This is a genomic window from Streptomyces sp. NPDC057486 (genome assembly GCF_042802415.1).
Taxonomy (GTDB): Bacteria; Actinomycetota; Actinomycetes; order Streptomycetales; family Streptomycetaceae; genus Streptomyces; species Streptomyces yanii.
This window is the reverse complement of the sequence record NZ_JBHVEE010000050.1, coordinates 1-56,475: the sequence shown is the minus strand read 5'-3', so window position 1 is coordinate 56,475 and position 56,475 is coordinate 1. Positions and strand designations below refer to the sequence as shown.

Genomic DNA, 56,475 nt, shown 5'->3' with positions numbered 1-56,475 from the left:
GTCGGCGAGGTTGTGCTCCTCGCCCGGATCGTGGACCAAGTCGTACAGCTCGTGCGGGCCGTGCGGGTAGCGGTGGACGTATTTCCAGTCCCGGGTGCGGATCATGCGTACCGGCCCGTACTCGTCGTAGACGACGATCCGCTCCCGTTCGGCGCCGTCGCCGTCGTCCGTACCGGTCAGGATGTCCGCGAAGGACCGGCCCGGCAGCCGGGGGTCGGGGTGGTGGTCGAGCCCGAGGTGGTCGACGAGCGTCGGCAGGACGTCGTACTGCGACAGCAGGGCGTCGCAGTGGCGCCCGGAAGGGATGCGGCCGGGCTGGGAGATCAGACAGGGCACGAGGACCGAACTGTCGTACATGTTCTGCGGGAACGTGCCGTTGCCCTTGCCCCAGATGCCGTGGTGTCCGGCATTGAAGCCGTTGTCGCTGGTGAAGATCACGAGGGTGGATCCGGTGAGGCCGAGCGTGTCGAGCCGGTCCAGGACCCGGCCGATGGCCGCGTCCATGGCGGTCGTGGCGGCGAAGTAGCCGATCAGGGCCTGCCGGGTGTCGCTCTCGCCGCCGACCGGTGAGCCGTCCTCGGCCAGCGGCTGCCATGGGTGCGCAGGTCCTTGCGGACAGCTGTCGAAGGCGCAGTTCTCGTACAACTCGGTGTACTGGTGCGGATGTTGTCCGTGCCACGGCTTGTGGGGCGCGGTGAAGTGCAGGGAGAGATGGAAGGGCTCGGGCCGCTCGGACTCGGATGTGAGGAACTGATCGGCGTCGGCGGCGAGCGCGTCGGTGAGATAGCCCGGCTCCTCGGCCCGTGTTCCGTCGCGGTACATCGGCGCCCCGTAGTACGGGCCGCCGCCGCTCTCATGGGCGTACCAGTGGACGAAGCCCTTGCGGGGACGGTCGTTGGCGCCCAGATGCCACTTGCCGCTGAGACCGAGCCGGTATCCGGCGTCCGCGAGCAGATCGGTGAAGAGCGTCCGTCCGGAGAGGAAGTCGATGCCCGTCCGCCCGGCGTGATGGTACGAGAGCCAGTCGTGGACCCCGTGCTGGGAGGGCAGTTCCCCGGTGAACAGGGAGGCGCGGGCCGGCGAGCAGACCGGTGAGGTGCAGAAGAAGCGGCTGAAGCGGATCCCCCGGGCCGCCAGGGCGTCCAGGTGCGGGGTGTGGATCTCGTCGTTGCCCGCGCACCCCATCGCCCACGGCCCTTGGTCGTCGGAGAGGATGAGCAGGACGTTGGGACGGTCCGGGTCGCGGCTGGCCAAGGGTTCCTCCTCGAACGGTGGCCGGTGAGGCCGGGACGGGCAGGACGCATGCGGAGGGCGTCCGCCGCGGCGTGGGCACGGGCTCCGCCGTGGCGGGGCCGGGGACGTCGCCCGCCGTCGGCCCGTATGAGCTGTCTGCGCTGCGCGAGAGCGAGCGTCTCGTGCATGTCCCGAGCCTGTGGGTGGGCCGCCCATCGAGTCAACTGCTCATGACGTAATGAATCACCTATGAATGATCCGGGTGCCTGGTGATCGGTAGTGGCACGGGTGCCGCCTTCGATTCCGATGCCCTGAGAAAGCCCGTCCAGTCGCTCATTCATTGGTAATTCATATGCTCAAACAGCAATTGACTGCTCTATGAATGGCTGGAAATCATAGGCCCAATCCCTCCGGCCCCGCCTCAGACCGCAGTCTCCGAGGAGAGCTATGCCCAACGACAGACAGCCCGCCGGCTCTGCCCGCATCTCGCGCCGAGCCGTTCTCACCGCCGCCCTGGCCGCCTCCGTCGGTCTCACGGCAGCCGCCTGTGCGCCCGGTGCGTCATCCACCGGGGGTGGCGGTGACTCGTTCACGTACTGGTCCATGTGGAAGCAGAACGAGCCGCAGGCCAAGGTGCTGCAGGCGGCGATCACCCGGTTCACCGAGGACACCGGCATCAAGGTCAGCATCCAGTGGAAGGGACGGCAGGTCATCCAGCAGTTGGCGCCCACTCTGAACACCGCCAACGTCCCGGCCGACCTCGTCGACTCCGCGGACCGCTTCGCCTACGCGCAGCTCCAGGCCACCGGTCAGGCGCTCGACCTCACCCCCCTGCTGAGCGAGGCGATACCGGGGGAGAGCGGCAACACCGTCGGCAGCGTCGTCCCGGCCCGCTACCGGGACCTGAACACCACCGACGGCACCCTCTGGCAGATTCCGTACGAGGTGCTCACCACCCAGATCTGGTACGACGGGAAGGCCCTGCCCGACGTGGCCGCCAACCCGCCCGCCACCTGGGAGGAGTTCACCGAACTGCTGGCCGGGCGGAAGAAGGCCCTCGGTGACGGTCCGCTGGCACTCGACGGGGACATCTCCGACTACGCCGCCTACTGGACCTACTACGCCGTCCTGCGCGGACTGGGCCCCGGAGCCTTCGGCAAGGCGGCCATCGACAGGACCGGAGCCGCGTTCGAGGCGGACGGCTTCGTCGACGCGCTCCGGCACATCGAGAAACTGATCGGCGCCGGCGACTTCACGTCGGGGTACGACGGATCCAAGTGGCCCGCCGTGCAGCAGAAGTGGGCCAAGGGGAAGTCCGACTTCCTGCTGCTGGGCACCTTCGCGCCCAGCGAGACAGCCGAGTTCGCCTCCCCCGGCTTCCGCTACCGGTCCTTCCCCTTCCCGGCGTTCACCAGCGGCGGCGAGACGGCCCAGGACATCTCGCTCATCGGCTTCTCCATCCCCAAGAAGGCCAGGAACAGCGCCGCCGCGCAGAAGTTCATCGCCTACTTCCTCGCCAAGCGCCAACTGTCGGGCATCTCCGGCCAGGCCAAGAACATCACCCCGCGCTCCGACATCGCCGCCCCTGCCGAGCTGGCCGACGCCCAGAAGGCCCTCGCCTCCGGCACCATCGTGAAGACCCTGGACGGCGTCAAGGAAACCGCCGCAGAGTGGTACACCAAGGTCTTCCAGCCGCTGAACACCAGCTTCATCACCGGTCACCTCACCGCCGAGGCCTTCGCCGGCAAGCTCAAGTCCGCGTCCGCCGCCCACTGGAAGACCGCCTCGTGACGGCCGACGCCGCCACCGGAGACCTGCGTACCCGCCGACGTGCGTCCGTCTCGCGGACGGACGCACGTCCCAGCCCGCTCGCCGCCCGGCGCCGCCGGCTGTTCTGGCCGCTCCTCGTGCCGGCGGTCGTGGTCTACCTCGTCTTCTTCGCCGGCCCCTCCCTGTACACGGTGTGGCTCAGCTTCAACGAATGGGGCGGAGCCGGTCCCATGAGCTTCGTCGGGATCGACAACTACCGGCGCCTGCTGGAGGATCCGGCCTTCCAGCAGTCCTTCACCAACACCCTGTGGATCATCCTCGGCGTCGGCGGACTGACCTTCCTGGTCTCGTTCGCGCTGACCATGGTGCTGCGCGACATGAAGGGCCGCAAGGCCGCCCGGTCCATTCTCTTCTTCCCCAACATCGTTCCCAGCATCGCCCTGTCGATCCTGTGGGGATTCCTCTTCCAGCACGACGGACTCGCCGACGCCCTCGTCGGGGCGCTGGGGATGGAGCACCCGCCGAACTGGCTGGGGCAGAGCACCATCTTCCGGGTCATCATGATCGGCCTGGTGTGGACCTCGACCGGCTTCTACACCACCATCCTGATGGCCGCCGTCGACCAGATACCGCCCGAGCTCTACGAGGACTGCGACCTCGCCGGAGCCAACGCCTTCCAGAAGTTCCGCCATGTGACCCTGCCGCTGATGTGGGACGTGGTCGGCGTCTGCGCGGTCCTCTGGACCATCAGCGCCGTCAAGGTCTTCGAGTTCATCTACGCCTTCGCCGGTGCGGCGGGCCAGATGCCCGACACCGGTGTGTGGAACACCGCCCTCTACACCTACGGCGAGGCCTTCGCCTCCGGCGGCATACCGCGCTACGGATCCGCCGCGGCGAGTGCCGTGGTCATGGTCACCCTGGTCGGCGCCCTCGTCGTGCTCATCCGGCGCGTCATGCGGCGCGACACCGTGCAGTTCTGACCGTCCGGGGGCGCCCCCTGCGCAGCCCGTCGTTTCCCGAGAACCCAGGAGGCCCCGCCGCCATGGCCGTCATCACCTCCGGTCGCCCGTCCGGCCGCCTCGCTCGCCTGCGCGGCCGACTCACCACCACACGTGTCCTCGGAGTGCCCCTGGTCTGGGCCTTCGCAGGCTTCAACATCCTCACCGGACTGTGGCTGCTCCTGTCGTCGCTGAAGAGCGCGAGCGAGATCTTCAGCTCCCCGTGGGAGCTGCCGCAGGCCCTGCACTGGGACAACTACGCACGGGCCTGGACCGGGGGCCTCTTCGGACAGGCCGCCCTCAACACCCTGGTCGTCGTGGCCGGCACCGCGGTGGGCACCCTCGTCCTCGCCGCGCCCGCCGCGTACGTCCTCAGCCGCGTCACCACCCGCCTCAACGGCGGCTTCGTCCTCTTCTTCGCCCTGGGCCTCGGCATCCCCGCCCAGGTGGTGATGCTGCCGCTGTTCGTGGTCATGAACAAGCTGCTCCTGGTCGACAGTCTCTTCGGACTCGTCGTGGTCTACGTGGCGACCTCACTGCCCTTCGCCGTGTTCTTCCTCACCGGGTTCTTCTCGACACTCCCGGTGGAACTGGAAGAAGCGGCCGCGCTGGACGGGGCTTCCGCGTTCCGCACCTTCTGGCAGGTGATGCTGCCGCTGGCCCGAGGCGGACTGGTCACCGTCCTGATCCTCAACATCATCCAGCACTGGGGCGAGACCGTCTTCGCGCTGGTCTTCATCCAGAACACCGATCACCAGACCCTCTCCCTCGCCCTTCTCGGCTTCCTCCAACAGATGCAGTACAACGGCGCCGACTGGGGCGGCCTGTTCGCCGGCGTGGCCGTGGTCGTCCTGCCGGTGCTCGCCTGCTACGTATGGCTCGGCCGCCGGATCATCGAAGGCATGACCGTCGGCTCCGTCAAATGACAGGCAGAGGAGACGTCATGGCCGACCGGCCGCATCCGTCGAGGGCACAGATCGCCGAAGGCACGAAAGACCTGAAGTTCCGCCAACTCGCCCACGAACTACGCCAACAGGTCCGGGACGGCGTCTGGCCCGTCGGTGGTCGACTGCCCACGGAGAAGCAACTCGCCCTCAACAGCGGCACATCCGTCAGCACCGTACGGCGCGCGGTCGACGAACTCATCGCAGAAGGACTCGTCGTCCGACGCCAGGGATCGGGCACCTTCGTCCTGCCGCCCGACGCCCCCGGCACCGGCCGCGCCCTGATCGGCGTCCTCGTCCCCGACACCACCTTCTACTACCCCCAGATCCTCCAAGGCATCGAGGAAGGACTGTCCACCGCCGGTGCGCGGCTGCTCCTCACCTGCTCCGGTTACGACCAGGAGCGCGAGGCCCGCGACGTGCAGGACATGCTCGACGCCGGCACCGACGGGCTGCTGCTCGTGCCCACGCTCACCGGGCCCGAACCGGCGGACCGGTACCTCGCGCGCCTTGCCGCACTTCCCGTGCCGGCCGTCCTGGTCGAGCGCCGGAGCACCTCCCTGAGCGACACCAACGAGTACGTCTGCACCCACCACGAGGCCGGCGCCTACGACGCCGTCCGGCATCTCGCCGGACTGGGGCACCGGTCCATCGGCCTCGTGCTGCGCGCGCCGAGCCCCACTGCACCTCCGGTGATCGAGGGCTACCGGCAAGCGGTGCACGAACTGGGCTGTTCCGCAGCCGAGTTCCGTGCCACCCGGCAGGAATGGAGTCCGGCCGCTGCCGACCGCTGCCTCGCCGTGCTGCGGGAGGCGGGCGTCACCGCAGCCGTGTGCTTCGGCGACCGGCAGGCCGCGCTCCTGGAAGGCGCCGCCCGCCGGTCCGGGCTCACCGTCCCCGACGATCTCGCCCTGGTCGCGTACGACGACGAGATCGCCGACCTCGCCGACATTCCGCTCACCGCGGTCGCACCACCCAAACACCTGCTGGGCAGGACGGCCGCCGAGACGCTGCTGCGGCGGCTGGGAGAACCCGGACTGGCCCGCCATCGCATCATGCTGCGTCCCAGCATCACCGTCCGCCAGTCCTGCGGGGCGGGGACGACCGACATTGGCACCACACCGAAGCAACAGGAGATCACCTCGTGACGGACATACGGCTCGGCCTGATCGGAGCAGGCGCGGTCGCCGCCCTGCACGCGCAGGCCGCCCAAGGCATCGCCGGCGTGCGGGTCACCGCTGTCTGCGACCTCGTAGCGGCCACGGCACGGAGAGTCGCCGGGCCTCTGGGAGCAGCCGAGTTCACCGACCACCGTGCGCTGATCGCCTCCGGGACGGTCGACGCCGTCGTGGTCAACACGCCGCACGCCCTGCACACCGCGATCGTCACCGACTGTGCGGCGGCCGGACTGCACGTCCTGGTCGAGAAGCCCATGGCCACCACCTCCACGGACTGCGAGGTCATGGACCGCGCCTGTCAGGACGCCGGCGTCGCGCTCTTCGTGGGACACATCCAGCACTTCCTGCCGCCGATGGTGGCCGCCAAGGCCGCGCTCGACGCGGGCGCCATCGGTTCCCTGCTGGCCGTCAGCGACTGGCGCAGCACCGACTACCGGCCCGGGAGCCGCCCTGCCTGGTTCTTCGATCCGGCCGTGTCCGGCGGTGGCGTCTTCATCAACATCGGCACCCACTGTGTGGACCGATTGCTGTGGCTGGCCGGACGGCGGGTCCTCGCGGTCAGCGCCACCGCCGCACACCGGGCGAACACGCCTGCAGGCATCGAGACCGACGTCCTGGCCCGCCTGGAGCTTGAGGACGGTCTCGTCGGGCACATCGGCATCACCAGCACCGGGCTGCCCGCCCGTGACGAACTCATAGTGATCGGCGAACGCGGCGCCATCCGGGTCGCCCGCGGCTCCGGCGCGACCCTGCACCCGGACTGCGGCCCCGGCGCGGGCGGCTCCACCGTCCTGGCCGCGGAGTCCGACGACGACATTCCCCGGGCCTTCGGCGACCAGCTGGCCGCGTTCGCGGCCGCGGTGCGTGGACAGCAGCCTCCAGCCGTCACCGCCGAGTACGGGCGGCAGGTCATCGAGGTCGTCGAAGCCACCTACCGGTCCAGCGCCGCCGGAGAGCGCGTCGCTCTGACTGCCGGGCTGGGAGCGTCCCGCGCCTGAGCGCCGGGCCGACGCGTTCCCTCAGGCCGCGCTCAGCGCCCCCGACTGCCCGGAGACGTCCGGGCAGGTGGTCGCGGCCGGGGGACGCACCGACGCTTGCCACCGCTGCGGTGTGCCGCCGACGCGGGCCACGCCCGCGTCGGCGGCACGGGGGCGCGTCAGGGACGCAGCAGTGCCTTGACGGTGCGGCGCCCGTCCGTGGCGTGGCAGCCCTCGGCGACCTCGTCGCGGGGCAGCATCAGGCCGGATACCTTGCCCGGGTCGATACGTCCGGGACCCGGTCGACGAGGCCGGGCAGGAAGCGGTGCACGGGCGCAGGGCCGCCGCGCAGTCCGGCGTGCGGTAGAACAGTTGCTCGATGTCGATCGCCACGCCGTGCGGGACGCAGACGAAGCCGGTGTCCCCGGCGGGGCGCCCGTCGTGCGGACCACAGTGATCATGGGCTGGCCACCGCGCGACGGCGCACGCCGGGAGGGCCGAGCGAAGCAAAGGTGCAGGTCCGGCCGGGACCGAACTGCCGCATGCCCGTTCATCGTGGTGCGAGTGGCTATTCCGAGGGGGGCAGTAGGGTCCCCAAGGGGCCGAGGTCGAGGTTGAGCTCCTCCATGGTCAGGTCGTAACGGGCGCACAGCTCGTTCATACGGTCGTGGAGGATCAGAAGAGTGGCCCCGAGGCGTTCCTCCTCTTCCTCGGTGAGATCTCCCTCGTCGACGCGGTGCAGAGCCTGGCGCTCCATGAGCTGTCGCAGGAGTTCGACGAGGGTGAGGACGAGTTTGACCAGGTCACGCTCCACGGTGTCCGGTTCCGCGACGATCCGGCGTGTCGTCCTGTGCGCCGGGGGTTTCTCGTCCTGGGACGTGGCGGGCAGCAGACGGAAGGCCCGCGTGGCCGCGTCGGCGACCTCGTCGAAGCGACGTCCGGGCCCGCGGTCCTCATTCGGCATGGTCGTCTCGCGGCTGTGGTGCGTCCTCCGCCCAGGGCGACGGGTTCTGCGCGGTGATGGAGACGATGAGCGCTCGCAGGGAGACACGCACAAGGTCGATGCCTGCGATCGACAGCGTGATGTCACCGGTGAGGACCACGCCACCGCTGAGGAGACGGTCCAGCAGGTCGATGAGGGCTATCTGCCGGCCGGGCAGCGGTTCCCTCGCGGCTTCCACGGGCAGCCGGGCAGCGCCGGTCACGGTGACGCCGTCCCCTCCGCGGGTTCGGCATGGGGCGGCGAGGCGAAGGAGTAGGGCGCCCAGGGGCCGGTGACCTCGACGCGCACCGAGTCCAGGCCTTCGGCCGCTCGCATGACGTCGGAGAAGAACGCGTCAGCGTGCTCCGCCGGTACGAGGTACGCGTCGTTGACGACGTTCTCCCCGGACCCGACCGCGAGTTCGCCCTGCTGGAGCCTGTGCCGGGCCCGGTCCACCGCATGGATGCCGGCCGCGGCTTCGACGTTCTCGGCCGCCTGTTCGGCTGCCCGGTAGGCGTCTTCCTGCGTATGCCGTTGTGCTCGGCGACTGCGCAGATAGGCGCGCCCGGGGCTGAGACCGGGCGCCGGAGCTGCATCTGTCCGGGCGGCGGTGACCGATATGGGTTCGACGTAGATTTTGACGCCCCACTCGACGTGCGCCGCCAAGCGGGACAGCTGGTCGCTGAACGTGTCCTGGCAGGCGTCGAGCGTCATGGCGACCCGCTCGTCGTCGAGATACACGGTCGCGAGCCGCAGCGGAAGCACAGTGGTGCGGGCGGACAATGCCTCAACCACGCTGTGGTGGGCCCTGGCCACCGCCTCAAGCCAGTCCAGGTCCTCAAGATGCCGCTTGAGGGCGTCCTCCTGAAAGTCCTCGGGCGGTACAGGGCTCACCACCGCCGCAACGTCACCGCCATGCCGACCGTGGACCAGGTGCACCGGGGCTCGCGCCACGCCTTGAAGGCCGGCGAGGACATCCGGCAGTCCATCGGCGTCGCGCACCACGGCATACGTGTAACTGATCGGCTCGGTCATCACTCGTCCCGCTTCTTGGGGCGAACCTTGGCCGACTGCCGGCGCTGCGGCGTCGCATGCGGCGGCTTCTCGGTCACGGAACGGCGCTCTTCGGCCGACGGAAGCTCCGCGTCCTCGCGCAGAGCTTCGATCTCCGCGCGCAGGCGCTTGTTCTCCTCTGCCAGTTCGCGACTGCCGTTCGCGCGGGAGGACAGTGAGGGATCGTGCTCCCACCAGTCGATTCCCATCTCCTTGGCCTTGTCCACGGACGCGACGAGCAGACGGAGCTTGATGGTGAGCAGTTCGATGTCGAGAAGGTTGATCTGTATGTCGCCCGCGATGACGATGCCTTTGTCGAGTACCCGCTCCAGAATGTCGGCGAGGTTGGCGGAGGACCCCTGGGCGTACTGCGGGGACGACCTGTATGGGAGGGAGCCAAACCTGCTGGCAACGGGTTCTGTCACGGCCTATCGACCTCGGTCTCCTGGATTCCGGCGCCCGGAAGCAGAACTACGGCGCGGGCATTCATCAGGTCCACCCCGGGCTGAAGGCCGGGCGAGACCGCGTTGCCGCCCGCGTGGAACAGGTCCTTGAGCGGCTGCTCGTCGACATGGGCGCGGACGAGCCCGGCCCGCGTCGGTGAGCCGCTGCAGGCTTCCTGCCGGCGAGACACAGGGCGACGGGCCAGCCGATCTTGTCCGGCGGCCCGGTGCCCCGTGGCCTCCCGGCAGTGCGCCTGTCCTCGCATTCGTCGTTGCCGAAATCTCGGTCATGTCCTGCGGATCTCCTGATGCGCTTTGATCTCGTCGAGCCGGTCGAGCAGCTCGTCCTCGCGCCGGTCGAACGTCTCCTCGTCGATCGCTCCTGACAGGAGCGCCTTCTCCAGCTCCGCGAGCTCCCGCTCGACAGGCCCCGGGTCGTAGTACTCCCGCTCCGCAGCCTCCACGACACGCTCCACGACCCAGCCCACGCCGCGCACGGGTGCCAGCGGGAGAGTGAGGATCTGGGAGAACAGGCCCATGAGTGCTCCCTACACGAAGCTGTACGGCGGCAGCGGGCCACGCAGCCGCCAGTCGAATTCCTCGCCCAGTTCGGCAGCGAGATTCTTCTCCGTGGCCGTGAACCGATCCTCCCGGCGTCGATCCACCAGGAAGGAGACGTTCAGGAAGTCGTTGCCGGCCGTCTGTGAGGCCCGCTCATCGCGGGCGAGGGGGCGCAACGCCTCGATGACAGCGGCCGCCAGTGCCTCCTGGCGGGCCTGGACCTCGTTCGCCACGAGCTCACCCAACGCGAGCGGCAGGTCGGGGTTGTTGTGGCCGGCCCGGATGTCGTCGTTGAGTCTGCGGGCCTCCGGCGACTCCTGGAGGATTTGGCGCAGCAGCGCGTCTTCGTCCTGTGCCGCCTTCAGGTGGTACTCGGCGCACCCGTCCAGCGCGGCCAGCCGTTCCGTGTACCGCTCGGCGTTCTCCTCGAGCACGGCCCGCACCGCGTCGTCATCAGGGGCCAGCAGACCGAATCGCAGAGGCAGTACGGTGCCGTCGGCCATCAGCCGCTCCTGGACCGCCTGGTGCGCACCGACGTCCCGGCGTTTGGCGCGCAGCCCCTCCGGAGCGTCACTGACGACTGCGCTGAGGATTCCGCCCTGCACCGTACGCAGTTGCGTGGGAGGGTCACCCACGCCGTTCAGATCGTCCAGGCGCAGCGGATGCGTGGCCGCCGTTATGGCGTACACATACACGGCCATGGCTCAGTCCTCCCGGTGCCGGGAAGCACGGCGGGCCGTCCGGGGGCGGGGCCGCTCCCGCCTCTCTTCGACTTCCTCGTCCTCGTCCTTGAGGCCCTCTTGCAAGGCGTCGGTGACGGCCTCCATCGCGCCGGTCAAGGCCCCCTTGCTCTTGCCCCTGGCTCCACCTTCGGTCACTTCGCCCACGAGGTCGGTCAGCTTGCTGGGTGCCTTGCGTCCGGACTCCAGGTCGAGGCGGTTGCAGGCCTCGGCGAAGCGCAGGTAGGTGTCCACACTCGCCACGACGATGCGGGCATCGACCTTGAGGATCTCGATGCCGACCAGCGATACGCGGGCGAATACGTCGATGACCAAGCCGCGGTCCAGAATGAGTTCCAGAACGTCGTACAGAGTGCCGGAGCTCGGTCCTTGAGAGATGCTGCCTCTGCCTTGCGGCACCACGGTCATGGTGCCCTCCCTTCGCCATCGGCCGCATCAGCGGCTCGGCGGCCCTCGCTCTCGCCCTGCGACCCGACAGCCGGGACGGCGGTCGTAAAAGGGTCATGCGCGACGGTCGATCTGCCCGCGCGCATAGCGGCGGGTCTGCTCGTACGCCATCAGTTCGCCGTCCTGGTCCAGCGTCACCCGGTAACTCGCCATCACACTGGTGGTGTCGGGGATGCGTTCCAGCTCCATGACCTCCACCTGCGCCTCCCAGCCGCCCTCGGTGGGCTGCACCGCAGAGACGGACTCGGGCGACCTCCCCAGCAGCTCCTCGAGCTGCTCGGCCGCGTACCGCATCGCCTGCGGCGCGGACACGCGGCCAGACCTCGACGAATCACGTTGCACCCGCGGCTTCGTGCTGCGAGCGCTGTCGCTGCGCGAGTCCGTGGCCTTGCTCCGGGACGGCTGCCGGCGTTGACCGCCGGCGCTCTCTTCTCCAACGGCCATGCTGCTGCTTCTTCGGTAGGAAAGACGGCCTCTGAGCACCGGGCTGTTCCGAGTCTCGCTCAGCCGCTCGGGTTAGCAATGCGCACTGACACGACATAGCCGCGCTATTCGCGGTCTGCCTCTGCCGAATTTGCTCGTGACCGCCTTCGCTGCGCACCAGGGCCCCTCCGGTGCGGACATGCCTTTTTGTAAGAAAAGGTTGATGCTCGAACCGTTGGGATTCCATCCAGGCACTCAGCAAAAATGCATGGTTACCGCAGGAAAGTATGTGCCTTTCGCAGGAACGCGGTCAGTGGCCATCGGCGTGCTTTCGGCGGTGTCGATCCGACGGCACGGGATCCGGCCCCCGTCCCCGCTCCCGCACCCGGCGCCCTTCTACCGGTCGGTAGAAGGGCGCGATGGACTCCCTGGGCACCCACCCCCACCGCCCGGAGCTGCTGCGGGAGTCGGGCGTACCGAACGGCCGACATGTGCCCCCGCTCCGTGACCGGATCGGATCTCGGCGCCCCCGGCTGGCCGCACTGGTCGGCGCACTGTCCGGGCTCTACCCGGACTTCCGACGATGGCGGTCGGCTCACGACGTGGCCGCCCGCACCGTGGGTACCAAGACGCTGAACCACCCGTTCGTAGGCACATCTGGTCGGGCGGCCGGAACACGAGGATGCATCGGGCCCGAACTCGGAGTACCACTGCTCCAGCACGCCGGCTTGTCCCCGTCTGTTTGAGCGCAGGTCGAAGCGGTCACCGCGCTCTGACCATTGCTGATGCTCTGCATCTGCCGTCAGAATGGCTGCATGGTCCTCGATGCATCGTCACACGCCGGCGCACAGGACGTGGCGTCAACTTCGGTGGTCACGACTGTGCCCAAGCGGGCCGGAGGGGACCGAGATCGCCTGCTCGAGAGGTTCAATCGAGCGGTGCGCCGTCCCGAGTCCTTCGGGGGACTGGCGGGACTCGCGCTGCTGCTCGATCAGCTCGCGAGAGCCGAACAGCAGCCCGTGGACACGGTGTGGATCCCGGATACGAACGCACGGCTGAGCCCTTCAACAATGCTGCGAGAGTTCTTCGCCGACCCGGACATTCATGTGGCCGCCTCCCAGTACGGCGAGGACGCCCATCGCCGGGGCTGGCTGCGCCTGGATCGAACCCTGACTCCTGCGGAGCACGCTGTGCTCGTCGACGCGGCCGTCACTTGGTCGAGGACCGATCGCACCGTTCACGATGTCGTCGCCGAATTCGGCCCGGCGTCGGTCACTTTCGGCGACCCGGACCCGCGTCGTCCCAAGACCCTCAGCTACGCCGGCAGCGACCGGAACGCGCCCGTCGTGGCCTTCCATCTCGGCCCCGTACGAGTCGGGACGAGCCCAAGTGCCGAACGTCCACCGGTAGTTGGCGCACCTTTGCTCGGAGTCCGGGTCTGCGACGATTTTCTCGGTCGCTGGGAGCTCACACCGTACGGCGAAGCATTCCTGGACGCCGAACCGGATTAGGAGCGCGCACCGGTCCCCGACGGCCGCCTTCCTTCACTGACCGCCCGGGGATGCGGATCCCGAGAGGCGGGGCGAGGGCGTGTTGTGGACGTGGTCCAGGTTGGTTTGCGTGAATGCGAGAGGGCGGACTCACCGGTATGCGGGGCCTGTTGAGTTGCGGGACGCGGGCCGCACCGGTGCGGTGACGGTGTTACGGAACTTCCTGCACCGGTCGTGCCAGCTCGACATTGAACTGGGCCCCGGCCAGCAGAGCGAGATTGGTGAACCAGACCCAGATCAAGAAGACGACGAGTCCGGCGAGCGACCCGTACAGCCGACTGTACGAACCGATGTGGGTGGCGTACAAGGTGAACCCGGCCGATGCCACGAGCCACAGGGACGCGGCGAGCACTCCGCCGGGCAACCCTCGCCGCACCCCCCTGGCCGCCGCCGGGCCGGTACGGAACAGCACCATGATCAGGCAGGCGATGAGGAACAACAGGATGGGCCATTTCAGCACCGTCCACACCGTGTCACTGGCGTGTGCGAGGCCGATCCGGTGTCCCAGCCAGTGGGCCAACGGCCCGGTCAGCACCAGCGCGAACGCGCTGGTCATCAGCAGCAGGAGCAGTCCGACGGCGCTGGTCACGATGATGTGTGCCTTGCGCAGCGCGGGCCGTGTGTCGCGGACACCGTACAGGGCGTGCAGAGCACGGCGGAAGACGGCCAGATAGCTGGAGGCGGACCACACGGCGCTGACGGTTCCCGTCGCGACCAGCAGCCATACGGCGCCGCGCTCCTGGGTCGCGGCCTCCAGGGGTTCGCGCAGAGCGGCGCCGGACTCCGCGGGGGCGAAGGCCGTGATGTCGGCGATCAGCACGTCGGTTGCGCGCGGGTTGGCCAGGCCGATGAGGGAGACGGTGACCAGGAGCGCAGGGAGCAGGGCGAGGATGGCGTAGTACGTCAGGGCGGCGGCCCAGTCGGAGAGGTCGTCGTTCCACAGGGAGACGGGGGTGCGGCGCAGGGCGGCCCGGTAGTGGGCCGCCCGCCCGGAGGGTGCGTCCTGGCGGGGGACGCGTCCTGCGGCGGTGGGTGTGGTCTTGCTGGGCACGCTGGTCTCCGGGGGACGTGGTCAGGCACGGCGCGGCCTGGCGGTGCCGGGGGAGGCGGCGGATCCCCCGGGGTACGGACGGTCCCTTGCTACCACCTTTTCTCGTGCCTCCGATCATGGGCCGTACTCCTGCCGTGTCCAGGACCACCTGCACCACCGGACGAATCCGTCCTGGCTGCCGCTCTCCGGCATCTCCGGTCCGGGAGGAGTCGGGCCCTGGCCGGGAGTCGGCGGTCGGCGAAGGGTGCACAAAGGCCCGGCAGCGGCCCGGCAGCCGGTAGACCAGTACACGGGGCACGAAGCCCGCGTTCTCCTGGCTCAACTCGGCCTCGCCGAGGACGAGTCACGAGCGAGCCCCTGCCGAGCAGCGGCGCGGGCCGCAAGGGACGCGATGCCATCCGTTGACCCGAAGCTGCGGCGCGCGGACCGACCCGACGGGGCGTGAGGCCTTCGGGACGCCGGGATGTGGCACGGTGAACACGCAGCCCGATGGATCACCGAGAATGGATCACCGAGGAGGAGATTCCGTGTCGAATCCACCGCTTCCCGAGAACGCGATCGCCATGCTGAAGAAGCCCAACCAGGCCGTCATCGCGACGCTTCGGTCCGACGGTCAGCCAGTGTCCACAGCCACCTGGTACCTCTGGTGCGACGGCCGGATCCTGGTCAACATGGACGAGGGCCGCAAGCGGCTCGAATACATCCGCAACGACCCCCGGGTCACGCTCACCGTGCTCGACGAGGGGAACTGGTACACCCACCTCAGCATCATCGGACACGTCGCCGACCTGCGTGAGGACAAGGACCTCACCGACATCGACCGCCTGGCCCAGCAGTACCTCGGCACGCCGTACCCTCAGCGGGACCGCGGCCGGGTCAGCGCCTGGATCGAGATCGACCGCTGGCACGGCTGGGGCACGCTCAAGGAGAACAGCCAGCCCGGCTGACCCGCGCGCCGCGGCGGCCGGCACGCACGCTGTCCGCGTTGTCGGGATCACCCACGCACGACCTCAAGGGCGCCCCTGTGCCCCACGACGGCACGCACCGGACGCCGAGCGGGAGCCGAAGTCGCCGACGGGCCAGGCACACTCGCCGGCCTCGGACCACGCAGATCATCCGTCGGGTTCATGACCTCGACCAACGCCTCGTCACCCAGGCGTGATTGTGCCGCCCGTGCCGACATCGGAGGGGAACCGGCCTGCCTCTGCCCGGACCAGCACACCAGCCCGGATCCGCACGTCCCCGACCCGAGGCGCGCGGGGTGCCGGTCCGGGCCAAGGGAGTCTGCCGACAGCCGGCGGGCCGTACGTCGTGACCAGCAGGTCAACCGGGGGGCAACCCGGCGTACGGCACTCCGTTGCCGGTGGCGACCGGCGGTGGGAGAGCAACCGGATGCCGATCGGTATCCGACTGCCGCCCCACCGCCGCCCCGCCTGCCGAGGCACCGGACCGGACGGTCCGCCGAGATCAGGCCGCCGGCGCCGGGAAGGTCGGGTACTCGACTCCGGAGACGTGCTGGACGACGCGGATGACCTGGCAGGAGTAGCCGAACTCGTTGTCGTACCACAGGTAGAGGATCGCGTTGTCGCCCTCGACCTTGGTGGCACCGGCGTCGACGATCGAGGCGTGGCGCGAGCCGATGAAGTCGCTCGAGACCGCATCGGGGGCGCTGATGAAGTCGATCTGGCGCCTGAGCGGCGAGGTCAGCGACACGTTGCGGAGGTAGTCGAGGACTTCCTCGCGGGTGGTCTCGCGCGCGAGCTGCAGGTTGAGGATCGCGATCGAGACATCCGGCACCGGGACGCGGATCGAGCTGCCGGTGATCTTCGCCTGGAGGTCGGGCAGCGCCTTGGCGACTGCGGACGCGGCTCCGGTCTCGGTGATGACCATGTTGAGCGGCGCCGAGCGGCCGCGGCGGTCGGAGCTGTGGTAATTGTCCAGCAGGTTCTGGTCGTTGGTGAACGAGTGGACGGTCTCCACGTGTCCGCGGAGGACGCCGTACTCGTCCTCCATCGCCTTCAGCGGCGGGACGATCGCGTTGGTGGTGCAGGACGCGCAGGACAGGATCTGCTCGTCCGGCTTGATCATGTCCTGATTGACACCATGGACGATGTTGGGGACGTCGCCCTTGCCCGGCGCGGTCAGGACGACCTTCGCGACGCCGGGGCGGAGGTGCTTCGACAGGCCCTCACGGTCGCGCCACTTGCCGGTGTTGTCGACGAGGATGGCGTCCTTGATGCCGTACGCCGTGTAGTCGACCTCCGACGGGTCGTTGGCGTAGATCACCTTGATCTCGTTGCCGTTGGCGAGGATCGTGCTCTTCGCCTCGTCGACGGTGATCGTGCCCTGGAACTGGCCGTGGATGGAGTCCCGGCGCAGCAGTGAGGCGCGCTTGACGATGTCCTGGTCGCCGCCTTGGCGGACGACGATGGCGCGCAGCCGCAGGCCGTTGCCGGAGCCGGCCTTCTCGATGAGCAGGCGGGCGACGAGGCGGCCGATGCGGCCGAAGCCGTAGAGGACGACGTCGCGCGGCTCGCAGCGCTCGATCTTGTTGGCTCCCGTGGCCCCGGCGACGGCCCCGGCGGTGAATTCCTCCACCGAGAGGCCGCGGTCGTCGGCCTTGTACGTCGCGGCAAGCATGCCGATGTCGATCTGGGAAGGGCCGAGATCGAGCGTGGTGAGAGCCTGCAGGAACGGAAGCGTCTCGGTGACCGAGAGTTCCTCACCGGCGATCTGCCGGGCGAATCGGTGGGTCTTGAGGATGCTGACCACCGACTTGTTCACCAAGGAGCGGCTGTGAAGCAGGACCGTGACGTCCCGCTCCCGATGCAGCTTCCCGATGATCGGGATCATCGACTCCGTGATCTCCTCGCGGTTCTTCCAGTTGGTGAACGAGTCCTCGTTGACAGTCACAGATTTATCTTTCGAGCTAGGCGGTGCTCATATGCTAACCGCCCGCCAGTTCGATCATTCACCCGGTGCCACCTGAGTCGGATGCCGTGAGCGGACTCGATGGCCACGTCAGGGGAGGGAATGGGCCGCTGTGCGAAGTAAGGGCGGTCGATTTGCCAGGGTGTGCCCTGAGTCGGCCCCGGCGTGATCCTTGGCGGCCGTGATGCCGACGTCATCGGCATCGACCGTTCTGGGAGCTCTGCAGAGCCGGGGCGCCCACGCGGTGGCCGGTACATCCGAGGAGCATCGCCCGCACGTACAGCACCGCGCGATCCTGCCGGCGTACCGAGAGAGTCGGCGGGGGAGCGGCCCGCCCGGTCGACGTGCGAAGGGCTCCCGGGCGGGCTACATCGTCCACGCTGCCCTGAACGCGTCCGCCCGCGGTGCCGACGGGCCGGTGCGTGAGCCGAACGAGGACGCAGAATGCAGCCGTCGGGCGCTGAGCGCCTGCCTGTGGGTGGCGATGGCCGCGAGCAGAACACCCAGGTGCTCATGGAGATCAGTGACCGCGCGGACGCACGGTCGGCGAGACGCGTCGAGGCGGGTCGTCCGGCCGGGGCCCGGCAAACATCCCCGAACTGCAGCAACCGTCGACAGGGGAGGTCCTCCGGGCCGAGTCCGCTACGGAAGGCTTCGGTCGGACATGGCGCGGGCCGGGGCCGCGGACTTCTCGTGGAAGCCGCGGACGTCCACGCCGGCCACGGCCATCTCGCCCCTGCCGCCACTGAGCTGCGCCCTCGCGTCGCGGCGGCAATGATCGGGTTCTCCGGCGCGCCCATGGTCTCATGGGACACAAGGTTCGATGGGGGGTCGTCGACGGTAAGGGCTCCGAGGGGATCTTCACTGGTGAAGGTGACAGCAGACGTCGTACGGGCCTCCACCAGCCGCGGCGGCGGGGACCGTCTCCCCCGACAAGCCGTGAGCGGAGCGGCCCCAGCCGGTGTGCCGACGGGCCGGCCCGGGGCGGAGGACTCCGGGGAGTGCCTTGCGGGCGGCCTTCCAGGGAAGGCCGTCACCGGCTCAGTCACGGTGCCCGCCCGCTCCCCTCACCATGGCGCTCAACGCCGCGCTCGATCACGCCCTCGGCCCGTCCCGGGAGGCCCCCGGATGCACGAGGCGGTTGAGCGCCGTGCGGCCGTTGGTGGGCCATTGCACCGACGGCAAGGACGCGGCACACGGTGATGGCCACGTGACACATGATTCCTCCTCCCCTTCTCCCTTCCGGGAGCAGAGCACACGTGCCCCGGAGACCCGGACCCCGCTGCGTGCGTTCCTCAGGACCGAGTCCGGAAGCGCGGCGGTGCTCCTGGCTGCCACCGTGGCGGCACTGGTGTGGGCGAACGCGGCTCCCGGGGCGTACGCATCCTTCTGGGAGGTGCACCTGTCGGTGACCGTGGGATCGGCGGGGGTGTCGCTGGACCTGCGCGAGTGGGTGAACAGCGGCCTGATGACGTTCTTCTTCTTCGTCATCGGGCTGGAGGCGCGCCGGGAGTTCGACATGGGGGAACTCCGGGAGCGGCAGCGGGTCATGTTGCCGCTGGCCGCGGGGCTCGCCGGCATGCTCGTCCCCGTGGGGATCTACCTCGCGTTCAACTCGGGCGATGCATCGGCCCACGGCTGGGGGGCGGCCATGTCCACGGACACCGCGTTCGCCCTGGGCATGCTGGCGATTCTGGGACGACGGTTCCCCGACGCGCTCCGCACGTTCATCCTCACGGTGACCGTCGTCGACGACCTGCTGGCTCTGGTGGTCATCGCCCTCGTCTACAGCGACCACATCACCGTGCCCGCCCTGCTTTCCGCCGTGACCCTGTTCGGCCTGATCCTGCTGGTCAGGGCGGTGGGCGTGCGCCACGGACCGACGTACCTGCTGCTGGGGGCCGCGACCTGGGTCGCGCTGCTCGAGTCCGGTGTCGATCCGGTGGTCGTGGGTCTGGCCATGGGACTGCTGACCTATGCCTATCCGGCGGCGCGCAGCGACCTGGAACGCGCGAGCGATCTGTTCATCTCGTTCCGCGAGCAGCCGACACCTGAGCTGGAGCGCTCGGCACGCCAGGGACTGGCGTCGGCGCTGTCACTCAACGAGCGGCTGCAACGGATGTACCACCCGTGGACGAGTTATGTGATCGTGCCGCTGTTCGCCCTCGCCAATGCCGGCATCACCATCGACGCGGGACTGCTGTCGCGGGCGGCGACGTCCCCGGTCACTCTGGGCATCCTGTTCGGCTATCTCGTCGGCAAGCCGGTGGGCATCACCGGTGCCTCCTGGCTGCTAGCCCGGCTGAGCCGCAATCGGCTGAGACCTCCGGTCGGTTGGGGCGCCCTTGTCGCGGGCGGCACGATCGCCGGGGTCGGGTTCACCGTTGCCCTGCTGATCTCCACGCTGGCCTTCGACGGAGACCTGCTCGAAGAGGCGAAGGTGGGCATCCTGGGCGCGGTGGTCTGTTCCTTCCTCGCAACCTGCGCCGTGGCGACGGCGATCAGGCTCCTGCCGCCGCGGCGGCGTGCGCGAGTACTGCTCGGCACAGCCGAGAGGGTGATCGATCTCGTGATCCCGGTCGACCCCGATCGTGACCACGTCCGGGGCCCGATGACCGCTCCGGTGACACTGGTCGAGTACGCCGATTTCGAATGCCCCTACTGCGGCCAGGCCGAACCCGTGATCCGTGACCTGCTCGCCGACTTCGGCGATCTGCGCTACGTGTGGCGGCACCTGCCGCTCACCGATGTCCATCCCGGCGCGCAACTCGCCGCCGAGGCGGCCGAGGCAGCGGCGGATCAAGGGGCCTTCTGGCAGATGCACGACCTTCTCATGGAGCACCAAGGCGCGCTCCGGGCGCCCGACCTGATGCGTTACGCGGACGAACTGGGCTTGGACGCCGAGCGCTTCCATCGCAGTCTGCGCACTCACGCGGGGGCCGGCCGGATCGCCGAGGACAGGGAATCGGCCGATCTGAGCGGGGTGACGGGAACCCCCACCTTCTTCATCAACGGCCTGCTGCACCGCGGCGCCTACGACATCGACGCGCTGTCCGCCGCGGTGCGAACAGCCCGGGCCCGAGCAGGACTGACGCGGTGATCCGCCGGATGCAGTCGGTGACAGGGCCGGCCGAGGCCTCCGGAGACGTGGATCTGCGGGTGATCGGGGCCCGACGACGCCCCCACGGTGCCGGTTCTCCCATCGGTGCGGGTCACGCATGGAGTCCCGCACCATGCGCATGGCCGCGTTGCCGTCATTCATCAGGGTGGACGATGCCGCACGCCGCGTGCCCGGACGGCCCGTCCGGTCGGGTACCGCCGGCCCGGGAGTGACCAAAGCGCTGCGGACCGGCTTCCTGTCAGTCGGGGGTGAGCACCGCTGCGCCGTTCACGCGGTCCGCGGCCAGGTCGGCCAGTGCTTGATCAGCCCGGTTCAGGGGATAGCGGCTGACGGTGACCTGGATACCGATGCGTTCGGCGAGTTCGAGAAAGTCGCGGCCGTCCTCGCGGGTGTTGGAGGTGACGCTGCGCAGATTCCGCTCCTGGAAGAGATGCCGCTGGTAGTTCAGCACGGGAATGTCGGAGAGATGGATCCCGGCGATCGCGAGGGTGCCCGACCGGTCGAGCCCCTCCAGGGCCACCGGCACCAGATCACCCACAGGAGCGAACAGGATCGCCGAGTCGAGGGGCTCCGGTGGGCTGTCGTAGGCGCCGCCGACCGAGGAAACACCCAGGGACAGAGCGAGTTCACGCGCCTGCGCGGAACGCGTCATCACATGGACGGTCGCGCCGTCGGCCAGAGCCACCTGAGCGGCCAGATGGGCCGACGCGCCGAAACCGTAGATTCCGAGCCTGCCACCCTTCGGCAACGCACTGCGGCGCAGCGACCGGTAGCCGATGATTCCCGCGCACAGAAGAGGGGCGAGCAGAGCCGCGTCCTGGGAATCGGGAAGCCGGTAGGCGAACGCCTCGGGAACAAGGACCAGGTCGGCGAAGCCGCCGTCCGCATCCCACCCCGTGTACGTGGACCGGGGGCACAGGTTCTCCCGTCCGGAGCGGCAGTAGCGACAGGACCCGCAGGTACGGCGCAACCACGCACCGCCGACCCGGTCGCCCACACGGAACACATCGGTCGCCTCGCCGGCCGCTGCCACGCGGCCGACGATCTCGTGCCCGGGAATCGTCGACGGACGGTGGGGGGTGAGGTCCCCCTCGGCGAGATGCAGGTCCGTGCGGCAGACACCGCAGGCCTCCACCCGCAGCAGGAGTTCATCCGGGGCGGGCGCGCTCACTTGGCGGTGCCTCCGTACCAGCGGACCGGTACCGATCGGTCCTGGTGTCCCGACGGCCCAGCCGCTGAGCATCTGTGAGTGGGGAAACCCCATACGTCCAGCCTGCGGCCACGGGGTGGGTCCGGCAAACCGGCCGGTCTCCGCATGTGCTTCGGGAACCGCAGATCGGGGCGGCTGCTGCGTCGGCGGGAGGGGATGGCCCGCCAGGTCCTCGTCCGGGGACCATCCGGCCCATGCGCGCCGAGCTCCTGCCGAGTCAGCCTGACAGTGCCCCGTACCGGACCTGAGAGGAAGAAGGGCGATGTCATGAAGGCACTCGTCTTCCAGGGCCCCAGCCGGACCTCGTGGCGGGATGTACCGGATCCTGGCATCAAGGACGCCGCGGACGCGATCGTCCGCGTCGACACGGCAACCATCTGCGGCACCGATCTGCACATCGTCAAGGGAGATGTGCCCGAGGTGGTTCCGGGCCGGGTGCTCGGGCACGAAGCGGTGGGCACCGTGGTCGAGATCGGCGGCGATGTCAGCACGGTGAGCCCCGGTGACCGCGTGCTGATCTCGTGCATCTCCGCCTGCGGGCGGTGCCGGTTCTGCCGCGGCGCGCAGTACGGCCAGTGCCGTGGGGGCGGTGGCTGGGTGCTGGGCCACACGATCGATGGCACCCAGGCCGAATACGTGCGGGTGCCGTTCGCCGACCTGTCCGTACATCCGCTGCCGGGCGCCGTCGACAGCGACGACGCGGTCCTGTTGGCAGACATCTTCCCGACCTCGTACGAGGTCGGGGTGCTGAACGGCAACGTGCGGCCCGGCGACACGGTCGTGGTGGTCGGTGCGGGGCCGATCGGTCTGGCCGCCGTCATCACCGCGCGTCTGTACAGCCCCGAACGCATCATCGCGGTGGACCTGGCGGAGTCCCGGCTGACCACCGCGCGCGCACTGGGTGCGGACGCGACCGTGAGCGCGAGCGAGGAACCCGAGCGCCTCGTCGAGGACCTCACCGATGGACTCGGTGCCGATGTCGCCATGGAGGCCGTCGGCATACCGGAGACATTCGAGATGTGCACCCGAATGGTCCGCCCCGGTGGCCGGGTCGCGAACATCGGGGTCCATGGCAAGCCTGCGGTCCTGCACCTCGAGGACCTCTGGATCAAGGACGTCACGATCACCACCGGGCTGGTGGACACCCACTCGACGCCGATGCTGCTGGGCATGATGGCCGCAGGGCGCCTTCCGTCGGCTTCGCTGGTCACCCACCGTTTCGAGCTGGGCCAGATGGAGGAGGCGTACGACATCTTCTCCCGCGCCGCCGAAACCGGAGCCCTCAAGGTGACGCTGGGCGGCCCGCAGCACAACGCCGTCTCCGTCACCGACCTGCCGTGACCCGAAGGACGTGAGGACCATGAGCGAGGGGACGCCTGCATCCGCTTCCGCCGAGTCTCCGACCGGCCGCAGCGACCTCGGTCGGCGGGTGGCGGCGCGCCGTCAGGAACTCGGTCTCACCCGTGAGGAGGTGGCCGAACGCAGCGGCGCCGCTCCCTCGTACATCGCCTATGTCGAGGATCGGGCCGCCGTACCGGCCGTCGGCATTCTGGTGCGCCTCGCGGATGCGTTGGAGACGACCGTGGCCGAGCTGACCGGTACGACGGTGGAACGTCCGCCGGGCAGGGCAGCGGCACTCCCGGGCGCCGAACTCATCGCGCTCAGTGACACCGAGTGCCTTCGACTGCTGTCGACGCACGGTGTGGGCAGGATCGCGATCGTCACGGCGGACGGGCCGGCCATCTTCCCGGTCAACTACGTGCTGGAGGGCAACGAGATCGCGTTCAGGACCACCGGCGATGGACTTCTGGCCGCGTCCGCGGGAACCGAGGTGGCCTTCGAGGCCGATCACATCGACGACGTGATGAGCCAGGGCTGGAGTGTGCTGGTGGTGGGCGACGTATCAGGTGTCACGGCTGCCCAGGCGATCCAGCGACTGGACCATGTTGCCCGCTCCCTTCCCTGGGCGGGCGGCCCCCGCACCCACTGGATGGTGGTCACCCCCACGCGTATCACCGGGCGTCGCGTGGTGCAGAAGTGAGAAGTTCGTCCCCGACCGTGAGCCGAGTCTCCCCGGGCCTCGGCGACGACGGTGCTCTGCGCACCCGGCGGCGGGTCCGGGAGGGTTCTACGGTTCGATCGTCAGAACCTCTTCCAAGGGGCGGCGCGGTGTGCGGGGCCCCGTCGGCCCGTAACCCATGCGGATGATCATCTGTGGGTGTCCCGTGCCGAAGACGGGGTCACGGAGGATCCACCGCAGGTCCGGCCATTCGAGGGGCTGCGTCGCGAACGAGGTGGACACCTCGTTCAGCGTGGCCGTGAGCAGAACACGTTCCAGGGCCTGACCGGCGCGCAACCAGTCCACGGGGCGGTCTCCCGCGGTGCTCAGAACGGCCAGTTGCGGCTGCTTCTCGAACAGGACGCGTGCGCGCCCCGCCAGGACAGCGGTGCCCGCGAAGTCGCGGACCGTCGCCCTTCCGGACGCGTCGGAGGGGCCGAAGGCGTAGTCCGGGATCCCGTCGACGGACGCCTCCGCCTTCGTGTCCCGGGTCCAGGAGCGCTGCTCCGCCTCCCGTCCGGGGTCCCTCCGGTCGTATCCCTCGGCATCCCGGATCAGTCCCAGCACGGTCTCCAGGTGCGTCGGGGTCAGGAACGAGAAGTCTGCCCCTTCGGCACGGGCCGCTTGGGTGAGGAGCACGCGGACGTCCTCGGGTACCGCCCGGTCGTCGAACGGGTACCGGCTGGTGTGCCGGTCCCGCATCGCGCGGTGGAGACCGACGAGCGGAGCCTCCTCGGGATTCCGAGGGGCGTCCTTCAGCTGGACGCTCGCCAGCAGCGCCGGGTCCGAGGGGACGGGCAGCAGCGTGGTTTCCAGGGCGAGGTCCCGATGAGCTGCGGACACCCGCAGGTTCAGGAGGGCCGCGCCGCATCCCACATGCAGTCCGCGGGTGGCGGGGTCGGCCTCCGGCATGGCACGGCCGAAATCCGCCCGAAGAGTGAGAGTGCGACGGGAACGTCCGTAATGGAACTGCCAGGGCTGGGCATTGTGCATGGACGGAGCTGTGATGGCATCGGAGACGAGGCCGGCCACCGTCGTGTCGTCGGGCGTCTGCGCGAGCATCGGGGGCCTCCCGGAGGCGGATATCGGTCGGAGCGTCTTCAGGATGGAGTGGGCTTCCTCCCCGGGGTATGGGCCATTCGTCCCTCGGTCGGGCCGGACGGACTCCTCGGCGGGGCCGTCCAGGACGCGTCGGCCGGAAGGATTCCGTACCAGGACGTGTTCCCCCGGGTGCGCTCCACCGGATGCCGCGTGGTGTTCGGCCGTTACCGTGGACATATGGCCCGCCCGTGACGCGCGGGCCACGGCGGAGGCACCGTGGGCGACAAGGGCACTGACCGCAACGGCGAGGAACGCCGTCGGCTGGGCACACTCCCCGAGGACCTCCAGGAACGCCTCGACCTCTCGAAGCGCGGCCCCGCCGAGGCGGCGCTGCTGCTGGACGCCGTCATGTCGGTGGGACGGGGGCTCGATCTGCCGCAGGTGCTGCGCCGGATCGTCGAAGCCGCGGTCGTCGTGGTCGATGCCGAGTACGGAGCCCTCGGGGTGCTCGGTGAGGGAACCCGCCTTGCACAGTTCCTGCCCGTGGGCATCACGGACGAACAGCGCGAAGCCATCGGCTCGCTGCCCGAGGGGCACGGCATCCTCGGCGAGCTGATCCGCCACCCCGTGCCCCTGAGGCTCACTGAACTCGCCGACCACCGGTCGTCCCACGGGTTCCCGCCGAACCATCCCCCCATGCACTCGTTTCTGGGGGTGCCCATCCGGGTCCGCGACGAGGTGTTCGGCAACCTGTACCTGACCGAGAAACGGGGTGGCCGCGCCTTCGACGCCGAGGACGAGACGGTGCTCTCCACCCTCGCCGTGGCAGCCGGGGTCGCCATCGAGAACGCACGCCTGTACTCGCAGACGCGTGACCGGCAGCGTTGGCAGGAGGCCAACAGCGAGATCGTCGAGGGGCTGCTGAGCGGGGTGGACGAGGCGTACGTCCTGCAGATGATCGTCGACCATGCCTCGCGTATCCTCTCCGCCGACCTGGGTGTTCTGGCGCTCCCCGAGGGGGAGGGTGCTCTGCGGGTGGCCATAGCCTCCGGCGTGGACGCCGACACGCACCGTGGACTGGTCCTGCCACGCGAAGGGTCGTTCGTCGGCTCAGCTCTCCACGCCGGCGAGCCGATCATCAGCCTCGATGTCGAGTGCGATCCGAGGATCACCGCCGGGCCCCCGCGATGGGCAGGGCTCGGTCCGGCCGTCGCGGTGCCGATGAAGACGGGGGGACGGATCCTGGGGGTGCTGCTGCTGGCCCGTGTACGGGAGCGTCCCGCATTCACCGAGTGGGAGACCGCGCCCCTGCTGACGTTCGCCGGGCAGGCGGCACTGGCGATGGAGCTCACGGAACGGCGCGAGTCCGTCGAGCAGATCGCCCTTCTGGAGGACCGGGACCGGATTGCCCGGGACCTGCACGACCTCGCCATTCAGCGGCTGTTCGCCACCGGTATGACCCTCCAGAGTGTGGTGCGGTTCGTGGACCATCCCCGGGCCAGTGAACGACTGCTGCGTGCCGTGGACGATCTCGACGAGACCATCAAGATCATCCGCTCCACCATCTTCGGCCTCCGCGCACGCGAATCGGGCCGTGCCGAACAAGGTCTGCGCGTCCGCACGCTCACCGCGGTGGAGCAGGCCGCACGTGCCCTGGGCTTCCAGCCGTCCCTCCGCATGGGAGGGCTCATCGACACAGATGTGCCGGCCGAGACCGCGGACCAGGTGATCGCGGTCCTCGGTGAAGCGCTCAGCAATGTCGCACGCCATGCCCGGGCGACCTCGGCGGACGTGTCGATGGTGGTCGGTGAGGGAGCGCTGACGTTGGTCGTGTCCGACAACGGAGTGGGCATGCCGGAACACGACGGCGCGCACAGTGGGCTGGACAACCTTGCGCAGCGCGCCAAGAACCTCGGCGGTGACATGACGGTCGAGCCATCGGCGGAGGGCGGCACCCGGGTGAGGTGGCGCGTGCCCCTGCGACTGACCTGATCCGTGGACCGCGCGCCACAGCTTCGGCGTCAGTACTCGCGACCGCTCGCCGACGGTGGTGAGGAGGGTGCCGGTCTGTGCGCGGCGATCACGGCCGCCTGAATACGGCGCTCCACGCCGAGCTTCGCCAGGAGGCGGGAAATGTGGTTCTTGACCGTTTTCTCGGACAGATAGAGGCGTTTGCCGATCTGGCTGTTGGTCAGTCCCTCACCGATGAGAGCAAGTACGTCCTTCTCCCGTGGAGACAGTGCGGAGAGCGCATCCTCGGCCTCGGCGCCGGAACCCTCTCCGCGCAGGCTGTTCATCAACCGCGCGGTGGTCGCCGGATCGAGGGTGGAGCGCCCGGAAGCCAGCGTGCGGACGGCTGTGACGAGGTCGGACCCCTTGATCTCCTTGAGCACGTAGCCTGCTGCGCCCGCCATGATGGCGTCGAGCAGCGCTTCGTCGTCGTCGAACGAGGTGAGCATCAGGCAGGCCAGTTCCGGCATCCGCGAACGCAGTTCGCGACAGACGCTGATCCCGTCGCCGTCGGGGAGCCGCACATCGAGGATCGCGACATCCGGGCGCAGCGCCGGGCCACGGGCCAGCGCATGATCGGCCGTACCGGCATCGCCGACGACTTCGATGTCGGGTTCCGCGTCGAGAAGATCCTGCACCCCGCGCCTGACCACCTCGTGGTCGTCGAGCAGGAACACCCGGATCGGATTCTGCGCGGAGAACGCGGCCTCGCCGCTCATGGCGCCCACCTCGCTTCTGCAGGGCTCTCCACCGGCCCCATGTTCATCGTGGCCCGCACACCCGACGGTGCACCAGAGCCGATCGGCCCCTGCACCACCCGGGCCGTTCAGTCCTCGGCGATGTCGGCCTGGGGACCGTACAGCTGGAGCAACCGCTTCCGCGTTCCGTACAACCGCTCCGCCACTGTCTCGGCCACATACTTGTACACCGCCCGGCCCAGCACCGGATCGGCCGCGCACAGCGCGCGGACGGTCGCGGCGTCGAACTCCAGGGCCTGACCCGCGTGGACCACGTGCGCACCCATGTGCCACACATGCGGGGAGCAGAGCCAGGACCAGCCCAGCAGGTCGTCCTGGCCCAGGGTCTCGACGACCGCCGGGCGGCGGCCGGGCACATGGAGGTCGACCTCGACCCGGCCGGAGCGGATGATCCAGAAGCGGTCGGCCCGCCTGCCCTCCTCGAAGATGCGTGAGTCGAGGACCAGCGGCACCTCGTGTGCCGCCGTGTCGAGAAGCCGCTGCCGGCTCTCGGGCGGGAGCGCGTCGAGCAGACTGTGCGTCGACATGGGGTCCTCCGTCCCTGGCGGGCAATGGCGGCTCCGCGTGTGTCAGCCCGGCCGCGTGCCCCACCGTCCGGTGTGAACGATAGGCGGGGCTCCGGGGGGAGGCCCGGTCATCGGGCACCCCCGGGGTCTGCCGCACCCGAACCCGCTGAACGGCATCAGCCCGTTGACCGGCATTCCAGATGATTCTCACGGTGATCCGCTCACCGACCCGCCCGCTTGGGCCGTACGGGGGGCGGTCCGGGACCGATCGGCCCATGGGCTCTGATCTCCCGCCGCAGGATTGTGGAGGGCGCGCCTGGGCACATACCCGGTGAGCGCCAGGAGGTGGTGGCAGTGAGCCGCATCAGAATCGTCCGTCGCCCGCCGCCGCCCTCGGGGCCTCCGCCCCTCGACCTGCGAACTCCGGCCGGGCGGCCTCTGCCCTACTGAGGTCCACGACGCGCCCGTGTCCCGGAATCGTGATGCCATGAAACGAAGCCCTGGCGAAGGGACCGCCCCGTTCATGGCAGCCGCACCGTCTCCTGCCCCGTGCCTGCACTCCGTGCGGGCCGTGGTCTTCGACACCGACGGAGTGATCACCGACTCCGCGCGGAGCCACGCCGCGGCCTGGAAGAAGGCATTCGACGCCTGTCTGTCGGAGTGGGAAGGACAGCGGCCCTTCGATCAGGTCGACGACTATCTCCGCCACGTCGACGGCCGTTCACGGCGGGACGGCGCGGCGGCCTTCCTCGCGTCGCGAGGGCTGGACCTTCCCGACGGCAGCCCCGACGACCCGCCCGGCACGGCGACGGTATGGGCGGTGGCCGCACGCAAGGACGAGCTGTTCACGGAAACGCTGCGCACCCACCGGGTCGATGTCTGGCCCGGCACGGTTCGTCTCCTCCACGCACTGCGCGGTGAGCGGATGCCCTGTGCTGCCGTGTCCGCATCCCGCCACGCGACGGAAATCCTGTCGCGGGCCGGCCTCATCGGGCAGTTCGGTGCCGTGGTCGACGGAAATGAGGCACGGCGACCGGGGCTCGCGGGGAAGCCGGATCCCGCGCTCTTCGTCGAGGCGGCGCGGCGCCTCGGGGTTCCCGTCTCGGACACCGCTGTGGTGGAGGACTCCCTGGCCGGTGTCGAGGCCGGCCGCCGCGGCGGATTCGGACTTGTGGTCGGCGTGGACCGGACAGGCGGTCCCGGCAAGGCCGCGGACCTGCGACGCCGTGGCGCCGACATCGTGGTGTCCGATCCCGGTGAACTACTGATCGGCAACGACTGATGGCGGGGGCCTGGGAGTGGTTGTACGAGGGGTACGAGCCGGAGGCGGAGCGGCTGCGCGAGGCGCTGTGCACACTCGGCAACGGGTACTTCGCCACCCGTGGAGCCGCATCCGAGACCGTCACCGGCAGGTTCCACTACCCGGGCACCTACGTCGCGGGTTGCTACGACCGGTTGACCTCGTCGGTCCGGGGCCGACAGGTGGAGAACGCCGACCTGGTCAACCTGCCGAACTGGCTGCCGCTGCGCTACCGCATCCGCCCGGTCGGCACAGGCCCCGGACCGTGGCTGTCACCGGACCACGAACACCTCGCGGAACACCGGCAGACGCTCGATCTGCGCCGCGGCACGCTGACCCGCCGGTCCGTCTACCAGGACGAGGCAGGTCGGCGCCTGTCTGTCGAGCAGTGCCGTCTGGTACACATGGGCAACCCGCATCTCGCCGCCCTGCACACGGCTTTCACCGCGGCCGGGTGGGTGGGGGCGGTCGAGGTGGAGGCGGCGATCGACGGCGACATCCGGAACGCCGGTGTCGCGCGGTACCGGGATCTGTCGGACTGTCATCTGACCGGCTGGTCGACCGGAACGGAACAGGACGACGTGGTGTGGCTCGGATGTCGCACCGCGGAGTCGGACATCGGCTTCGCGCTGGCCTCCCGCATCGTGGCCACGTCGGGCGGTCCTGCGCGGCAGCAGCCCGATGAGTCCGGGCGGCGTCCCCGTCCTCGGCAGACCCCACGGAAGGTCTTCCAGACACTGGTGCTGCCGCTGGATCCGGAATGCGACGCCGTCGTGGACAAGACGGTGGCGCTCTACACATCGCGTGACCCGGCGATCGGCAGCCCGCTGCGGGCTGCCGTGGCCGGGGTGCGAACGGCCCCGGAGTTCACAGAGCTGCTGGCCTCGCACCATCGGGCGTGGGCCGGCCTGTGGCAGCGGACCCGGATCGAGGTTCCGGGCGAAGCGGGCAGGATTCTGCGACTTCACCTCTTCCACGTGCTGCAGACGCTGTCCCCGCACACGGCAGAGCTCGATGTGGGCGTACCGGCGAGAGGACTGCACGGAGAGGCATACCGGGGTCATGTCTTCTGGGACGAACTCTTCGTGCTGAGGTTCCTGAGTCTGCATTTCCCTGAGGTTTCCCGGGGACTTCTGGACTACCGCCACCGGAGGCTGACCGCGGCCTGCCGCGCGGCACAACAGGTGGGACGGGCCGGGGCGATGTACCCGTGGCAGAGTGCCGACGACGGCCGGGAGGAGACCCAGGAGATCCATCTCAATCCCCGCTCGGGGCGCTGGCTGCCCGACCATTCACGTCTGCAGCACCACGTCGGTTCGGCTGTCGCCTACAACGTGTGGCAGTACTGCCAGGCCACCGCGGACACGGATTACCTGCATTCCAAGGGCGCGGAAATGCTGCTGCAGATCGCCCGGTTCTGGGCGGACAGCGCCGCATGGGACGCGTCGTCGGCCCGGTACCGTATCCGCGGTGTGGTCGGCCCCGACGAGTACCACGACGCCTATCCGGGGGCCGGGACTGCGGGCATAGACGACAACACGTACACGAACGTGACGGCGGCCTGGGTGCTGGCACGGGCCACGGAGCTGTACCACGACCTGCCCGAACACCGGAGGAAGCTCCTGCTGGAGCGCATCCGCCTCGACCCCGCGGAGCTGGAGCGTTGGGAGGACGTCTCCCGTCGGCTGCATGTGCCGTTTCACCGTGGAGTCATCAGCCAGTTCGCCGGATACGGAGAACTGGACGAACTCGACTGGGCCGCTTACCGGAAGCGCTACGGCGACATCCGGCGGCTCGACCGCATCCTCGAGGCGGAGGGCGACACGGTCAACCGTTACCAGGCATCCAAGCAGGCCGATGTGCTGATGCTCGGGTACCTGTTCTCACCGGGAGAACTCGGTGGCCTGTTCCAGCGTCTCGGACATGCGCTGGACGACGACACCTGGCGCACCACCGTCGACTACTACCTCGCGCGTACGAGCCACGGTTCCACCCTCAGCTCCCTGGTTCATGCCTGGGTGCTGGCACGGGCGCACCGCGAGGAGGCGTGGGCGTACTGCGAAGAGGCACTGACCGGTGACGTGACCGACATCCAGGGCGGCACCACGGCGGAAGGCATCCATCTGGGGGCGATGGCCGGCACCCTCGATTTCGTGCAGCGCGGAATGACCGGGCTGGAGACGCGTGACGACGCACTCCGGCTCTCCCCGGCCCCGCTTCCCCAGCTCTCGCAATTCGGGGTACGCATCGGATTCCGCGGGCACGAGGTGGACCTGGGTATACGGGCGCAGCGGCTCCGGATCGCGATATCGGACTCGCACCACCCAGCCGTCCGGCTGGTCCTGGGCGGCCACACCCACATGATCGTCCCGGGCACGGTGCGATGGCTCGATCTGCCGTCGGGCCGACGCCCCGCCCGCCGTCACAGGAAGGGCCGTCAGGACTGAGCCCCCCCACCATCGGCGGCCCCTCCGGGCCGGTGCCGGTTGGTGACATCACGGACGGCGATCACGCCGCGTGTCATGACATCGCCGACGATGTGCGAGTTGCGTGGCATGACGTCTCCTGGGCCCCGGACCGCTGGTTCGACGGTTCACGGGCTCATTCGACCAAAGGTTCGAACAAGGGCCGTTCGGTCTCCGGCGGGACCCGACGACCCATGTCCGCATCCGTCCCGCCGCGGCGCCGCGGACAGGCGACGACGGCATGAGGTGGCCTCCGGCGTGCCGATCTCGGTGCGATCGATCGCGAGTGCCGGGACGACGACGGTGCGCATCCGCCGAGGTCCACCGGCGAGGAGGGGGGCCGGACGGCCCCCGCAGGGGCCCGTTGGCCCCAAGCGGGAGAGTGCCCTGCCGGGCGAAATTGAAGACGGACATCGATGGTGGTGGTGATGCCCCCGAGGCGACGGAAGTGGAGCACGCGATGTCACGTCGAGGAGGCGTAGGAGGAGGGCAGCCTCGCCGTGCGGGCGCCCTTGTGACCCGCCGGGGTGGGGTCCACCCCGCACGGGAACGGGCCGGGGTGAAGAATTCCGCACCCTTCCGGGGGTCCAGACCAGAGCTCATCTCCCGGGTGCCGAACCCACCGCTGCGTGCGGGGACGGCGACGGCACAGGGCGGAGGCGCGACATGTTCCAGGCCGACTCGCCCGGATCCGAGCCCATGCGGCCCAGGAAGCGGCACCGGAGCCGCATACGACGACCGTTCGAGCGCCGCCGGAATCCACTGCGGCGGACTGCCGACCGTGTCCGCAGCCGCTGGCTCGCCGCTTCCGTGGTGTTTGCGCTGGCGGCAGTGTTCTGCGGTGTTGCTGTCGGATTCAACGTCTGGGACGCCGACAGCGTGACCGCTCAGCAGGAGGCTCGACACCGCCACCAGGTGACGGCGACAACGGTCAGCAAGGCCGAAGGCCGACTCCCTGCCCGGTTTGCGGGGGCTTCGGAAGCAACGGCTCGGGCCTTCTGGGAGTATCCCGCCTCCGTACCGCATACGGACACCATCGCGGTCACCCCGAACACGCCAGTGGGCCGGACGGTCACGCTGTGGGTGGATGACTCGGGCAGGATTTCGGCTGCCCCGCATTCCCGTGGGGATCGAGCCCTGCAGGCCGCCGCAGCCGGGGCCTGTGCCATGGGCCTGGTCGCGCTGTCCGCCGGATTGGTTGTCCGCCTCGGGCTCCGCCGCGTCGAGACGCGGAGCCTTGCCCACTGGGACGAGGAGTGGGAGCGCGTGGAGCCGCGCTGGTCCGGCCGGCTGCGCCGGGACTCGGGGGCCGATGACGACTGACGGCTCCACCGACTGACGGCTCCACCAGGGTCAGGACCACCGCCTCTGCTCCGATGCCGAGCAGGGACCCGCCGGAGCCGATTCCACTGCTGCGCCGGGAACTCGGCACCGACCCGCGCGGCCTCTCTGCGCAGCGCAGGAGGGGGCCCGCCGCCGGGGTGATCCGACGCCACGTGTCCGGGTCGGCGAAGGGCAGGAGATGCCGCTCCTCACCGGTGGGCGATGACGGCGACGGGCGCACGGGAATGATGAAGGACGGCGTGGGCGACGGGCCCGATGTGCGCGCCCACGGGGGACTGACGGACCCGACGCCCCACGACGACGAGACCCGCCTCGGCTCCGGTCTCCACGAGCTGCTCCGCCGTGTGGCCGACCGTCGCCCGCGCGACCACGTCGACGGAGGGGAACGCGTCGCGCCAAGGCCGCAGTCTGTCGTCCAGGCCGACGGTCATGCTGTCGGCCATCTGCTCATGGAGGCTCGCACTGTACGCCGCGCCGTACCCGGCGAGGGGCGGAAACATCCAGGTCGACAGCGCATGCAGAGTGCATCGCCGACGTGATGCCTCCTCGAAGGCGAAGTCCAGGAGTGCGTCGCACGGTCGGCCCGTATCGATCCCGACCACGATGTCCCGGTCCGTGTGAAGGCCTTCGGCGTGTGGCAGGGCGTCCTCGTGCGCACGTACCAGAATCACGGGTCGCTCGGTCGCGACGATGACGCGCATCCCGACCGAACCCAGGACGAACCCGGTCAGTGTGCCGAGCCCCCGGGAGCCGAGAACGAGCATGTCCGCCGAGGCCGCTGCGGTCGCGAGCGAGACTGCCGGCCGGCCGTCGATCGACCGGGCCCGGACCTCCAGTCGGTCATGAAGGCGGCGAAGTTCGTCCACTGCGTCACGCAGGAGCGCCTCGGCCCACTCACGGCCGGCGGCAGTGCCGGTGGCCGGCACACCGAGGGGGGACGACCAATCCGCGGCATGCACAAGATGCAGCGGTGCGTCCCGCAGAAGCGCCTCGCGTGCGGCCCAGTGAACCGCTGCGGTACTTTCCGTCGACCCGTCCAGACCGACGACGATGCTGTGGTTCATGACGACTCGTCTCCTACGGATGCGAACACGCGGACACGGGGCTCGTCGCAGCGCGCCTGCCGCCCTGTACTCTCATCTGGCGTCCGGCAGGTCGTCCTGCTCGTGGTCGAGCCGATCGATCACATCCACGACGCCGTCGACGCTCTGGCACATCCGCAGGATGACGGGAACGAGGCTGCTCCGGGGCACGGTGCCGCTGAGGGTGACCAGACCATCGGCTACTTCCACCGTCAAAGCAGACGGGCTGAGCCCGAGTGCGCAGGTCAGCACATCCTCGAGAATCTCCTCCTGGATCGCGCGATCCCTTCGCAGGAACAACTGGAGGAGGTCGCTGCGGGCCACTACCCCGATCAGCCTGTCCTCGGCGTCGACGACCGGGAGCCTCTTCACTCTGTGCTCCTCCATCACACGAGCAGCACGGACCGCACTCCAGTCGGGGCGGGCGGTGATGGCAGGGCTGGACATGAGATCGACGGCGGTGGGCGTACCACTTCCGGCGTTGCGGCGACGGAGCAGATCGGCCTCGGAGACGACGCCCACGGGGTGCCTGTCGTCATCCAGTACGGGCACGGCCGTGATGTCGAACTCGTCCAGAAGTCTGGTGATCTCCTTGAAACCCGTGCCGCGCTGGACGGTGACGGCCGTGGGCGTCATCAGATCCGCGACACTGCGATTCCTCATCGGCGATCACCTTCGCGGGGATTGTCGGCGTTCACCCGAACCGTGACGTCCACGGCTTCGGGGGCGGCGCCGGCCAGGGTCCCGTCGCGCGTCACCGTTGCCGCCGGCGCGGTCATGAGCCGTCCGGCCGTATCGGAGCGCGGCACGTCCACCCCCTGCGCCCTGGGCAGCAGGTCCGCCCCGGAGAACACACCGGCGCCGCACCCGTCGTCCGCTACGACCGGCAGCGCGCCGATACGCCACTGCTGCATGGACTCCACGATGTTCGGGAACGCCGCTCCGCGGTCGACCGCGACCACAGCGTGGGTCGTCATGTCGTTGACGGTGCGCAGGTGCTGCATGTTTCCTCCCGGGGAGGGGTGTCCGTACTCCGAGCGTGGGCACCGGCATGCGCAGGGGGTAGGGCCTTCCGGGGTTCGCCGGGGGCTGTTCGGCCCTCGGGCACATGCGCGGGACATCACGAGCAGTGGGGGAGGGCCCCTTCCGGGTCCTGCGCGAAGGACGGGTGTGGAAATGGCGTTCGGCTCGGGTCCGGGCGCGGGGGCCCGCGGGCATCCGGTGGGCGCGGTGCGGCCCGCCCAGCACCGTCGCAGCGCTCCGGCCCCGGCCCCGCGGCGCGCAATCCGCTGATCCTGCCCCGTCACCCCCACCGGTCGAGCTGGGGGGCGATTCGCGGGTCACCACATGGGGTGGGCAGTCCGCTCCGAAGGACGGAGCCGATCGTTGTCGAAGGGGGTGGTGAGATGGGGCATCACCGCGACCACCCCGTCGAGCTGCTCGGTGAGACGTATCAGGACGGGTATCTCGCTCTGCCTCTCAAGCTCGCCTTCGAGGGTGACGACGCCGTCAACCACGTGGACGGCGACCACATCGGCTCTCAGCCCCATCGTGGCGACGAGCACGTCCTCGACGACACGGCGTCGTATTTCCGCGTCCGGTCGCAGAAACAGTCCCAGCAGATCGCGGCGGGTGACGATGCCGATGAGCCGGCCCTCCTCGTCCACGACGGGGAGGCGCTCCAGACCGCGGCGCTTCATCAGACGGGCGGCACCGCTCACGGTCTCGTCGGCGAGGACGGTCACCGCCGGCGACGACATCACCTCTCCCGCAGTGGTGGCCACCGGCCGGCCCGCGCCCTCGGGAGAGGTGCCGGTGGCGGGCTCGGTGCCCGTCTGTCTGACCAGTAGGTCGCTCTCGGAGATGACACCGACCACCCGGTCTTCGCTGTCGAGCACGGGGAGTCCGCTGATGTTGTGCTCTGCGAGCAACTTCGCGACATCCTTGAAGGAGTTGGCGGAGACGACCGAAACGACCTCGTCGGTCATCAGGTCTCCCACGGTGATGTGCTTCATGGAGGCAACCCCCTGCCCATTCTCAGAGATTCACCGGGGCATGGCGCCCGTTCTCGTCCCGAACTCAGGATCTGCTGGATCGCGACACCGAAAGCAGGGCCGAACGGGCCTCACCCGGGGTCGTTCGGGCACGCCATGGTGCGGGAGGAGCACACGGGGGGAGGAGCCGACAGGGACCTTCGGCCCCCGCGGGGTCCTGAGCGGCCCTCTCGCGGCGCGGGGCCGCGGTGCCAGGGTGAGAGGTGCACCGGGAGCTTCGGTGAGGAGGAACCATGAATGCCAGTGACAGGGGTGGCCCGGTCCTCGGAGCACTCGTGGCCGGGGTGGACGGCTCCGAGAGCGCCATGCGGGCCGTGCTGTGGGCCTCCGAGGAAGCCCGACGGCGTGATCGCCCTCTGCACCTCGTTTACGCGGCCGATACGGACAGCCGGATGATCTACGCGTCCATGGAAACCATCGAGCAGGTCCGGAACGCGGGTCGAGATCTTCTCGAGGAGACCGCAGCCACGGTGTCCGAGCGCTACCCCGGCCTGACCGTGACGAAGGAGCTGAGCCGCCGTGACCCGGTGGCGAGCCTGCACACCGCGGCGGGAAACCACGGAACGATCGTGGTGGGCAACCGTGGTCTCGGAGGTTTCAACTCATTGTTGCTCGGCTCGGTCGGCCTGAAGGTTGCCGCGGGGGCCAGGACGCCGGTGGTCGTGGTGCGCGGCACCGAAGGTGCTCCCGCGGCAGACGTTGTGGTGGCCGCCATCCACGACGAGCACGACGTGGACTGCGCACGCCACGCTGCGAAAGAGGCGGAGCTGCGCAAGGCGTCGTTGCGGCTTGTGCACGTATGGAACGTGCTGGAGTCGGTCGGAAATGTCGTGACGATGCTCGACGCCGTGGACGAGATGGCTCGCAACCACGTTCGCACGTTGATGGGAGTGACGGACCGTATCCGTGCCGACTTCCCGGGACTCACCGTGGAGGCGGATGCGGAGAAGAGCATGTCCGCCGCCGGTGTCCTGGTTGAGGCGACTCGGCACGCGGATCTGCTGATCATGGGTGGGCGGCGCTCGCCCGGGAGCTTCGGCCCGACGCTCGGCCTGGTCACCCACAGCCTGCTGCACCATGCCAACTGCCCGGTCGAGCTGATCCCGCGGCACCGCAAGCAGGCGACGAGTGAGCCGCAATGAGCAGTGAGGAAGACAGCGGGACGCGCTGACTGCACATCTCTCGACGACCGGATCGGCGCCGGTTCCCTGCCTGGACCCGGGCCTTCATCGGGACAGGCCGCGTCAGCGAGGGGCGGGCACCCCAATCGGGTTGCGAGTGGGGCACGTTCACGGCCCGTGCGCGAAGGGCGGACCGAACCGGCCGGCTGAAACGTCGCAACGGTGCCGACCGGACCAGGACACGGGGCTGAACGGCCCTGGCCTCGCCCCTTCAGCCGGACAAGGCTTGAAGGGAGGAGCGGACGACCTCCCAGGGGAGGTGGGGACGGTGATCTACTGGAACGGTGGCGGCTGGGCCTGGATGGCGTTCATGCCGTTGCTCTGGATAGCTCTGGTCGGCCTTGTTGTCTGGGCGGCGATCCGCCTCACCCACCATTCCCCAGGACACTACGGCAATGGCGACCGTGGGCAGCGCCGCGAGACGCCACGGGAGATCCTCGACCGCCGCTACGCCGCCGGCGAGATCGACACCCAGACCTACGTCGAGGCCCGCAGGCATCTCGACGACCACTCACCGAATCCCTGAGACCACGCGGACGGCTGCTGCCGCTGACTGTGCGCGTCGCTGCCGTGGGGGCGTTGATTGCTTCTGTCGTCCGGACCGTGGACTGCAGCTCTCTCTGTAGGGCACAGTCCGCGATGGGCGTGACGGCGCCAGGGGCCGTGCAGGTCATGCCGGTGATCACGCCACCGCCCACCCCGCCGGCCTCGGTGGCGCCCCAGGCCGCCGCGCCGGTCAGGGTGAGGGTGCAGCCGTTGCCCGAGGTGTCGGCGGCGCTGTTGCCCGTCCCCTCGTCGGCGGCTCATGGGGTGATCGGTCATACGTGGTGATCCTCGAGCCAGTGCCGGATATACGGGTTCGAGATTTCGGACGCTTGTCGTCATGGCGACTGACGGGAGCTTGCCGTCCCGTACGCCTCTCGTCAACACCCCGCCGTATCGATGAAATCGACCGGCGCAGGGCCATTGACGACGCATGCCGTCCGCGACTACGTTCACGCCAGCATTTCGAACGTGTGACGAAATGCCGAACAGCTTCGGGGGTAACTGCCTTGCGCATGAGGGGAATCGCCACCCACGTCGCCGGAACGCCCAGTGGTCCGCGCGTGGGTGCTGCTCCGCACCGACGAGGGTGTCTTCGGCGTCGGAGGAACTCGGCCCGATCGGGCCTGTATCGCTTGTCGCCCATGAACTGACCCTGGGACCTCTCGATTGCCATCGAGGTGGCGGGCAGGGGTGACCCCGAGGTCGGTGCGGTCCCGCTCTGCTCGTCGCGGCAGATCCGCGCCGTTGTTTCCGAACCGTGTACGAAATATCGAACAATCATGGGGGGTCACGTGACCACTGCCTCAGGAGCCCGCCGTCCCGGCGAATCCGCCCTCGCCGCGCTCGGCCTCGCCGCACCCGCAGACAATCCTGCCGACTCCTCCCCGCACGCCTTTCCCGACGGCGGCACCTGGCGCACCGAGATCCCCTCGGTGGAGGGCCCCGAGGCGCTCGCCGTCGTACTGAAGGAGTCCTCGCGCCTCGATGTCCCCGTCCACCGCATCAGTCAGGGCAGCGGTGTCTGGATGCTCACCGACGCCGAGATCACCGAGATGGTGGAGGCCTGCGCCGAGCGCGACATCGAGCTCTGCTTGTTCACCGGGCCGCGCGGCACCTGGGACATCGGCGGCTCCACGCGTACGGACTCGGGCGGCGCCGGCCTGCGCGCCCGCGGCCACGACGCGCTCGCCGGATGTGTCGAAGACGCCCTGCGCGCAACGGAGCTGGGCGTCACCTGCCTGCTCGTCGCCGATGAGGGCGTGCTCTGGACGCTCCACCGGCTGCGGGCACGCGGCGTGCTGCCCGCCGACACCACCTTCAAGGTCTCCGCGCTGATCGGGCCGGTCAACCCGGCCTCCTACGCGGTGTACGAGCAACTCGGCGCGGACTCGATCAACATCCCCTCCGACCTGACGCTCGCTCACTTCACCGAGATCCGGCGTGCCTCCGCGACCCCCATGGACCTCTACATCGAGGCTCCGGACGACCTCGGCGGCTATGTCCGGATGTACGAGGCGGCCGAGCTGATCAGGCGCGGCGCCCCGATCTATCTCAAGTTCGGGCTCTCCAGGTCCCCCGGTATCTACCCGTACGGCGCGCAGTTGCGCGACCACACCCTCAACACCGCGCGCGAACGCGTCCGCCGCGGCCGTCTTGCGCTCGACCTGCTGGCCCGGCACGGGGCCGAGGCCGGAATGTCCCCGCTCGGTTCCCGGCTGCCGGGCACCCTTCGCCGCTTCCCTGTTCTCGACGACGAGACCGACAAGGACTGATGACCATGAGAATCCGTACCCTGACGACGGCTGCTGTCGCCTCCCTCACCCTGTGCCTCTCCCTCACCGCCTGTGGTCAGAGCAGTTCGGGCGGCAGCAAGGACACCGGTGCGGAGAGCGCCAAGGGCGGCACCGTCGGCATCGCCATGCCCACACAGTCCTCCGAGCGGTGGATCGCCGACGGCAGGAACGTGGTCAAGGACCTGCAGGCGGCCGGCTACAGGACCAAGCTGCAGTTCGGCGAGGACGACCCCGACACCCAGGTCTCGCAGATCGAGAACATGATCACCCAGGGCGTCAAAGCCCTGGTCATCGCGGCCATCGACAACAAGTCGCTGAACAACGTGCTGCAGCAGGCCGCGGACGCTCATATCCCGGTGATCTCCTACGACCGACTCATCCTCGGCACCGACCACGTCGACTACTACGCCTCGTTCGACAACGAGAAGGTCGGCACACTCCAGGGCACCTACATCGTGCAGAAGCTGGGGCTCGCGGACGGCAGCAAGAAGGGGCCCTTCAACATCGAGCTGTTCGCCGGCTCCAACGACGACAACAACACCCAGTACTTCTTCAACGGCGCGATGAAGGTCCTCCAGCCGTACATCGACAAGAAGCAGCTGGTCGTCAAGTCCGGCCAGACCAAGCTCAATCAGGTCACCACCCTGCGCTGGGACGGCGGCACCGCACAGAAGCGCATGGACGACCTGCTGACGTCCTCGTACACCTCGGGCCGGGTGGACGCGGTGCTCTCGCCGTACGACGGCATTTCGATCGGCATTCTGTCCTCGCTGCGCTCCGACCACTACGGCACGGCGAGCAAGCCGTGGCCGATCGTCACCGGCCAGGACGCCGAGGTCGCCTCGGTGAAGTCGATCATCAAGGGCGAGCAGAACCAGACGGTCTACAAGGACATCCGCAAGCTTGCCGAGGTCGCCACCGACATGGTGGACGCGGCGCTGAGCGGCAAGAAGCCCGAGATCAACGACACCACCTCGTACAACAACGGGAAGAAGACCGTGCCTTCGTTCCTGCTGCAGCCGGTGAGTGTCGACAAGAGCAACTACACCAAGGAACTCATCGACACCGGCTACTACACGGCCGACGACCTCAAGTGACCCAGCAGGTCTCACCGTCCCATCAGTAGCGGCAACGCAGATCAGAAAGGCACGACATGGCGGGACCCGTCCTGGACATGCGCTCGATCGTCAAGACCTTTCCCGGCGTCAAGGCGCTCTCCGACGTCTCCCTGACCGTTCGCCAGGGCGAGGTCCACGCCATCTGCGGGGAGAACGGAGCCGGCAAGTCGACCCTCATGAAGGTCCTCTCCGGCGTGCACCCGCACGGGAGTTACGAAGGGGAGATCCTCTTCCAGGGCGATCCCTGCCACTTCAAGGACATCAGGGCGAGCGAACAGCGCGGCATCGTGATCATCCACCAGGAGCTCGCCCTCGTGCCCTACCTCTCCCTCGCGGAGAACATCTTCCTCGGCAACGAGCACGCCAAGCACGGCGTGATCAGCTGGCGCGACACCCTGCGGCACGCCACCGAGCTGCTGAGGCGGGTCGGTCTGGGCGATCACCCGGAGACCCGGGTCGCGGACATCGGCGTCGGCAAGCAGCAGCTCGTGGAGATTGCCAAGGCGCTCTCCAAGGAGGTGAAGCTGCTGATCCTCGACGAGCCGACGGCCGCTCTCAACGACGAGGACAGCGGCAAACTCCTCGATCTCATCCTGGAGTTGAAGACCCAGGGCATCACCTCGATCATCATCTCGCACAAGCTCAACGAGATCGCGCGCGTCGCCGACTCGGTGACCATCCTCCGCGACGGCCGCTCCATCGAGACCCTGGACGTGAAGGCCGCTCGGACCACCGAGGAGCGGATCATCAACGGCATGGTCGGTCGCGACCTCGAACACCGCTTCCCCGAGCGCACCCCGCACGAGGCGGAGGCGGGCAGTGCCCCGGCGCTGGAGATCCGCGACTGGACCGTACGCCACCCGATCGACCAGCAGCGCAAGGTCGTCGACTCGGTGTCGATCCAGGTGCGGCGGGGCGAGATCGTCGGCATCGCGGGCCTGATGGGCGCGGGCCGCACCGAGCTCGCGATGAGCGTGTTCGGCCGTACGTACGGGCGTTACGCGGGCGGCACCGTCCTCAAGGACGGCAAGGAGATCCGTACGAAAACCGTGCCCGAGGCGGTCGCGCACGGCATCGCGTACGTCACCGAGGACCGCAAGCACTACGGGCTCAACCTCATCGACACCATCACCCGCAACATCACTCTGAGCGCCCTGCCCAAGGTTGCAGGCCGCGGGATCGTCGACGAGCACGCGGAGCGCAAGGTCGCCGAGGGCTTCCGCACGAGCATGAACATCAAGGCGCCGAACGTCTTCGAACGGGTCGGCAGGCTGTCCGGCGGCAATCAGCAGAAGGTCGTCCTCAGTAAGTGGATCTTCGCGGGGCCCGATGTGCTGATCCTGGACGAGCCGACCCGGGGTATCGACGTGGGCGCGAAGTACGAGATCTACACGGTGATCGACAGGCTGGCCGCCGAGGGCAAGGCGGTCGTCTTCATCTCCTCCGAGCTCCCCGAACTGCTCGGTATGTGCGACCGCATCTACACGATGGCCGCCGGCCGGCTCACCGGAGAAGTCGCGCGGGCCGAGGCCACGCAGGAAGTGCTGATGCGCCAGATGACCAAGGACAAGAGGGAAGAGCGATGAGCGCGAATCTGACCGCCAAGACCCCGACGGCGGCCCCGTCCGGCGGCAAGGACAAGGGCGGGGACGGCCTCCTGCAGCTGATGCTGGACGGGCTGCGCCGCAACATGCGCCAGTACGGCATGCTCATCGCCCTGGGCCTGATCGTCGTCCTGTTCGCCGTCTGGACCAGCGGCGACCTGCTGCTGCCGCGCAACGTCTCCAACCTGGTGCTGCAGAACAGCTACATCCTGATCCTCGCGATCGGCATGATGCTCGTCATCATCGCCGGCCACATCGACCTCTCGGTCGGCTCGCTCACGGCTTTCGTCGGAGCGGCGGCCGCGGTGCTGATGGTCGACCACAAGATGGCCTGGCCGCTGGCCGTGGTCCTGGTGCTGCTGCTCGGTGCCGTCGCGGGAGCGATGCAGGGGTACTTGATCGCGTATCTGGGCATACCGTCGTTCATCGTCACCCTCGCCGGAATGCTCCTCTTCCGAGGGCTGACGGAGATTTTTCTGAAGGGCCAGACGGTCGGCCCGTTCCCGGACGGCCTGCAGACGGTCGCGAACGGTTTCCTGCCTGTGGTCGGACCGGACACCAACTACCACAACCTCACCCTGCTGCTGGGGCTCGCGCTGATCGCCTTCGTGGTCTACCAGGAGGTACGGGACCGCAAGCGGCAGCAGGAGTTCGCGTTGGACGTCCTGCCCGCCAAGCTGTTCGCCCTCAAGCTGACCGCGCTGATCGCCGCAGTCCTCACCGTCACCCTGCTGCTGGCCAGCTACAACGGCGCACCGGTGGTGCTGTTGATCCTCGGTGTCCTGGTCGTCGGCTTCGGCTATGTGATGCGCAACGCGATCATCGGCCGTCATGTGTACGCGATCGGTGGCAACCTCCCGGCGGCCAAGCTGTCCGGTGTCAAGGACAGGAAGGTCGTCTTCCTGGTCTTCCTGAACATGGGAATGATGGCCGCCCTGGCCGGTCTGGTCTTCGCAGCCCGGTTCAACGCCGCCTCGCCCAAGGCCGGCATCAACTTCGAACTGGAGGCGATCGCGGCCTCGTTCATCGGCGGTGCGTCCATGAGCGGCGGCGTCGGCACCGTGCTGGGCGCGATCATCGGCGGGCTGGTGCTGGGCGTGCTCAACAACGGCATGAACCTCGTCGGGGTCGGCTCCGACTGGCAGCAGGTCATCAAGGGCCTGGTGCTGCTGGCGGCGGTCGGCTTCGACGTGTGGAACAAGCGCAAGGTCGGTTCGTAACCTCCGGGAAGGAGCCGCACGACATGGACACGAGCAGACGCACGGTGATAGCGGCGGCCGCGGCCGCCGGGCTGGCAGCGAGCACGTCGGTCGGAACGGCCCACGCAACAGGCCGGCAGGGAGTGCCGATCAAGGAGCTCTTCGGCAGACTCGCCGACGGTACGAAGGTGTACCGGTGGACGCTGGAGAACGGCGGGACCCGTGTGAAGGTCCTGTCCTACGGCGGGATCATCCAGTCCCTGGAGATCCCCGACCGTCACGGTCGGCGCGCCAATGTCTGGGCCCCGCAGGCCTTGACCCTGCGGGCCGCAGCCACGACCGCGCGGGATAGTTCGCGAAGGGCGGTCGCCTCTCGGTAACGGGCTCCACGCGACTGGTTGTCACAATGCGCGAGCCCACCGGCGTCGGCGAGAATCAGCCCCTAACCCGTGGTCCGGTTCAGGTCCAGGTGGATGTCCACAATGCCCTCGACCGCTCGGACGGCTCGGGCCAGCAACGGGACGAGCGTCCGGTCGCGGACCGAGCCGCCGAGCGTGACCACTCCGTCCACGACGGATACGGTCACCGCTCCTCCGGGGTGGGACAAGTCCGTGACGGTGCGGCGGATCTCGTCGGCAAGGTCTTCGTCCGAACGGAGAAAGACCTTCAACAGATCACTGCGGCTGACGATTCCCTCGAGCAGTCCGGCCGCGTCGACCACCGGCAGCCGCTTCAGGTGGCGCTGGGCCATGATGCGTGCCGCCTCTGCTATGGGGGCGTCAGGATGAACGGTCACTGCCGGGCTCGACATCAGCTCCTTCGCGCTCACGGCGCCCGCCTTCACCCGGTCGGTCAGAGGAAGCTCCGGCCGGGTCGGGTCGTCGGTCCGGGACTCCTCCTTGGGGAGCAGATCGGCCTCCGAGACCACGCCGATCACTCGTCCCTCGCCCTCGAGTACGGGAAGGGCGCTCACCCTCCACTCTTTCATCAGCTCGACGATCTGCTTGTAACTGGCCTGTCCTCCCACCGCGATGGCGGTGTGGGTCATGACATCGCTGACCGTGTGCGGTGAATGAGGCATGGTGATCTCCTCACCGGGGCCCGTCCGGCCGGGACGGGGGATCAGGTGACATGGGGAAGTCCGCTTCCGTGCGGTGCGTACAGGTCCAGCAGACGGGCCCTGGCGGACTGAAGTCGGTGGGCTATCACCCGGCCGACCCACAGGGCCACGGCGGCGGCCAGTTCCGGATCCAGGTCGCAGGCGTGGCGCACCTGCGCGGCATCGAGTTCGTAGGCGCGCACAGGCGTCATCGCCTCGGCTCCCAGCTGCCACACATAAGGGCTGAACAGCCATGACCAGCCGATCAGCTCTCCGTGCCCGAGTGACTCGATGACCGCCGGCGGTCCTTTCGGCATCCGAAAGTCGAGGCTGACGGTGCCGGTCCGCACAATCCAGAAGTGGTCGGCCCTCTGCCCCTCCTCAAAGATGCGTGTCCCCTCCGGGAACGACACTTCACGGGCGAACTGCATGAGCCGGTCTCGATGCTTGGTGCCCAGCGACCGGATGGTTGGAGTGGTCATGATCTGGTCTCCTCCACAGGGCGGCACGGATCTTGAGATCGTTGTCGGCAGTGCCTGAGCCTGAGCTGTGCTCCTCGTGGCACTGTGCGTCCTTGTACTGCGTGCGGGTCCCACCAGTGGGGATCCACAGGGTCGTCCCATCCGCGCGCCGAGGCTCCCGTCGAGACCCGGTTGCCGTCATATCGCTTCCTCCGGCGGAACTGAGAACAGCCTGCGCCGAAAGATCTGTGGTCCCCAGGGGCTCTACGGGGGAGACCTGGGGGCCGATCGGCCCTACATGCGAGACGGGCTTCGGCGGTCGCCCGCGCGGGCCGCCGACTGCCCGCATGAGGAGTCTGCGCCCTGCTGAGGGAGCGGGCAGGGCATTCGGGTTGTCGTCACGCCGCGCTGCACGGCAGGACCCGAGGCGGAGGGGGAAAGTCAGCAACATGTGGGAGCCGGGGCAGCGGGGTGGATCCACACCGAACACATACGTCAGGTCCTCCTGAGGGGTATATATCGATCGCACCGTTTAATACGAATATTAGGTCGAATGTCCAGGATCGGGTCCTGATCATCCCGCCTGGGACACGGGGATGGCACGGCGGCGACGTGGGCATCCGACGACAACGGGACGAGAGGCGATGGGGACCATGGAGCAGCCCCTGGTCGTGGGCGTGGACGGATCGGATTCGAGCTTGCGGGCGGTCGACTGGGCCGTGGAGGAGGCAGCCCGTCACGGCCTTCCGCTGAGAGTGGTCTACGCCTCCCGATGGGAACGCTACGAAGGGCCAGGTCTGCATCGGGGCGTCGAGCGCCCCTCCGAGCAGGTTCTGGCCGACACCATCGTGGCCAGCGCCGTCACGCGCGCAGGCATGCGTAATCCGGATCTGAAGATCACCACCGAGGTTCTGGCGGAGGACACGGTCAACGCGCTGCTCGACGAGGCACACGAGGCTGCGATGCTGGTCGTCGGCTCCAGGGGCCGGGGCCAGCTCAAGGAGCTCCTGTTGGGTTCCGTGAGTCTGGCACTGGCGTCCCGGGCCCAGTGCCCTGTCGTCGTGGTACGCGGCGACGCGGCAGGAACAGCCGGAGCGCACGGCCGCATCCTGCTCGGCGTCGCGGACGTGGCCCACGGGTCGGCTGCCGTGAGGTTCGCCTTCCGCGAGGCTGCCACCCGGCACTGTGAGATCGACGCAGTGCGCGCCTGGCGCTGCCCCGCGTCCGAAGCGGTCGGCCTGCCGCGCGCCAAGGAATCTCCGCCCGCCCTCACCTGGGAGATGCGGGCGGCGACGGAGCTCGACCAAGCGCTTGAGGCCTCGATCGAGGAGAACCCGGCCGTCGTGGTTTCCCGCTCCACTGTCGAGGGGCCGGCCCACCAAGTTCTCGTCCGGCGCTCCGCCGCCGCCGACCTCCTGGTCGTGGGTGCATCGCGGCGCAAGGGGCGCATGGGTCTGCAGCTCGGCCGGACGGCCCACACGGCGCTCCACCACTCCAGCTGTCCTGTCGCAGTGGTACCCGACCGTCGATGAACCACCGCCGAGTCGAGGAGGTGGACGGACGGCGAGCAGGCAGGCGTGGCTGCGCCGCGAAGCACGACGCAGGGCAACACGCGCGGACCGGCCGGATCGGCGTGGTGCCCGGCGGGCCCGAGCGTCACGGCGGGCAGACCGAAGGCACCGGCGACGGCCGGAGCCCGGGGCGAGGCATCGGAAGGGTTCTCGTGCGCTCTGATCGATCCGCGCATGCATCCCGGGAGCAGCGGTCGCGGACCGCCGGTGCCGCGAGAACGCCGCACGTCAGGGGAGGGATGCGTCGTCGACGGCGTATCCGAGGTGCTGCGCCACGTGAACCACTCCGTCGACGGTGCGGCACAACCGTTCGATCACCGGGATCAGGCTCTTGAACCGCACCGAGCCGTTCAGTTCGACACGGCCGTCGGTCACTTCGACGGTGATGGCGCCGGGGTCCTGGTGCAAGGTCAGGTCGAGTACGTCGCCGGTGATCTCGTGGCGGATGGTCTCGTCGTCGCGCAGGAAGATCTTCAGCAGATCGCGCCGACTGACGATGCCCACCAATGTGTCCGCCTCGTCCACGACCAGCAATCGTCTGACGCTCTGCGCCTCCATGAGCCGGGCCGCCTCGGCCACGGTCCAGTCCGCCCTGGCGCACACGGCGGGCGCCGACATCAGTTCCTCGGCCCGTGTGCCCTCCGCCTTCTCCCGCTCACGCGGCTCGGGAGCCGGAAGGGACCGCAGGAAGTCTCCCTGATCGGCCGACTTCGGCAGAAGGTCGCCCTCCGATACCACTCCGAGCGGGTGCCCCACGGTGTCGACGACCGCGACGGCCGACACCTGGTGCTCAGTGAGTGTGCGCACGATGTCCTTGAACGCCGCATTCCCCGGGACCGTCACGACCTCGCGGGTCATCAGCTCGCCAATGTCTCGATGTCTCACCCGTCCACTCCTATCGCCCTGCGGCTTCCCGGGCGTCGACCGACATGTCGTCCTGCTCGTACGTGAGCCGATTGGCCACGTTCACCACTCCGTCGACGCTCCGGTACACCCGGACGAGGCCGACCGGGCGGTGGTGGCCTGCCACCCGGGGTGCTTTCATGAAATTGACGGAAAGAGTCCGCACCAGGATGCGGAGAAGCGGCTGGCGGCCGTGCACCGCACAATCGGGATCCGCGAGAAGCGGATGGGCTCTTTCCGCCCTCGCGCGGAGCGGCGGCTCACCGTTGGCCACGATCGCTGGGATGTCGGGACGGGATCCGCCGCCGGGGCTGCGATCGGAAAGGTTTGCCGGGAAGCGAACCTTTCCGGTCGCAGCAGCAGTTCGCCGTGGGTGTGGCCGAGGGACGGGTCGACGCTGACGACCCCGTCGACGGACCGGCACAAGCGTTCGATCGCGGGGGTGCGGGAGCGTTGGGTCAGGCACTTTCACCCGAGAGGCCCCGGGGCGGTGCACGCCGGTCGACGGCAGGCCGGTGGCCGCGCCCGCCGCGTCTGGTGATCAGGACGACGAAGCCGGCGACGGGTTCGTGTCGTTCGCGCCCCGGGCGGATCGAGGCAGCGGCTGCTGCGCCCAGATGACCTTGCCTTCGTGGGTGTACCGCGTGCCCCAGTGCGCGGCGATCTGCGAGACGAGGAACAGTCCGCGGCCTCCCTCGTCCATGGTGGTCGCGTACCTCAGATGGGGTGAGGTGCTGCTGCCGTCGGATACCTCGCAGATCAGGTTGCGGTCACGCAGGAGCCGCACCCGGACCGGCGCGGAGGCGTGGCGGATGGCGTTGGTGATCAGCTCGCTGAGAATCAACTCGGTGGTGAACGCCAGTTCCGCCAGGCCCCAGTCGTCGAGCTTCTCCGCGACGGCGGCGCGTATCGGGGCTACGGCGGCGGGATCGAGCGGAACGTCCCATTCGGCAATCTGGTCGGCGGAAAGCGCGCGGGTGCGGGCGATGAGCAGTGCTACGTCGTCCTTGGCCTGCGTGGGAAGGAGTGCGTCGAGCACCGCCCGGCAGTGCTGCTCCGGCGAACGGCCGGGGTGGGCAAGGGCCTGGCGGAGCAGCTCCATCCCCACATCGATGTCGCGGGTGCGGTCCTCGATCAGCCCGTCGGTGTAGAGGACCAGCTGGGCACCGACGGCCAGATCCAGTTCGGCGGTCTTGAACGGCATGCCGCCGAGCCCCAGCGGCGGCCCGGCAGGAAGCTCGGGGAACTCCACGCTGCCGTCGGGGTGGACCAGCGCCGGGAGATGATGTCCGGCGCGGGCCATGGTGCAGTGCCGGGCGACCGGATCGTAGATCGCGTACAGGCACGTGGCTCCCACGATGCCTGCACCGACGTCCGCGCTCCCCTCTTCCTTGTCGATGCGGTCCACGAGGTCGTCGAGGTGGCCGAGGAGTTCATCGGGCGGCAGATCGAGCGTGGAGAAGTTGTGCACCGCGGTACGCAGCCGTCCCATGGTGGCGGCGGCGTGCAGCCCGTGGCCGACGACGTCGCCGACGACCAACGCGACACGGTTGCCCGACAGCGGAATGACATCGAACCAGTCACCGCTGACTCCGGACTGTGCGGGCAGATAGCGGTGGGCGACATCCAGGGCGTTCTGTTCGGGCAGAGCGCGCGGCAGCAGGCTGCGTTGCAACATCACCGCGAGGGCGTGCTCGCGGGTGTACCGGCGTGCGTTGTCGATGCTGACCGCGGCACGGGCGACCAGTTCCTCGGCGAGTGACTGGTCCTCCTCGTCGAACGCTCCGGTCTCCCGTGAGCGCCAGAAGTTGGCCAGGCCCAGAACCACGCCCCGCGCCTGCAGCGGCGTCGTGAGGAGTGAGTGGATTCCGTAGTCGACGACGTTGCCTGTCCGTTCCGGGTCCTGAGCACGCCATTCGGGTGCGGAGGACAGATCGCGCACCACCACCGACCGGCCGGTGGCGAATCCGCGTGCCTGTGGCGTGGAGGGAAGAAAGGTGATGAGCGCGCCGCACGGGTAGAGGGGGTGGTCGTCCCGGATGCCGCTGACGGCGGTGCGGCGCAGGCCGACAGCCGTGCCGGTCGGCTCCTCCCCGTGCAGGACGGGGGCGGCGAGGTCGACCGTGACGAAGTCCGCGAACCGGGGGACGGCCGTCTCGGCCAGTTCCTCGGCCGTGCGCGTCACGTCCAGGGTCGTGCCGATGCCCACCCCCGCGTCGTACAGCAGCCTGAGGCGTTCGTTCGTCGTTTCCACCTTGCCCGTCAGTGCCAGGAGCTGGGTGGAGTCGCGGAGGGTCGCCACCGTTCCCAGGGGGCTTCCGTTACGGGCGGTGCGCCGCTGGTTCACCACCAGCATGCGATCCCCGGCCAAGTACATCTCGTCCGTGGCCACGCGACCGGAGACAAGCAGCTCCGCCGTGGCCGGGTCGAGGCTCTTCAGTTCCTTGACGGGCCGCCCCTGGGCGTCGGGCGGCAGATCGAGAAGCCGTTCGGCCTCGTCGTTCGCCAGCAGCAGCCGACCGTCGTGTCCGACGATGAGCACCCCTTCCCGGACGGCGTGGAGCACCGCGTCATGGTGCTCGTACATGCGGGTCATCTGGGCGGGATCGAGCCCGTGGGTCTGCCTTCGCAGCCGCTTGGCCACGAGGGCCGCCCCGCCCGTGGCCAGGCCCAGCGCGGCGGCCCCGCTGACAAAGATGAACATCAGCTGCTTGTCGACCGCGTTGGAGACGTTCTCGACCTTGAGACCGGCCGCCACCAGGCCCACGACGGTCTTGTCGGGAGCGTTGACGGGGACGATCGCCTGGACTTCATGGCCAAGGGGCCCCTGGACGTTCTCCACGTGGACCTGGCCCGACAGCGAAGGTTTGATGGTGCCGACGAACTGCTTTCCGATGAGCTCCGGACGGGGGTGTGTGTAACGAATCCCATGTGCGTCCGTCACCACGATGAAGTCGACGCCGGCCAGTTTCCGCGCCACCTCGGTGAGCGGCTGCAGCACTTTGGAGGGATCGGGGGACTGGATCGCCTGCACAATCCCCGGCGAGTGCGCGAACGTCTCTGCCGCAGCCACCGAACGGCGCTCCGCCTCCGTCTCGGCATCATGGAACGACTGGAGAACCAGCGCCACAACCGCGCCCGCCACAAGCAGGACAATGACCACCGCCTGCAGGATGAACACCTGCCCGGCTACGCTTCGCGGTCCTTTGCCACTCAGTGACCGAGCCGATCCGCTCCGGGATCGGTCGGAATGGTCGACCATGTCGACATTCCTAACACTTTCTAGCTATGTATGCCCATTGGGTAACCTATCGTCTGCTTTCCGTCGATCGATGCAACACAGCCTCGGCTTCGCGCGGTGGATGCCATGCGATGTACGGGACATGTGGAGACACTCCCGGTCGGCGGCGACGAGATCTGGCTCGGGCCCTGCTTCCATCGTGCGCCACCGGGTGGGCTCCCGCGGACCGGACGGGCACGCGCGACACGTCGCGCTCCCTTGCATGCCGGGGCCGCACGCGGCCCCGGCATGCCACGACTTCGGCAGGATGCGCACCGACCGGCGGGACGGCTTCCTCCTCGACCGCGGCTTCCACCGACGACGGCGCGTTGCCGGCCATGCCGCCACCGTGGCCGCCGCCCCGCAGGGCGACATGACCGAATACAGCGCCCCCGGGGCCGCCCTCGGCGCACGGCTCATCGCCCTGCGGCGCGGACAGCGGCGACGCGGGGCGCGCGTGGCGGACGCGCGCCTCAGCCGTCGTGACACCGAAACGCCTCAACCGGTGCGCCGTACGACCCTCCTGCAGAATCATGGGCCACAACCTGACGGGAACGAGGGGGCCGCGTGGCGCAGGTAGTAGTGGTTCACGGAGTGGGGCAGCAGTACCTCGGACGACGGACCCTGCGCGAACCCGTCGCCGCCGCGCTCGCCGACGGAGTCGAGCTGGCCGTCGCCGCCGGCGACATCACGGGCCGCACCCCGGCCCCGCACGACATCGACGTCGCCTTCTACGGAGACGTCTTCCGCGCCCCCGGGTCCACGCACATCCCCAGGGGCTGGCCCCGGTCCTGCGCGGGCTGCGCTCCGACGACGCGCGACTGGCCGCGACCGTCTACCGCGACCATCTGGACCGGCATCGGCACCTGAGACCCGAGGACCGTCGTCACATTCTCGGCTGCGACGCCGCTCGCCACCGGCACACCGCCCTGCTCGGCGCGCTCAACGCGGGCGGCCGGGCCGGGCGCTGGAAACCGGTCTGGGCCGCGGCCGGCCATTCCCCGGCCACCCTCTCCGTTCAGCCGGTCGCGGATGGCCCCGGCAGCCCCGTCGTCGCCGTCGGCTCCGTCGGCACCGGAGGGCGAGGCACAGTCGTCGGGGCCGACGGCCCGGAGATACGAGCCTGGGACATCTCGACAGGCCGACCGCTCGATCTGCCGATCCACGCCGCGCCGGAACGTGTCACGGCCCTGACCTCCACCACGCTCCACGGCCACGACCTCCTCGTCTCCGGCACCGCGTCAGGCGCCGTTCGCGTCCATGACCTCACCACCGGCCTCACCAGCAGTACCGCCTCGGCGCACGAGCGTCCGGCGCCCGTGACCGGCCTCGCCCCACGCGACCTGCGCGGCCGCCGGGTCGCAGTGAGCGCCGCCGACGACGGCGTCCTTCGAGCCTGGGACCTCGCCGACGCGGCCCCGCTGCCGCACCGCCTCCTCCTTCAGGAAGGCTGTCCCGGCGGCCTGGCGACCGCCGTCGTGGGCGCGAACCCCACAGCGACGCCCCCGGCCACGGTGCCGGAGCGGGCCGTGGTCGTCGCCGGGGACCACAGGGGCAGCCTGCATCTCTGGGACCCGGCCGACGGAGAAACCGTCAGCTCCGCCCCTCAGCCGCGCCGTCCGCCGCTGTACGCGGTCGGCTGCGCCGTCGTGCACGGGCTGCCGGTCGCTGTCACCGCCGACCGGGACGCCGTACGCATGTGGTCCCTGCGCAGCCTGCGCCCGCGCGAAGTGCACGCGTTCGTCCCGCCGTCACCCGCCATGACCATCTCCTGCATCGAGCTCCGCGGGCGGCCCACCGCTGTCTTCGGCTGCGCCAACGGCTCGCTGCACCTGCTCGACCTGATGACCCGCGGCCTGATCGCCTCGTCCGCACCCCGGCGACCGATCGGCGCCAACTCCCCGAGAACATCCGCGAACACCGGACATGTCACCGCGCTCCACACCTTCGCCTCCGGCGGCGCCGCCACCGCCGTCACCGGCGCGGCCGACGGGTCCGTGCACCTGTGGGACCTGGCTTCGCCGCCCGGCGGTCCCAGCGGCGGCCACACCGATGCCATCGCTGCCGTCACCTGCGTACGCCACCGCGGCGGACTCGTGGTGGTGACGGCGGGCAACGACACGACGCTACGGCTCTGGGACATGGACACCGGCGCCCCTGCCGCGCCCCAAGTCACCGATGCCGTCGGCACGTTCACGGGTGTCACGTCCGCCGCTGCCGACGACCGCACCCTCGTCCTGACCCACGCCGTCAACCGACCCGCCGAGGCATGGGACCTGGCGAGCGGCACCCCCATGGACCGGCACCGGCCGCGCTGGGCCACGGCAGCCGCGGTGGGCCACCACGAGGGCCGCCCCGCCTTGCCGACATCCCCGTCGATACCTTCACCGTGCCCGACCCGGCCAGGATCAGCGCCCTGGAATTCACCCCCGACGGCCGCCTCGTGCTGTGCGCGAACAGGGACGTCTACTCCTTCCGCGCCGACTTGGCCGAGCCCCGCACCGGGTGACCGTCACCACCTTGTCGCAGCCGGCGGCAAGGACGTGATCGCGCAGGCACGGGCCCGGTGCGATTGCGGGGCAGCGGACGCGGCCCGATCGGGCGGTTCAGCGGCCTTCCGGAGCAGCCTCAGCGGCCGGGGCACGGTGACGGACCGGTCCGGATCCGGTGCATCGCCGCCCGGAGACCGAGGAAGGCTCGTGAGCCACATGATCGGCGTCGACTCTCCGCCATGGCGAAAACACGACACACGGTGACTGTTGCCCTTGGGGGGCCGGTCGCATTTGATCGACCGTCGTGTACAGACACTCGATATCCGCAGCGTCCGCGCTGCTTCTCGTCTCGCTCATCCTGCCCGGTGACCTGGCGCACGCGGACTCGGACGACCTGTCCGGCCCGTCGGTGACGCGCATCGTCACTCTCGACAGCGCCCCGGCCGCGCAGCAGGCCGCCCCGAAGGACCGGGCAGCCGCACGCCGTACGGTCTCCGATGCGCAGCGGACGTTGGTCGACGCCGCGCACGACACGGGCATCGCGCTGTCCGTGCAACGCCGGTACCGCGAGGTCGTCAACGGTCTCCTCGTCGAGGTGCCCGCCGGTCAGACCGGCCGACTGGCCGAACTCCCCGGAGTGGCCGAGGTCACCGAGCCGGTGACGTACGAGATGCCCGAGCGGCCCACCCCGGTGCCCAAGGACGTCCTCGCAAAGGCGGTTGCCCGGGCGGGCCATGACGCACGGTCCGGCGACGCGGCCCCCTCGGGCCGCGAAATCGTCACGGCCACGGACCTCACCGGCGTCCCGCAGGCCCATCGCCTGGGTTACACGGGCAAGGGAGTCACCGTCGGCATCATCGACAGCGGCATCGCGTACGACCACCCGGCGCTCGGCGGCGGAGGCTTCCCCAACGCGAAGGTGGTCGGCGGCTACGACTTCGCGGACGAGGACGCCGACCCGTACGACGACAGGTTCGGCCCGGCAGCCGGGCACGGCACCCACGTCGCAGGCATCGTCGCCGGGGACGACGCGCACATCGAGGGCGTCGCCCCGGACGCCACGCTGCGCTCCTACCGGGTGTTCGGTACGAAGAACACCCCGACCGACGCCATCATCCTGGCCGCACTGGACCGGGCCGCCGCCGACGGGGTGGACGTCGTCAACATGAGCCTCGGCTCGACCGGGAACCGCAGCAGCAGCGTGCTGTCGCTCGCCGTGAACCGCCTGGTGGACTCCGGCGTTCCCACCGTCGTCGCCAACGGGAACGGCTACGCCGGTCCGTTCAACGCCGCGGCACCCGCAGTGGCGGACAGGGCCATCGCGGTCGGCAGCACATACAGCAGCCGCTACCCGTTCCTCGCTTTCACACTCGACGACGGTTCGACGGCCCCCGTGCCGTACCTGGACTCCGGGCGGGCACCGGCGGCTCCCGTGACCGGCGCCCACCCGGTGGCCGTCATGGCGTCCAGCTGCACCCCGCTGCCCGCCGGCAGCCTCGACGGCAAGATCGCGCTGTTCGCCCCGTACACCGGCACCGACGTCTTCAACTGCCGGGTGATGGACCTGGCCCGCACCGCCGAGGCCGCGGGTGCGGTCGCCGTGGTCCACTACGACCCGTCGGGCACCCCGGACGCGCTGCCGTTCTCACCCTGCTGCGGCACCATCGGTATCCCCGTGGTGGGGATCCGCGCACGGGACGCCGAGCGCATCAAGGCCGCTCCGGCCGGGACCGAGCTGACCTGGGGTGCCTATGCCGGCGCGCCGATGACCGCCGACGCCGCCGGGCTGATGGACGCCGGCTCCTCCTGGGGCCCGGGCAATGAACTGGAGTTCAAGCCGGACGTGGCCGCTCCCGGCGGGTACATTCTCTCCGCGCTTCCCCCGGCCCAGGACTGGTACGGCGTCATGTCCGGTACCTCGATGGCGTCCCCGCACGTCGCAGGAGTGGCCGCCCTGCTGCTCCAGGCCCGCCCGGACCTCACCCCGGCCCAGGTGCAGACCGCGCTGCAGAACACCGCCACCCCCCTCGCCATGACCGGTGATCACGAGCGCGGCCGACAGCCTGTCGCCCAGCAGGGCGCGGGCCGGGTCGACGCGGTCGCCGCACTGGCGTCGGTCTCCGGCGACACCCTGACGGCAACGCCGTCCGAGCTCGCCCTGGGCGACCTCGAAGGCCGGGAGCGGACCCGCCGGATCACGGTCCACAATCCGACCGCCCACCCGGTGACCTACCGAATCGGGCAGACCGCCGCCGTCTCGGCAGCCCCGCCGTACACCAGCGAGTGGCAGCCCACCGACGCCACGGGCGACGCCCGGGTCGACGGCCAGGACAGCATCACCGTGGCCGCGCACGGCAGCCGTACCGTCACCGTGCACATCAGGCAGCCGCAAGGCGTCACCGAAGGGACCCTGTTCGGTGGCTGGGTGGAGTTCACCCGGTCCGGTTCGACGGCTCCGGAGATCCGGGTGCCGTATCTGGGCATGGCGGGCGACTTCGACGCGGTGTCGGCGATCAACCCCACCTTCACCTCGGTCAACAAAACGCTGGACAATCCGGCGCTTCGTCCCGGCTACTTCACCTTCGGCAAGAATGTGCCCACCACCGTCGACCTCACCGACGCGTCCACGGCCAACGACCAGGCCTGGGTCATGCTGTCCCACGGCTTCCCGCTGTTGGAGCGGATGCGGCTCCAGGTCCTCGACGCCCGTGACGAGGTGATCGACACCCCGTACGACGCGTCGTGGGTGACCCGCAATTCAGGCGCGGGCACCGGGATGGCGTTCTACAGCTGGGACGCCACGCGTACTGACGGCACCCCGGCGCCCGCCGGTACATATCGGCTGCGCTTCGTCTTCGACAAGGCGCTCGGCGATCCGCAGAAGTCCCCGGGCACCCAGATCTGGACCTCCCCGGAGGTCACCCTGGTCCGCTGACCACAGGACCGGCTTTCGTCACACCGGCTCGGCGAAAATCCGGTGGACCTGCCCGGCGGGGC

At 69.3% G+C, this 56,475-nt stretch carries 51 protein-coding genes and 2 pseudogenes (1 of these 53 only partly in view); 27 read left to right on the top strand and 26 right to left on the bottom strand.

Features of this window, described 5'->3' with window-relative positions:
* On the bottom strand, window positions 1–1,254 hold the 5' portion of the coding sequence (locus ACFU6I_RS23410; protein WP_384369992.1) for a sulfatase-like hydrolase/transferase. 207 nt of this gene lie to the left of the window's left edge; only the first 1,254 of its 1,461 coding nucleotides appear in the window; its start codon is at window positions 1,252–1,254; the stop codon falls past the left edge of the window.
* A gap of 426 nt (window positions 1,255–1,680) precedes the next feature.
* Between ACFU6I_RS23410 and ACFU6I_RS23405 the strand changes: the two genes are divergently transcribed.
* The 5 genes from ACFU6I_RS23405 to ACFU6I_RS23385 all read left to right on the top strand — a co-directional run bounded on the left by ACFU6I_RS23405 (window position 1,681) and on the right by ACFU6I_RS23385 (window position 7,121).
* Complete coding sequence (locus tag ACFU6I_RS23405) at window positions 1,681–3,024, top strand: ABC transporter substrate-binding protein (protein ID WP_384369989.1); 1,344 nt, start codon at window positions 1,681–1,683, stop codon at window positions 3,022–3,024.
* Window positions 3,021–3,983: a carbohydrate ABC transporter permease gene (locus ACFU6I_RS23400; RefSeq protein ID WP_384369986.1), complete on the top strand. Its 963-nt coding sequence runs from the start codon at window positions 3,021–3,023 to the stop codon at window positions 3,981–3,983. The genes ACFU6I_RS23405 and ACFU6I_RS23400 overlap by 4 nt, the downstream gene beginning before the upstream one ends.
* Window positions 3,984–4,045: 62 nt before the next feature.
* A complete protein-coding gene (locus tag ACFU6I_RS23395) occupies window positions 4,046–4,927 on the top strand; it encodes a carbohydrate ABC transporter permease (protein ID WP_384369983.1) in 882 nt (293 codons plus the stop codon).
* Window positions 4,928–4,944: 17 nt separating this feature from the next.
* Complete coding sequence (locus tag ACFU6I_RS23390) at window positions 4,945–6,093, top strand: substrate-binding domain-containing protein (RefSeq protein WP_384369980.1); 1,149 nt, start codon at window positions 4,945–4,947, stop codon at window positions 6,091–6,093.
* Window positions 6,090–7,121, top strand: a complete 1,032-nt coding sequence (locus tag ACFU6I_RS23385) for a Gfo/Idh/MocA family protein (protein ID WP_384369977.1) — start codon at window positions 6,090–6,092, stop codon at window positions 7,119–7,121. Before ACFU6I_RS23390 ends, ACFU6I_RS23385 begins: the two co-directional genes overlap by 4 nt.
* Window positions 7,122–7,279: 158 nt before the next feature.
* Here ACFU6I_RS23385 and ACFU6I_RS23380 read toward each other — a convergent pair.
* The 10 genes and pseudogenes from ACFU6I_RS23380 to ACFU6I_RS23335 form a co-directional block, all read right to left on the bottom strand.
* Window positions 7,280–7,544: pseudogene (locus ACFU6I_RS23380) on the bottom strand (IMP dehydrogenase); the annotation flags it as partial.
* Window positions 7,545–7,668: 124 nt separating this feature from the next.
* Complete coding sequence (locus ACFU6I_RS23375; protein WP_384369974.1) at window positions 7,669–8,064, bottom strand: gas vesicle protein K; 396 nt, start codon at window positions 8,062–8,064, stop codon at window positions 7,669–7,671.
* Window positions 8,054–8,305: a gas vesicle protein gene (locus ACFU6I_RS23370; RefSeq protein WP_384369971.1), complete on the bottom strand. Its 252-nt coding sequence runs from the start codon at window positions 8,303–8,305 to the stop codon at window positions 8,054–8,056. Before ACFU6I_RS23370 ends, ACFU6I_RS23375 begins: the two co-directional genes overlap by 11 nt.
* Entirely contained in the window at window positions 8,302–9,117 is an 816-nt protein-coding gene (locus ACFU6I_RS23365; RefSeq protein ID WP_384369968.1) for a GvpL/GvpF family gas vesicle protein, read from the bottom strand. The genes ACFU6I_RS23370 and ACFU6I_RS23365 overlap by 4 nt, the downstream gene beginning before the upstream one ends.
* On the bottom strand, window positions 9,117–9,560 hold the full coding sequence (locus ACFU6I_RS23360) for a gas vesicle protein (RefSeq protein ID WP_266978166.1): 444 nt from the start codon (window positions 9,558–9,560) through the stop codon (window positions 9,117–9,119). Before ACFU6I_RS23360 ends, ACFU6I_RS23365 begins: the two co-directional genes overlap by 1 nt.
* Entirely contained in the window at window positions 9,557–9,769 is a 213-nt protein-coding gene (locus tag ACFU6I_RS23355) for a hypothetical protein (protein WP_384369965.1), read from the bottom strand. Before ACFU6I_RS23355 ends, ACFU6I_RS23360 begins: the two co-directional genes overlap by 4 nt.
* A gap of 96 nt (window positions 9,770–9,865) precedes the next feature.
* Complete coding sequence (locus ACFU6I_RS23350; protein WP_384369962.1) at window positions 9,866–10,117, bottom strand: gas vesicle protein GvpG; 252 nt, start codon at window positions 10,115–10,117, stop codon at window positions 9,866–9,868.
* A gap of 9 nt (window positions 10,118–10,126) precedes the next feature.
* Window positions 10,127–10,840 carry a GvpL/GvpF family gas vesicle protein gene (locus tag ACFU6I_RS23345; RefSeq protein WP_384369959.1) on the bottom strand — a complete coding sequence of 238 codons (714 nt, stop codon included), beginning with the start codon at window positions 10,838–10,840 and terminating at the stop codon, window positions 10,127–10,129.
* 3 nt (window positions 10,841–10,843) lie between these two features.
* On the bottom strand, window positions 10,844–11,287 hold the full coding sequence (locus ACFU6I_RS23340; protein ID WP_384369956.1) for a gas vesicle structural protein GvpA: 444 nt from the start codon (window positions 11,285–11,287) through the stop codon (window positions 10,844–10,846).
* Window positions 11,288–11,380: 93 nt separating this feature from the next.
* Window positions 11,381–11,770, bottom strand: coding sequence for a gas vesicle protein (locus tag ACFU6I_RS23335; RefSeq protein WP_384369953.1), 390 nt, complete (start codon window positions 11,768–11,770; stop codon window positions 11,381–11,383).
* Window positions 11,771–12,168: 398 nt separating this feature from the next.
* Between ACFU6I_RS23335 and ACFU6I_RS23330 the strand changes: the two genes are divergently transcribed.
* Complete coding sequence (locus ACFU6I_RS23330) at window positions 12,169–12,495, top strand: hypothetical protein (protein ID WP_384369950.1); 327 nt, start codon at window positions 12,169–12,171, stop codon at window positions 12,493–12,495.
* A 192-nt stretch (window positions 12,496–12,687) separates the two neighbouring features.
* Window positions 12,688–13,260 (top strand): hypothetical protein, encoded by a 573-nt coding sequence (locus ACFU6I_RS23325; protein ID WP_384369948.1) that lies wholly within the window; start codon window positions 12,688–12,690, stop codon window positions 13,258–13,260.
* A gap of 190 nt (window positions 13,261–13,450) precedes the next feature.
* On the opposite strand, the gene ACFU6I_RS23320 is transcribed toward ACFU6I_RS23325, so the two are convergent.
* Window positions 13,451–14,350 (bottom strand): YihY/virulence factor BrkB family protein, encoded by a 900-nt coding sequence (locus ACFU6I_RS23320; RefSeq protein WP_384369945.1) that lies wholly within the window; start codon window positions 14,348–14,350, stop codon window positions 13,451–13,453.
* Between the two features lie 527 nt (window positions 14,351–14,877).
* On the opposite strand from ACFU6I_RS23320, the gene ACFU6I_RS23315 reads away from it, so the two are divergent.
* Window positions 14,878–15,297, top strand: coding sequence for a PPOX class F420-dependent oxidoreductase (locus tag ACFU6I_RS23315; protein ID WP_384369942.1), 420 nt, complete (start codon window positions 14,878–14,880; stop codon window positions 15,295–15,297).
* A 520-nt stretch (window positions 15,298–15,817) separates the two neighbouring features.
* Here the strand turns inward: ACFU6I_RS23315 and ACFU6I_RS23310 are convergent.
* On the bottom strand, window positions 15,818–17,263 hold the full coding sequence (locus tag ACFU6I_RS23310) for a glyceraldehyde-3-phosphate dehydrogenase (protein WP_384369939.1): 1,446 nt from the start codon (window positions 17,261–17,263) through the stop codon (window positions 15,818–15,820).
* 1,228 nt (window positions 17,264–18,491) lie between these two features.
* Between ACFU6I_RS23310 and nhaA the strand changes: the two genes are divergently transcribed.
* Entirely contained in the window at window positions 18,492–20,381 is a 1,890-nt protein-coding gene (gene nhaA, locus ACFU6I_RS23305) for a Na+/H+ antiporter NhaA (RefSeq protein ID WP_384369936.1), read from the top strand.
* Between the two features lie 259 nt (window positions 20,382–20,640).
* On the opposite strand, the gene ACFU6I_RS23300 is transcribed toward nhaA, so the two are convergent.
* Complete coding sequence (locus ACFU6I_RS23300; protein ID WP_384369933.1) at window positions 20,641–21,666, bottom strand: zinc-binding alcohol dehydrogenase family protein; 1,026 nt, start codon at window positions 21,664–21,666, stop codon at window positions 20,641–20,643.
* Window positions 21,667–21,879: 213 nt separating this feature from the next.
* On the opposite strand from ACFU6I_RS23300, the gene ACFU6I_RS23295 reads away from it, so the two are divergent.
* Together ACFU6I_RS23295 and ACFU6I_RS23290 are read left to right on the top strand one after the other, a co-directional pair.
* A complete protein-coding gene (locus tag ACFU6I_RS23295; RefSeq protein ID WP_384369930.1) occupies window positions 21,880–22,953 on the top strand; it encodes a zinc-dependent alcohol dehydrogenase family protein in 1,074 nt (357 codons plus the stop codon).
* 19 nt (window positions 22,954–22,972) lie between these two features.
* On the top strand, window positions 22,973–23,653 hold the full coding sequence (locus ACFU6I_RS23290; protein WP_384369927.1) for a helix-turn-helix domain-containing protein: 681 nt from the start codon (window positions 22,973–22,975) through the stop codon (window positions 23,651–23,653).
* A gap of 87 nt (window positions 23,654–23,740) precedes the next feature.
* Here ACFU6I_RS23290 and ACFU6I_RS23285 read toward each other — a convergent pair whose 3' ends face one another.
* Window positions 23,741–24,733 carry an Acg family FMN-binding oxidoreductase gene (locus tag ACFU6I_RS23285; protein WP_384369924.1) on the bottom strand — a complete coding sequence of 331 codons (993 nt, stop codon included), beginning with the start codon at window positions 24,731–24,733 and terminating at the stop codon, window positions 23,741–23,743.
* A 255-nt stretch (window positions 24,734–24,988) separates the two neighbouring features.
* On the opposite strand from ACFU6I_RS23285, the gene ACFU6I_RS23280 reads away from it, so the two are divergent.
* Window positions 24,989–26,704, top strand: a complete 1,716-nt coding sequence (locus ACFU6I_RS23280) for a GAF domain-containing protein (RefSeq protein ID WP_384369921.1) — start codon at window positions 24,989–24,991, stop codon at window positions 26,702–26,704.
* Window positions 26,705–26,733: 29 nt separating this feature from the next.
* On the opposite strand, the gene ACFU6I_RS23275 is transcribed toward ACFU6I_RS23280, so the two are convergent.
* Both ACFU6I_RS23275 and ACFU6I_RS23270 read right to left on the bottom strand, forming a co-directional pair.
* Window positions 26,734–27,441: a response regulator transcription factor gene (locus tag ACFU6I_RS23275; RefSeq protein ID WP_345509746.1), complete on the bottom strand. Its 708-nt coding sequence runs from the start codon at window positions 27,439–27,441 to the stop codon at window positions 26,734–26,736.
* 107 nt (window positions 27,442–27,548) lie between these two features.
* Window positions 27,549–28,007 carry a cyclic nucleotide-binding domain-containing protein gene (locus ACFU6I_RS23270; protein ID WP_384369917.1) on the bottom strand — a complete coding sequence of 153 codons (459 nt, stop codon included), beginning with the start codon at window positions 28,005–28,007 and terminating at the stop codon, window positions 27,549–27,551.
* 502 nt (window positions 28,008–28,509) lie between these two features.
* Here ACFU6I_RS23270 and ACFU6I_RS23265 point away from each other — a divergent pair.
* The 3 genes from ACFU6I_RS23265 (at window position 28,510) to ACFU6I_RS23255 (ending at window position 33,074) form a co-directional block, all read left to right on the top strand.
* Complete coding sequence (locus ACFU6I_RS23265) at window positions 28,510–29,268, top strand: HAD family hydrolase (protein ID WP_384369914.1); 759 nt, start codon at window positions 28,510–28,512, stop codon at window positions 29,266–29,268.
* Complete coding sequence (locus ACFU6I_RS23260) at window positions 29,268–31,733, top strand: glycoside hydrolase family 65 protein (protein ID WP_384369911.1); 2,466 nt, start codon at window positions 29,268–29,270, stop codon at window positions 31,731–31,733. Before ACFU6I_RS23265 ends, ACFU6I_RS23260 begins: the two co-directional genes overlap by 1 nt.
* Window positions 31,734–32,417: 684 nt before the next feature.
* Entirely contained in the window at window positions 32,418–33,074 is a 657-nt protein-coding gene (locus ACFU6I_RS23255) for a hypothetical protein (RefSeq protein ID WP_384369908.1), read from the top strand.
* A 209-nt stretch (window positions 33,075–33,283) separates the two neighbouring features.
* Here ACFU6I_RS23255 and ACFU6I_RS23250 read toward each other — a convergent pair whose 3' ends face one another.
* The 4 genes from ACFU6I_RS23250 to ACFU6I_RS23235 all read right to left on the bottom strand — a co-directional run bounded on the left by ACFU6I_RS23250 (window position 33,284) and on the right by ACFU6I_RS23235 (window position 36,192).
* The gene (locus ACFU6I_RS23250) at window positions 33,284–34,159 is read right to left on the bottom strand and encodes a universal stress protein (RefSeq protein ID WP_384369905.1); all 876 of its coding nucleotides are present in this window, start codon (window positions 34,157–34,159) and stop codon (window positions 33,284–33,286) included.
* Between the two features lie 72 nt (window positions 34,160–34,231).
* On the bottom strand, window positions 34,232–34,840 hold the full coding sequence (locus ACFU6I_RS23245; protein WP_384369902.1) for a CBS domain-containing protein: 609 nt from the start codon (window positions 34,838–34,840) through the stop codon (window positions 34,232–34,234).
* Window positions 34,837–35,181: a CBS domain-containing protein gene (locus ACFU6I_RS23240; RefSeq protein WP_384369899.1), complete on the bottom strand. Its 345-nt coding sequence runs from the start codon at window positions 35,179–35,181 to the stop codon at window positions 34,837–34,839. The genes ACFU6I_RS23245 and ACFU6I_RS23240 overlap by 4 nt, the downstream gene beginning before the upstream one ends.
* 336 nt (window positions 35,182–35,517) lie before the next feature.
* Complete coding sequence (locus tag ACFU6I_RS23235; protein ID WP_384369896.1) at window positions 35,518–36,192, bottom strand: CBS domain-containing protein; 675 nt, start codon at window positions 36,190–36,192, stop codon at window positions 35,518–35,520.
* A gap of 272 nt (window positions 36,193–36,464) precedes the next feature.
* On the opposite strand from ACFU6I_RS23235, the gene ACFU6I_RS23230 reads away from it, so the two are divergent.
* The 7 genes and pseudogenes from ACFU6I_RS23230 to ACFU6I_RS23200 form a co-directional block, all read left to right on the top strand.
* Entirely contained in the window at window positions 36,465–37,373 is a 909-nt protein-coding gene (locus tag ACFU6I_RS23230; protein WP_384369893.1) for a universal stress protein, read from the top strand.
* A gap of 307 nt (window positions 37,374–37,680) precedes the next feature.
* Entirely contained in the window at window positions 37,681–37,938 is a 258-nt protein-coding gene (locus tag ACFU6I_RS23225; protein WP_384369890.1) for an SHOCT domain-containing protein, read from the top strand.
* 811 nt (window positions 37,939–38,749) lie between these two features.
* Window positions 38,750–39,730 (top strand): hypothetical protein, encoded by a 981-nt coding sequence (locus ACFU6I_RS23220; protein ID WP_384369887.1) that lies wholly within the window; start codon window positions 38,750–38,752, stop codon window positions 39,728–39,730.
* Complete coding sequence (chvE, locus tag ACFU6I_RS23215) at window positions 39,730–40,848, top strand: multiple monosaccharide ABC transporter substrate-binding protein (RefSeq protein ID WP_384369884.1); 1,119 nt, start codon at window positions 39,730–39,732, stop codon at window positions 40,846–40,848. Before ACFU6I_RS23220 ends, chvE begins: the two co-directional genes overlap by 1 nt.
* Window positions 40,849–40,904: 56 nt before the next feature.
* A complete protein-coding gene (gene mmsA, locus ACFU6I_RS23210) occupies window positions 40,905–42,455 on the top strand; it encodes a multiple monosaccharide ABC transporter ATP-binding protein (protein WP_384369881.1) in 1,551 nt (516 codons plus the stop codon).
* Entirely contained in the window at window positions 42,452–43,693 is a 1,242-nt protein-coding gene (gene mmsB / locus ACFU6I_RS23205; protein ID WP_384369878.1) for a multiple monosaccharide ABC transporter permease, read from the top strand. The genes mmsA and mmsB overlap by 4 nt, the downstream gene beginning before the upstream one ends.
* Before the next feature lie 23 nt (window positions 43,694–43,716).
* Window positions 43,717–43,971, top strand: a pseudogene (locus tag ACFU6I_RS23200) (galactose-1-epimerase); the annotation flags it as partial.
* Between the two features lie 143 nt (window positions 43,972–44,114).
* Here the strand turns inward: ACFU6I_RS23200 and ACFU6I_RS23195 are convergent.
* Complete coding sequence (locus ACFU6I_RS23195; RefSeq protein ID WP_384369875.1) at window positions 44,115–44,753, bottom strand: CBS domain-containing protein; 639 nt, start codon at window positions 44,751–44,753, stop codon at window positions 44,115–44,117.
* Between the two features lie 41 nt (window positions 44,754–44,794).
* The gene (locus tag ACFU6I_RS23190; protein WP_384369872.1) at window positions 44,795–45,253 is read right to left on the bottom strand and encodes a Crp/Fnr family transcriptional regulator; all 459 of its coding nucleotides are present in this window, start codon (window positions 45,251–45,253) and stop codon (window positions 44,795–44,797) included.
* 632 nt (window positions 45,254–45,885) lie between these two features.
* On the opposite strand from ACFU6I_RS23190, the gene ACFU6I_RS23185 reads away from it, so the two are divergent.
* A complete protein-coding gene (locus tag ACFU6I_RS23185) occupies window positions 45,886–46,764 on the top strand; it encodes a universal stress protein (protein ID WP_384369869.1) in 879 nt (292 codons plus the stop codon).
* A 267-nt stretch (window positions 46,765–47,031) separates the two neighbouring features.
* Here ACFU6I_RS23185 and ACFU6I_RS23180 read toward each other — a convergent pair whose 3' ends face one another.
* From ACFU6I_RS23180 to ACFU6I_RS23170, 3 genes are all read right to left on the bottom strand, one after another.
* Window positions 47,032–47,688 (bottom strand): CBS domain-containing protein, encoded by a 657-nt coding sequence (locus tag ACFU6I_RS23180; protein ID WP_384369866.1) that lies wholly within the window; start codon window positions 47,686–47,688, stop codon window positions 47,032–47,034.
* A gap of 10 nt (window positions 47,689–47,698) precedes the next feature.
* The gene (locus ACFU6I_RS23175; RefSeq protein ID WP_384369863.1) at window positions 47,699–47,848 is read right to left on the bottom strand and encodes a hypothetical protein; all 150 of its coding nucleotides are present in this window, start codon (window positions 47,846–47,848) and stop codon (window positions 47,699–47,701) included.
* A 399-nt stretch (window positions 47,849–48,247) separates the two neighbouring features.
* A complete protein-coding gene (locus tag ACFU6I_RS23170) occupies window positions 48,248–50,968 on the bottom strand; it encodes a SpoIIE family protein phosphatase (protein WP_384369860.1) in 2,721 nt (906 codons plus the stop codon).
* Between the two features lie 241 nt (window positions 50,969–51,209).
* Here ACFU6I_RS23170 and ACFU6I_RS23165 point away from each other — a divergent pair, with 241 nt between their 5' ends.
* The 4 genes from ACFU6I_RS23165 (at window position 51,210) to ACFU6I_RS23150 (ending at window position 56,413) form a co-directional block, all read left to right on the top strand.
* Window positions 51,210–51,566, top strand: a complete 357-nt coding sequence (locus ACFU6I_RS23165; protein ID WP_384369857.1) for a hypothetical protein — start codon at window positions 51,210–51,212, stop codon at window positions 51,564–51,566.
* Window positions 51,554–51,856 (top strand): hypothetical protein, encoded by a 303-nt coding sequence (locus ACFU6I_RS23160; RefSeq protein WP_384369854.1) that lies wholly within the window; start codon window positions 51,554–51,556, stop codon window positions 51,854–51,856. Before ACFU6I_RS23165 ends, ACFU6I_RS23160 begins: the two co-directional genes overlap by 13 nt.
* A 449-nt stretch (window positions 51,857–52,305) precedes the next feature.
* Window positions 52,306–53,742: a hypothetical protein gene (locus ACFU6I_RS23155; protein WP_384369851.1), complete on the top strand. Its 1,437-nt coding sequence runs from the start codon at window positions 52,306–52,308 to the stop codon at window positions 53,740–53,742.
* Window positions 53,743–53,782: 40 nt separating this feature from the next.
* Window positions 53,783–56,413 carry a S8 family serine peptidase gene (locus ACFU6I_RS23150; protein WP_384369848.1) on the top strand — a complete coding sequence of 877 codons (2,631 nt, stop codon included), beginning with the start codon at window positions 53,783–53,785 and terminating at the stop codon, window positions 56,411–56,413.
* The last annotated feature ends 62 nt before the right edge of the window (window positions 56,414–56,475 follow it).

Bases quoted from the DNA above. Each gene is read 5' to 3' on its own strand.
- ACFU6I_RS23405 (WP_384369989.1), top strand. From the start codon at position 1,681: ATGCCCAACGACAGACAGCCCGCCGGCTCTGCCCGCATCTCGCGCCGA.
- ACFU6I_RS23395 (WP_384369983.1), top strand. From the start codon at position 4,046: ATGGCCGTCATCACCTCCGGTCGCCCGTCCGGCCGCCTCGCTCGCCTG.
- ACFU6I_RS23390 (WP_384369980.1), top strand. From the start codon at position 4,945: ATGGCCGACCGGCCGCATCCGTCGAGGGCACAGATCGCCGAAGGCACG.
- ACFU6I_RS23375 (WP_384369974.1), bottom strand. From the start codon at position 8,064: ATGCCGAATGAGGACCGCGGGCCCGGACGTCGCTTCGACGAGGTCGCC.
- ACFU6I_RS23365 (WP_384369968.1), bottom strand. From the start codon at position 9,117: ATGACCGAGCCGATCAGTTACACGTATGCCGTGGTGCGCGACGCCGAT.
- ACFU6I_RS23350 (WP_384369962.1), bottom strand. From the start codon at position 10,117: ATGGGCCTGTTCTCCCAGATCCTCACTCTCCCGCTGGCACCCGTGCGC.
- ACFU6I_RS23345 (WP_384369959.1), bottom strand. From the start codon at position 10,840: ATGGCCGTGTATGTGTACGCCATAACGGCGGCCACGCATCCGCTGCGC.
- ACFU6I_RS23340 (WP_384369956.1), bottom strand. From the start codon at position 11,287: ATGACCGTGGTGCCGCAAGGCAGAGGCAGCATCTCTCAAGGACCGAGC.
- ACFU6I_RS23335 (WP_384369953.1), bottom strand. From the start codon at position 11,770: ATGGCCGTTGGAGAAGAGAGCGCCGGCGGTCAACGCCGGCAGCCGTCC.
- ACFU6I_RS23330 (WP_384369950.1), top strand. From the start codon at position 12,169: ATGGACTCCCTGGGCACCCACCCCCACCGCCCGGAGCTGCTGCGGGAG.
- ACFU6I_RS23300 (WP_384369933.1), bottom strand. From the start codon at position 21,666: ATGGGGTTTCCCCACTCACAGATGCTCAGCGGCTGGGCCGTCGGGACA.
- ACFU6I_RS23295 (WP_384369930.1), top strand. From the start codon at position 21,880: ATGAAGGCACTCGTCTTCCAGGGCCCCAGCCGGACCTCGTGGCGGGAT.
- ACFU6I_RS23290 (WP_384369927.1), top strand. From the start codon at position 22,973: ATGAGCGAGGGGACGCCTGCATCCGCTTCCGCCGAGTCTCCGACCGGC.
- ACFU6I_RS23285 (WP_384369924.1), bottom strand. From the start codon at position 24,733: ATGCTCGCGCAGACGCCCGACGACACGACGGTGGCCGGCCTCGTCTCC.
- ACFU6I_RS23275 (WP_345509746.1), bottom strand. From the start codon at position 27,441: ATGAGCGGCGAGGCCGCGTTCTCCGCGCAGAATCCGATCCGGGTGTTC.
- ACFU6I_RS23270 (WP_384369917.1), bottom strand. From the start codon at position 28,007: ATGTCGACGCACAGTCTGCTCGACGCGCTCCCGCCCGAGAGCCGGCAG.
- ACFU6I_RS23265 (WP_384369914.1), top strand. From the start codon at position 28,510: ATGGCAGCCGCACCGTCTCCTGCCCCGTGCCTGCACTCCGTGCGGGCC.
- ACFU6I_RS23260 (WP_384369911.1), top strand. From the start codon at position 29,268: ATGGCGGGGGCCTGGGAGTGGTTGTACGAGGGGTACGAGCCGGAGGCG.
- ACFU6I_RS23255 (WP_384369908.1), top strand. From the start codon at position 32,418: ATGTTCCAGGCCGACTCGCCCGGATCCGAGCCCATGCGGCCCAGGAAG.
- ACFU6I_RS23250 (WP_384369905.1), bottom strand. From the start codon at position 34,159: ATGAACCACAGCATCGTCGTCGGTCTGGACGGGTCGACGGAAAGTACC.
- ACFU6I_RS23245 (WP_384369902.1), bottom strand. From the start codon at position 34,840: ATGAGGAATCGCAGTGTCGCGGATCTGATGACGCCCACGGCCGTCACC.
- ACFU6I_RS23240 (WP_384369899.1), bottom strand. From the start codon at position 35,181: ATGCAGCACCTGCGCACCGTCAACGACATGACGACCCACGCTGTGGTC.
- ACFU6I_RS23235 (WP_384369896.1), bottom strand. From the start codon at position 36,192: ATGAAGCACATCACCGTGGGAGACCTGATGACCGACGAGGTCGTTTCG.
- ACFU6I_RS23230 (WP_384369893.1), top strand. From the start codon at position 36,465: ATGAATGCCAGTGACAGGGGTGGCCCGGTCCTCGGAGCACTCGTGGCC.
- chvE (WP_384369884.1), top strand. From the start codon at position 39,730: ATGACCATGAGAATCCGTACCCTGACGACGGCTGCTGTCGCCTCCCTC.
- mmsA (WP_384369881.1), top strand. From the start codon at position 40,905: ATGGCGGGACCCGTCCTGGACATGCGCTCGATCGTCAAGACCTTTCCC.
- mmsB (WP_384369878.1), top strand. From the start codon at position 42,452: ATGAGCGCGAATCTGACCGCCAAGACCCCGACGGCGGCCCCGTCCGGC.
- ACFU6I_RS23195 (WP_384369875.1), bottom strand. From the start codon at position 44,753: ATGCCTCATTCACCGCACACGGTCAGCGATGTCATGACCCACACCGCC.
- ACFU6I_RS23190 (WP_384369872.1), bottom strand. From the start codon at position 45,253: ATGACCACTCCAACCATCCGGTCGCTGGGCACCAAGCATCGAGACCGG.
- ACFU6I_RS23185 (WP_384369869.1), top strand. From the start codon at position 45,886: ATGGAGCAGCCCCTGGTCGTGGGCGTGGACGGATCGGATTCGAGCTTG.
- ACFU6I_RS23175 (WP_384369863.1), bottom strand. From the start codon at position 47,848: ATGAAAGCACCCCGGGTGGCAGGCCACCACCGCCCGGTCGGCCTCGTC.
- ACFU6I_RS23170 (WP_384369860.1), bottom strand. From the start codon at position 50,968: ATGGTCGACCATTCCGACCGATCCCGGAGCGGATCGGCTCGGTCACTG.
- ACFU6I_RS23165 (WP_384369857.1), top strand. From the start codon at position 51,210: ATGCCGGGGCCGCACGCGGCCCCGGCATGCCACGACTTCGGCAGGATG.